At 70.1% G+C, this 57,671-nt stretch carries 48 protein-coding genes and 2 pseudogenes (1 of these 50 running past the window's edge); 28 read left to right on the top strand and 22 right to left on the bottom strand.

The window, feature by feature from the left end; translation table 11 throughout:
• On the bottom strand, positions 1–70 hold the beginning of the coding sequence (locus L7D48_RS00245; RefSeq protein WP_237875832.1) for a DUF6308 family protein. 635 nt of this gene lie to the left of the window's left edge; 70 of the gene's 705 nt are visible here — the first part of the coding sequence; its start codon is at positions 68–70; its stop codon lies off the left edge, out of view.
• A gap of 342 nt (positions 71–412) precedes the next feature.
• Between L7D48_RS00245 and L7D48_RS00240 the strand changes: the two genes are divergently transcribed.
• From L7D48_RS00240 to L7D48_RS00230, 3 genes are read left to right on the top strand one after another with little or no spacing between them, the layout of a single operon-like run.
• Positions 413–1,000, top strand: coding sequence for a DUF4913 domain-containing protein (locus L7D48_RS00240; protein ID WP_237875830.1), 588 nt, complete (start codon positions 413–415; stop codon positions 998–1,000).
• Positions 1,001–1,002: 2 nt separating this feature from the next.
• Entirely contained in the window at positions 1,003–1,764 is a 762-nt protein-coding gene (locus tag L7D48_RS00235; protein ID WP_237875828.1) for a glycosyl hydrolase, read from the top strand.
• Positions 1,761–2,975 (top strand): DUF317 domain-containing protein, encoded by a 1,215-nt coding sequence (locus L7D48_RS00230; protein WP_237875826.1) that lies wholly within the window; start codon positions 1,761–1,763, stop codon positions 2,973–2,975. Before L7D48_RS00235 ends, L7D48_RS00230 begins: the two co-directional genes overlap by 4 nt.
• 491 nt (positions 2,976–3,466) lie before the next feature.
• Here the strand turns inward: L7D48_RS00230 and L7D48_RS29505 are convergent.
• The 9 genes and pseudogenes from L7D48_RS29505 to L7D48_RS00190 all read right to left on the bottom strand — a co-directional run.
• Positions 3,467–3,736 (bottom strand): annotated as a pseudogene (locus L7D48_RS29505) (GIY-YIG nuclease family protein); the annotation flags it as partial.
• 265 nt (positions 3,737–4,001) lie between these two features.
• The gene (locus L7D48_RS00225; RefSeq protein ID WP_237875824.1) at positions 4,002–4,412 is read right to left on the bottom strand and encodes a hypothetical protein; all 411 of its coding nucleotides are present in this window, start codon (positions 4,410–4,412) and stop codon (positions 4,002–4,004) included.
• A gap of 95 nt (positions 4,413–4,507) precedes the next feature.
• Positions 4,508–6,271 carry a relaxase/mobilization nuclease domain-containing protein gene (locus L7D48_RS00220; RefSeq protein WP_237875822.1) on the bottom strand — a complete coding sequence of 588 codons (1,764 nt, stop codon included), beginning with the start codon at positions 6,269–6,271 and terminating at the stop codon, positions 4,508–4,510.
• On the bottom strand, positions 6,268–6,744 hold the full coding sequence (locus L7D48_RS00215; RefSeq protein WP_237875820.1) for a MobC family plasmid mobilization relaxosome protein: 477 nt from the start codon (positions 6,742–6,744) through the stop codon (positions 6,268–6,270). The genes L7D48_RS00220 and L7D48_RS00215 overlap by 4 nt, the downstream gene beginning before the upstream one ends.
• 179 nt (positions 6,745–6,923) lie before the next feature.
• The gene (locus L7D48_RS00210; RefSeq protein ID WP_237875818.1) at positions 6,924–7,145 is read right to left on the bottom strand and encodes a hypothetical protein; all 222 of its coding nucleotides are present in this window, start codon (positions 7,143–7,145) and stop codon (positions 6,924–6,926) included.
• Positions 7,146–7,208: 63 nt separating this feature from the next.
• Positions 7,209–8,255 carry a DUF2637 domain-containing protein gene (locus tag L7D48_RS00205; RefSeq protein WP_237875816.1) on the bottom strand — a complete coding sequence of 349 codons (1,047 nt, stop codon included), beginning with the start codon at positions 8,253–8,255 and terminating at the stop codon, positions 7,209–7,211.
• The gene (locus tag L7D48_RS29255) at positions 8,252–8,806 is read right to left on the bottom strand and encodes a WhiB family transcriptional regulator (RefSeq protein WP_305853109.1); all 555 of its coding nucleotides are present in this window, start codon (positions 8,804–8,806) and stop codon (positions 8,252–8,254) included. The genes L7D48_RS00205 and L7D48_RS29255 overlap by 4 nt, the downstream gene beginning before the upstream one ends.
• Before the next feature lie 122 nt (positions 8,807–8,928).
• Positions 8,929–9,621, bottom strand: coding sequence for an ATP-binding protein (locus L7D48_RS00195; RefSeq protein ID WP_237875814.1), 693 nt, complete (start codon positions 9,619–9,621; stop codon positions 8,929–8,931).
• A complete protein-coding gene (locus L7D48_RS00190; protein ID WP_237875812.1) occupies positions 9,621–10,649 on the bottom strand; it encodes a hypothetical protein in 1,029 nt (342 codons plus the stop codon). Before L7D48_RS00190 ends, L7D48_RS00195 begins: the two co-directional genes overlap by 1 nt.
• 472 nt (positions 10,650–11,121) lie before the next feature.
• On the opposite strand from L7D48_RS00190, the gene L7D48_RS00185 reads away from it, so the two are divergent.
• From L7D48_RS00185 to L7D48_RS00170, 4 genes are all read left to right on the top strand, one after another.
• Complete coding sequence (locus tag L7D48_RS00185) at positions 11,122–11,583, top strand: helix-turn-helix domain-containing protein (protein ID WP_237875810.1); 462 nt, start codon at positions 11,122–11,124, stop codon at positions 11,581–11,583.
• Between the two features lie 229 nt (positions 11,584–11,812).
• A complete protein-coding gene (locus L7D48_RS00180; RefSeq protein WP_237875808.1) occupies positions 11,813–12,379 on the top strand; it encodes a hypothetical protein in 567 nt (188 codons plus the stop codon).
• A gap of 8 nt (positions 12,380–12,387) precedes the next feature.
• Positions 12,388–13,581: an MAB_1171c family putative transporter gene (locus L7D48_RS00175; RefSeq protein WP_237875806.1), complete on the top strand. Its 1,194-nt coding sequence runs from the start codon at positions 12,388–12,390 to the stop codon at positions 13,579–13,581.
• Positions 13,578–14,156, top strand: coding sequence for a phosphatase PAP2 family protein (locus L7D48_RS00170; RefSeq protein WP_237875804.1), 579 nt, complete (start codon positions 13,578–13,580; stop codon positions 14,154–14,156). The genes L7D48_RS00175 and L7D48_RS00170 overlap by 4 nt, the downstream gene beginning before the upstream one ends.
• Positions 14,157–14,207: 51 nt before the next feature.
• On the opposite strand, the gene L7D48_RS00165 is transcribed toward L7D48_RS00170, so the two are convergent.
• The 3 genes from L7D48_RS00165 to L7D48_RS00155 are packed head-to-tail and all read right to left on the bottom strand — an operon-like array spanning position 14,208 to position 16,844.
• Complete coding sequence (locus L7D48_RS00165; RefSeq protein ID WP_256462246.1) at positions 14,208–14,591, bottom strand: GNAT family N-acetyltransferase; 384 nt, start codon at positions 14,589–14,591, stop codon at positions 14,208–14,210.
• Between the two features lie 4 nt (positions 14,592–14,595).
• Positions 14,596–15,480 carry an NAD(P)-dependent oxidoreductase gene (locus L7D48_RS00160; RefSeq protein WP_237875802.1) on the bottom strand — a complete coding sequence of 295 codons (885 nt, stop codon included), beginning with the start codon at positions 15,478–15,480 and terminating at the stop codon, positions 14,596–14,598.
• A complete protein-coding gene (locus tag L7D48_RS00155; RefSeq protein ID WP_237875800.1) occupies positions 15,477–16,844 on the bottom strand; it encodes a hypothetical protein in 1,368 nt (455 codons plus the stop codon). Before L7D48_RS00155 ends, L7D48_RS00160 begins: the two co-directional genes overlap by 4 nt.
• A 392-nt stretch (positions 16,845–17,236) precedes the next feature.
• Here L7D48_RS00155 and L7D48_RS00150 point away from each other — a divergent pair, with 392 nt between their 5' ends.
• The 13 genes from L7D48_RS00150 (at position 17,237) to L7D48_RS00090 (ending at position 26,501) form a co-directional block, all read left to right on the top strand.
• Positions 17,237–17,386: a hypothetical protein gene (locus L7D48_RS00150; RefSeq protein ID WP_237875798.1), complete on the top strand. Its 150-nt coding sequence runs from the start codon at positions 17,237–17,239 to the stop codon at positions 17,384–17,386.
• A 95-nt stretch (positions 17,387–17,481) separates the two neighbouring features.
• The gene (locus L7D48_RS00145; protein WP_237875796.1) at positions 17,482–17,727 is read left to right on the top strand and encodes a DUF5999 family protein; all 246 of its coding nucleotides are present in this window, start codon (positions 17,482–17,484) and stop codon (positions 17,725–17,727) included.
• A 462-nt stretch (positions 17,728–18,189) separates the two neighbouring features.
• Positions 18,190–19,173, top strand: coding sequence for an endonuclease/exonuclease/phosphatase family protein (locus L7D48_RS00140; RefSeq protein ID WP_237875794.1), 984 nt, complete (start codon positions 18,190–18,192; stop codon positions 19,171–19,173).
• 159 nt (positions 19,174–19,332) lie between these two features.
• Positions 19,333–19,797, top strand: coding sequence for a roadblock/LC7 domain-containing protein (locus L7D48_RS00135; protein WP_237875792.1), 465 nt, complete (start codon positions 19,333–19,335; stop codon positions 19,795–19,797).
• Between the two features lie 43 nt (positions 19,798–19,840).
• Positions 19,841–20,248, top strand: a complete 408-nt coding sequence (locus tag L7D48_RS00130; protein ID WP_237875790.1) for a 6-carboxytetrahydropterin synthase — start codon at positions 19,841–19,843, stop codon at positions 20,246–20,248.
• Positions 20,245–20,976 carry a 7-carboxy-7-deazaguanine synthase QueE gene (locus tag L7D48_RS00125; RefSeq protein WP_237875788.1) on the top strand — a complete coding sequence of 244 codons (732 nt, stop codon included), beginning with the start codon at positions 20,245–20,247 and terminating at the stop codon, positions 20,974–20,976. The genes L7D48_RS00130 and L7D48_RS00125 overlap by 4 nt, the downstream gene beginning before the upstream one ends.
• Positions 20,966–21,460, top strand: coding sequence for a phosphoribosyltransferase (locus L7D48_RS00120; RefSeq protein WP_237875786.1), 495 nt, complete (start codon positions 20,966–20,968; stop codon positions 21,458–21,460). The genes L7D48_RS00125 and L7D48_RS00120 overlap by 11 nt, the downstream gene beginning before the upstream one ends.
• Entirely contained in the window at positions 21,445–22,284 is an 840-nt protein-coding gene (locus L7D48_RS00115; RefSeq protein WP_237875785.1) for a bifunctional 2-polyprenyl-6-hydroxyphenol methylase/3-demethylubiquinol 3-O-methyltransferase UbiG, read from the top strand. Before L7D48_RS00120 ends, L7D48_RS00115 begins: the two co-directional genes overlap by 16 nt.
• A complete protein-coding gene (locus L7D48_RS00110) occupies positions 22,281–22,955 on the top strand; it encodes a thymidylate kinase (RefSeq protein WP_237875783.1) in 675 nt (224 codons plus the stop codon). Before L7D48_RS00115 ends, L7D48_RS00110 begins: the two co-directional genes overlap by 4 nt.
• On the top strand, positions 22,937–23,974 hold the full coding sequence (locus L7D48_RS00105; protein ID WP_237875781.1) for a radical SAM protein: 1,038 nt from the start codon (positions 22,937–22,939) through the stop codon (positions 23,972–23,974). The genes L7D48_RS00110 and L7D48_RS00105 overlap by 19 nt, the downstream gene beginning before the upstream one ends.
• Entirely contained in the window at positions 23,971–25,074 is a 1,104-nt protein-coding gene (locus tag L7D48_RS00100; protein WP_237875779.1) for a DegT/DnrJ/EryC1/StrS aminotransferase family protein, read from the top strand. The genes L7D48_RS00105 and L7D48_RS00100 overlap by 4 nt, the downstream gene beginning before the upstream one ends.
• Positions 25,062–25,730 carry a PolC-type DNA polymerase III gene (locus L7D48_RS00095; RefSeq protein WP_237875777.1) on the top strand — a complete coding sequence of 223 codons (669 nt, stop codon included), beginning with the start codon at positions 25,062–25,064 and terminating at the stop codon, positions 25,728–25,730. Before L7D48_RS00100 ends, L7D48_RS00095 begins: the two co-directional genes overlap by 13 nt.
• Positions 25,731–25,760: 30 nt before the next feature.
• Complete coding sequence (locus tag L7D48_RS00090) at positions 25,761–26,501, top strand: thymidylate kinase (RefSeq protein ID WP_237875776.1); 741 nt, start codon at positions 25,761–25,763, stop codon at positions 26,499–26,501.
• Here L7D48_RS00090 and L7D48_RS00085 read toward each other — a convergent pair.
• Positions 26,491–26,982 (bottom strand): NUDIX domain-containing protein, encoded by a 492-nt coding sequence (locus L7D48_RS00085; RefSeq protein ID WP_237875774.1) that lies wholly within the window; start codon positions 26,980–26,982, stop codon positions 26,491–26,493. The genes L7D48_RS00090 and L7D48_RS00085 overlap by 11 nt on opposite strands.
• Between L7D48_RS00085 and L7D48_RS00080 the strand changes: the two genes are divergently transcribed.
• From L7D48_RS00080 to L7D48_RS00060, 5 genes and pseudogenes are all read left to right on the top strand, one after another.
• Complete coding sequence (locus tag L7D48_RS00080) at positions 26,975–27,733, top strand: HAD family phosphatase (protein WP_237875772.1); 759 nt, start codon at positions 26,975–26,977, stop codon at positions 27,731–27,733. The genes L7D48_RS00085 and L7D48_RS00080 overlap by 8 nt on opposite strands.
• The gene (locus tag L7D48_RS00075) at positions 27,733–28,656 is read left to right on the top strand and encodes a methyltransferase domain-containing protein (RefSeq protein WP_237875770.1); all 924 of its coding nucleotides are present in this window, start codon (positions 27,733–27,735) and stop codon (positions 28,654–28,656) included. The genes L7D48_RS00080 and L7D48_RS00075 overlap by 1 nt, the downstream gene beginning before the upstream one ends.
• A complete protein-coding gene (locus tag L7D48_RS00070) occupies positions 28,653–28,955 on the top strand; it encodes a hypothetical protein (RefSeq protein ID WP_237875768.1) in 303 nt (100 codons plus the stop codon). The genes L7D48_RS00075 and L7D48_RS00070 overlap by 4 nt, the downstream gene beginning before the upstream one ends.
• A gap of 225 nt (positions 28,956–29,180) precedes the next feature.
• A pseudogene (locus L7D48_RS29500) lies at positions 29,181–29,511 on the top strand (AAA family ATPase); the annotation flags it as partial.
• 400 nt (positions 29,512–29,911) lie between these two features.
• Complete coding sequence (locus tag L7D48_RS00060; RefSeq protein WP_237875766.1) at positions 29,912–30,979, top strand: restriction endonuclease; 1,068 nt, start codon at positions 29,912–29,914, stop codon at positions 30,977–30,979.
• A 52-nt stretch (positions 30,980–31,031) separates the two neighbouring features.
• Here the strand turns inward: L7D48_RS00060 and L7D48_RS00055 are convergent, their stop codons facing one another.
• The 5 genes from L7D48_RS00055 to L7D48_RS00035 form a co-directional block, all read right to left on the bottom strand.
• A complete protein-coding gene (locus tag L7D48_RS00055) occupies positions 31,032–33,338 on the bottom strand; it encodes a UvrD-helicase domain-containing protein (protein WP_237875764.1) in 2,307 nt (768 codons plus the stop codon).
• Complete coding sequence (locus L7D48_RS00050; RefSeq protein ID WP_237875762.1) at positions 33,335–40,075, bottom strand: DEAD/DEAH box helicase; 6,741 nt, start codon at positions 40,073–40,075, stop codon at positions 33,335–33,337. Before L7D48_RS00050 ends, L7D48_RS00055 begins: the two co-directional genes overlap by 4 nt.
• Positions 40,072–45,576 carry a DNA methyltransferase gene (locus tag L7D48_RS00045; protein ID WP_237875760.1) on the bottom strand — a complete coding sequence of 1,835 codons (5,505 nt, stop codon included), beginning with the start codon at positions 45,574–45,576 and terminating at the stop codon, positions 40,072–40,074. The genes L7D48_RS00050 and L7D48_RS00045 overlap by 4 nt, the downstream gene beginning before the upstream one ends.
• Before the next feature lie 15 nt (positions 45,577–45,591).
• Positions 45,592–48,591, bottom strand: a complete 3,000-nt coding sequence (locus L7D48_RS00040) for a DEAD/DEAH box helicase (RefSeq protein WP_237875759.1) — start codon at positions 48,589–48,591, stop codon at positions 45,592–45,594.
• A 169-nt stretch (positions 48,592–48,760) separates the two neighbouring features.
• A complete protein-coding gene (locus L7D48_RS00035; protein ID WP_237875757.1) occupies positions 48,761–49,921 on the bottom strand; it encodes a serine/threonine-protein kinase in 1,161 nt (386 codons plus the stop codon).
• A 432-nt stretch (positions 49,922–50,353) separates the two neighbouring features.
• Here L7D48_RS00035 and L7D48_RS00030 point away from each other — a divergent pair, with 432 nt between their 5' ends.
• On the top strand, positions 50,354–51,496 hold the full coding sequence (locus L7D48_RS00030; protein ID WP_237875755.1) for a site-specific integrase: 1,143 nt from the start codon (positions 50,354–50,356) through the stop codon (positions 51,494–51,496).
• Here the strand turns inward: L7D48_RS00030 and L7D48_RS00025 are convergent.
• Positions 51,449–52,825 (bottom strand): peptidase C39 family protein, encoded by a 1,377-nt coding sequence (locus tag L7D48_RS00025; RefSeq protein WP_237875752.1) that lies wholly within the window; start codon positions 52,823–52,825, stop codon positions 51,449–51,451. The two genes, L7D48_RS00030 and L7D48_RS00025, sit on opposite strands and share 48 nt — an antisense overlap.
• Before the next feature lie 279 nt (positions 52,826–53,104).
• Between L7D48_RS00025 and L7D48_RS00020 the strand changes: the two genes are divergently transcribed.
• A complete protein-coding gene (locus L7D48_RS00020; protein ID WP_237875849.1) occupies positions 53,105–53,704 on the top strand; it encodes a uridine kinase in 600 nt (199 codons plus the stop codon).
• A gap of 463 nt (positions 53,705–54,167) precedes the next feature.
• Positions 54,168–56,129, top strand: coding sequence for an AAA family ATPase (locus L7D48_RS00015; RefSeq protein WP_237875750.1), 1,962 nt, complete (start codon positions 54,168–54,170; stop codon positions 56,127–56,129).
• A gap of 70 nt (positions 56,130–56,199) precedes the next feature.
• Here L7D48_RS00015 and L7D48_RS00010 read toward each other — a convergent pair whose 3' ends face one another.
• Positions 56,200–56,679 (bottom strand): PH domain-containing protein, encoded by a 480-nt coding sequence (locus tag L7D48_RS00010; protein WP_237875748.1) that lies wholly within the window; start codon positions 56,677–56,679, stop codon positions 56,200–56,202.
• A gap of 63 nt (positions 56,680–56,742) precedes the next feature.
• Positions 56,743–57,591: an ATP phosphoribosyltransferase gene (hisG, locus tag L7D48_RS00005; RefSeq protein WP_237875847.1), complete on the bottom strand. Its 849-nt coding sequence runs from the start codon at positions 57,589–57,591 to the stop codon at positions 56,743–56,745.
• Positions 57,592–57,671: the final 80 nt, after the last annotated feature.

Here is a 57,671-nt window from a genome sequence, read left to right as displayed (position 1 = left end):
CGGCTCGAGGGGCACTGACCAAGGCGTGCAGCCGTTCGGCCGGCGTCCTGGGAGTTCCGGCAGGTGGCATCGTGACTCCTGGCGAGGAAGAGGCGTCCGGACGGGTGATTGTTCCAGGCCGTTCAGCGTCCAGAGGCTGTTAGGAGCAAGAGGTTGCCGCCCTCCTCCGGGGGCTGAGGCCGGTTTCCGGCTCCGCCCGGCTCCGACACTTCCGAGTCCTCCCACGGCCGGCAGCGCGTTCTGGCTCTCATCGCCGTTCCGGCCCCGGGTTCCACTCCACCCGGTCAGGTATCGGCTTCGCGTCGCCCCTTGGGCGCAGCCCCATAGCCGTATACACCGGCTGCGCCAAACCCGAGGTTCTCCGGACCATCCTCCTCGTCTGCATTCCGGCCCATCCCTGTGAGGGAGCACCATGCCCGACTCAGTCGAGGAAGCCCCGGAATCGGCCCGGGCTTCCGGACACGACCTGGACGATCTGGTCTCCACCGTCGCCCGGCTCGTCGCGGACACCCGCGCCCACGGCCGGCTCCTGGACCGGCTGACCGACGAGTTCGACGACCCCGCGGTCACCGCCACCGCGAGCGCAGGCAGCACGGAGGCCGAGTCCGCACCAGACGAAGAAGAGGTGCGTACGGCCTTCATCCTGGCGCTGGACGAGGATGCCTACGCTGCCGAGTTGAAGGCGCTGCGGTTCTGGGTGGACAACCTCCTGCTCCCCGTCTACGGGCGGGAGATCACCACCAACCGCCCCTGGTGCCGGCAGTGGTACGAGCATCCCGAGGCCGTCGCGCGACTGCACGCCCTGTGGCTGGCCTGGCAGCAGCTCACCGACGTCGAGGCCGGGCCGGCCGGGCCCAGCACCTGGCACCGCGACCACCTCGACCCCACCCTGCTGCAACTACGTGCTCCCGACGGCCCGTTCGCCGCCTGCACCACCAACCCGGGTCGGCCGAACCATCGTCTGCTCGCCACCCCCCAGAACGGTCCGGAAGAGAGGTGACCGTGCCCGACTACCGTCTCGACGGCCTCACCCCGGCTGACCAGGCGGCCGCCGACGCCAAGGACCGTCTCGACCTGGCCGGCGACGACTTCCGCGTCCTGGTCGGCCACCACACCGCTGACGCGGCACACAGTTTCCTCGTCCTCCACGACAGCTCGGCCACCTGGGGCCTCCCCGGTGCTCCCCAGCTCGTCTCGCTGCACATCGCCCGCGACCTGCAGGCCGGCACCTTCCGTATAGAGGAGGCGCAGCACGCGATGCTGCCCTTCGCCCAGCGGTGGCTGGCCGCCCGCGGCTGCGATCCTGCGGCCATCCGCCTCCCGGCGGGCAGGTACAGCCGTCCCGCGGACGCCCTGACCACCGAGATCGAGGAGCGCATCGTCCGCTCGGGCGGGCGGTACGAGGTCCTCGACCACCACACCCGTGACGGCGAACCGCACGAGACCTGGGTGATGGTCCGGGACACCGACCCCGGCGCCACCCAGCGTCCGGTCCGGCTCTTCCTCGAGGAAGCCGACCTCGACGCGTTCACCTACACCGTGCGCGAAGGCGCCTTCCGCGACGGCACAAGCGCCAACCAGTGGTTGATCGACCGGGACACACCGCTTCCCGAACCCGTGCGACACCCCGGCGCACCGGATCTCAGGGCTCGGGCCGCGCTCTCCCGGTCCAGCGGCACCAGTACCCGCCCCACCACCGACGCCGCCCGAGTCGCCCCGGCGAGCGAGCCGCAGCAGAGGCACGACCGACGGAGGATCCGATGAACACACCGTCCCCCTTGACCGACGACGACCGCCGACGGGAGTACCACGTCGCTCCCCGCTACCTCGCCGGCCCCACCCACACCGGCGACCCCGCTCTGCGGCCCCTGCTGGAGCAGGGATGGGACATCGACGACGACGAGCTCGGCAACGTCTACGTCACCGCGCCCGACCACACCGCCCGCCTCGGCTACCTGCCCGAGGGCGAGGACGACGTCCTGTGGAAGATCGCCGCCTACAGCAACCCCTTCGGCCCGCCGCACTGGGTGACCACCTTCAACGACGCCACCCCCACCGAGATCGTCACCGGCTTCACCACCGCCCTGGCCGAGAAGTACGCCCAGGGCCGCGACGGCTACCTGCACGGGAACCACCGGGTACAGGACGGGTACGCGCCCTTGGCCGCGGCAGGCTGGACCGTACGCTCCAGCTACGACCACGTCGAGGTCACCGCCCCGGACGAGCAGGCCGGCCTGGTCTACCGCCGCGGCCGTACCGACCATCTGGCCGAGCTCTTCGGGCATCGGGAGAAATGGACTCTCTGGGGCGGGCCCGAGGGCTACGGCTCACGCTGGTACGGCACCCACTCGACCCACACACCGGCCTCTCTCATAGCCGCCGCCACATCCGCCATGGCGGACCCGGCCCCGGTCGTCCGCTCCCGAGCCGAGGTCCCCCGACCGGTGCTGGGAGCTGGTCGAGGCAACACCGCTCGAACCACCGGCGTCATCCGTCCCCACGCCACTGGGCGTCCGCCGAGCCCAAGCCGCCCGGGCCCGCTCCACACCACCCACTCCCCCGCCATCGACTCTGCGCTACACGAGCTCCACCTGGCAGCCGGAGCAGCCTTCCGCTCGTCCGCCGAGCCGTCGCCGCTGAACTGTCCTCCTTCCCAGAGACGCCGACGGGAAAGACAACATCATCCGCAGCGCCGTAAGCATGCTTCAGGACAGCCCAGTCGATCGCGTTCCAGCACGATCAGAGAAGGAACGGAACGCAGACAGGGGCCGGGCACTCACACTGAACGCTTACCCCGACGGGAGAGGCGGTCTTTCTTCGGCCTGAGCTGGGGAAGCCAGCGCTCGGGGGCGGGCAGTGGAACGGCTTCCTCCTTACGGGGCTCGGGGCGCGGGGCCCATGTACGCGGTCCAGGGAGACGAAGGGCGAACTGTGAGACGGTCATCATCGCGGGCGAGGGGTCGCGCGCAAGGTAGTTAAGGATGAGAGGTATTCCTCCCGGACCCGCCTGCGGGGTCCAGGTACGGCAGCTGACCTGGCAGTATTCCTGCGCCTCGAAGATCACGCACCTGCACGCCCCTGGTCGCTCCCCGTCCCTCATCCACAGAATGCGATCGCCCGGCGCAAGACGCTCACGGCCGATAAGCATCCCGTTGGGGACGCTCCCTGCAGCATCGAGGTAGGGAACAGGGTCGTCATCACCACCCATATCACCGTCGCTCAGTCCTGCAACCTCCTCCGGCCCGTCTGCTGTGTAGATCTCCAGTTGGTCGCCGTCGGCATGCGCCTGCCAGAGATCGAGCGGCTCCCACCCACCGTTGTCGAACAACGACGGTCGAGCCAGCAGTACAAAGACCTCGCCCGCTTCCAGGGAGAGTACGACCCGGTCCTGACCCCTGATGGGGTGGATCTCTCCAACCTCCCAGGCATCGTTACCGTTCACCTCCAGAACACACTCGCGAACGGTCTCAACGGCAGTGTCGGCGGACACAGCGAAGAACTCCCTCCGCCGGTTGATTCTGTGCGCGTCCAACCGCTGATGGACCAGGCGCTCGACTTCCGGCCAGCGCATGGTCAATGCCCGGAAGGCGATCTCGAACGGCAGCGGAACGCCTGTCGCTCTGGAGAGCTCCACCGCCCGCTCCTCCGGCTGCTGGGTTGTCAGACCAATCTTCACCAAGTCGGGCATCGCGGGATTCCGCATGACGTAGACGAAGCCTGTGTTGTGTGTGATCACCTGCGTATTCTGACGCTGCGGCAGGCAAGACGTTCACGTTCCACTCATATCCGTCCGTGCTCAGGCGGTGTGTCGAACTCGGATCTTCAGGTTGACAGCAGGGCGCGGAGTCAAAGGAAGGCGCCAGGTGTGTGGAGTCAGACCAACAGCGGGATACCAACACTCCGCTGAAGGGAGACCGCAACCATCTGCTTGGGCCGGGCTCCACATCGCGAGCGTCTTCCTCTGATCCACACGGTGGTCCAGACGAAACGCCCTGGCAAAGTCACTGCTCAGCGTCGGGTTCAGGCAGGTAGGCGCCAGCAAGGGTTCCGTCGTAGCCGGAGGCGCGGATGGCGGCGGGCAGGGTGGGATAGGCGGTGGCCGGGCCGGCGAGCATCGCGTCGAAGTCGGCCCGGGTGATCTCCCGCTCGACCCACTGGTGCGAGCAGCGGCAGCGGATGCTGACTTCACCACGGAAGCAGACGAGCAGCCAGTCGCGGCGGGCGCCGCAGGCCGGGCATATCACGGTGATGCCGGTGATGGTCAGTTCGTACGGGTGGTGGACCGCTCGCCAATGCCCTGGACCGTCCAGTTCGCGGGTCTCCTGCTGGAGGCGCAGCAGGGGATCGTCCGCCGGCGACGGCGAGGGACGCTGCTGGTGGCCGAACGGTCTGAGCGCGTGTGTCTTCTCCATGAGGCTTCTCCGGTTCCATCGGTAGCAGCGACCGGGTGGTGCTGTCGAGGGGCTTCGGTGTGCCTTCCGGGTGTGGATTACTTGAGGATCGCTGGTCAGCGCCTTGTTGGGCGGTGGCTTGAACTCGCTGGGGTCGGCTGGACGGGCGGGGTTCGCCGGATGGATGCGGAGTGTTCGGAGCGTGGGCGGCTCGTGTGGCTGCCCGCCGCCCTGTTCCGGCGAGGGGGATTCGGGTGGGCGGGGAGTCCGGCCAGGTGGCGCAGCCGCCACACCAGGACGTGGTTGGCGTTCTCTGCCGTCGCCAACTCCCTCATCCCCACCGCCCGCTCCAGCAGTGCCCCGGAGTCGTGTCCGGCGCGTTCGGCCTGGTCGAGGGTGGCCAGCAGCGCGTCCCAGCCGGGTTCGCCGCTCATCCGGGCCGCCCTGTCGGGGAGGGCTGCCCGGATACGGGCGGCGTGGTCTTCGCGGACCGGCGCCGGGAGGCTTCGGCCCTGCTCGCGCAGTGCCTTCATCGGGGCGTGGGCTGCGGCCTGGTAGGCGACGCGCAGGTGTGCGGTGGCCTCGCGGGAGGCGGCGGCCTGCTGGGCGTGGTGGCGGGCGGAGTGCCAGCGGGCGGCGGCGATCGCCACCAGCGCCAGGGTGGACAGCAGCATGGCGGTGGTGCCGCCGTCCTCTCCGCGGCCGAGGGCGCTGCCGGCGCGGATGATCCCCCGGGCGGCCGAGCGCAGAGCGCGGTAGTCGGCCTGCTCCGCGCGGACGTGGGAGCGGGTGGCGCGTTCGAAGGCGCGGGCGGCTTCGGCCAGTTCCCTGCGTGTGGTGGGGGGCGCGGTCTGAGCGAGGCCGTCGAGCAGTTCCCCGATGCCGACGAGCTGCGCCGCTCCTGCGTCGTCGTTCGCACCGAGGACGTCGGCGGCGTGTTCGGCGGCCTGGACGGCGTCGCGGCGGGCCTGTGCGGGGCGGGGGCGGTGTGGTGCGGTGGTCTCCGTCTCCAATCCGCGGGGCCTTCCGTCTGCCTCGGCGCGCAGTGGTGCGGCTTCCAGGCGTCGTCGGATCCTGGGCAGTGAGAGGTCGGGGGCCAGCTTGGAGCCGGAGAACCAGATGGGTTCGCCGTCCCGGTTGCGGTCGCCGGGCAGTGCCACGGAGTACCCCAGCACGTCACCGGAGGGGGCGAGCCGCTTGTTCACACGCAGTCCCGCTTCATGCAGGCGAGTGAAGAACTCCTCCTCCGTGGCGGCGCCTGCCACGGCTCGGCGGACGGCTTCGCGCAGCGTCTCGCGCGGTGTCCGATCGCGGCCGGTGCGCTCGGCCTTGAAGCGCTCGGCGCTGGTGGGGTTCTTCGCCCCCGTTCCGTCGCCGGGGTTGAGCCGCCGCAGTCCCCACTCCTTCTCTATGCGGCGGCACTCGGCCTGGGCACGCTTGAAGTCGTAGCTCATGCGAGAGCGGCGCAGGTCGCCGCGGACCATGGTGGCCACGATGTGGATGTGGTCGTCTGCGTGGCGGACGGCCACCCAGCGGCAGCCGTCCGGGTCCCCTTCGGGGGCGAGCCCGGTGGCGCGGACCAGGCGACCGGCGACCTCGCCCCACTCGATGTCGGACAGGTGCCGGTCGCCGGGGGCCGTGCGGACCGAGCAGTGCCATACGTGCTGGGCGGGCGCCCGGTCGCCGGCCTGGACGACCCGCAGGTCCAGTGCCCGGGCGAGCCGGGCCAGGGTGGCCTCCGGGTCGCGGCCGGGATCGGGCGCGAAGCCGTCCCAGGAGGCGACCAGGTGGGGGTCGGTGTGCTCGTCTCGGCGTCCGGGCCCGTAGAGATAGGCGAGCAGGCCGTACGTGCGGGAACCTCGGCGGATCTTGGGGATCACCGGGTACGCCTCCGGGCGAGGGTGTCGGCGGCGAGGTCGACGCGGCCGAGCGTGCCTACCAGGGTCTTCAGAGCGCTGTCGAGTGCGCCCGGGTGCGGTCGGCCGCCGCTGTTGCAGGCGCGGGCGATCTGGTTGAGGTTGTTGCCGACGCGGGCGATCTGGGCGCGCAGTGCGGCCAGTTCGTCGATGGCGGCGTCGAGCTGCTCGTCGGCGCGCGGAAGTGCGCCGCGGCCGCGGGCGGCGGTCAGGCCGGCAGTGGCCAGGAAGCCGGCGGGAAAGACTCCCGCACGCCCCGCCGCGGCGGCGATCTCGGCCTTCTCCTCGGACGTGAAGCGGACGGCGATCACGGCTTCGCGGTGGGAGCGCTGGTAGGTGCGGCGGCGCGGTGGGCGGTCGGGGAAGGCGGGCGCGTGCTCGTGCGGCGGCTCGGAGCCGACTGCCTCTCCCCCGGGCGACACCCCCTGGTGCCGCACGCCCGGCCGGTCCCCGTGCGCCCTCGTTCGGGGGCCGGCCGGACCGCCTCCGCTCCCCTGGGCGGAGGCGGACGCCTTGGGTAGCCCTTTGGGGCATCCAAGGTGACAACTTGCTCGGCCGGCGGCCGTGGAGGGTCGGCGCTCCTCGCCCGGGGTGGTGCCCGCCGGATCGTCGGCCGTCATCGGAGCCCCTCCCGGTTCTGGCGGCGGAGGTCGAGGAGCACGTCGGCGATGTAGTCCATCGCCAGGACCGGGTGGTGCAGGGTCACGGGCGGGCAGTCAGGGGTGCGCTGGAGGGTCCAGGTCCCCTCGGGCGTGGTTTCGGCGGCGTGGAGGTGGCCTCGGCCGCGCAGGACGGTGATCCAGGCCTCGACCTCGGCGGGGGTGGCGGTGGTGCGCATCGGGTGCTTCCTCTGTGACGGGTCGGCCCGCCCGGCTCGGTGGGCTGGGCGGGCTCCGGACGGTCAGGGGGAAGGCGTCCGGTCCGTGTGCTGCTCTTTCCGGAGGCGCTCGACGAGGTCGGTCAGCCGGTCGTTGCTGATCGACATCCGGTTCGAGCGGACAGCGGTGGCGACCACCTTGCGGGTCACCCGTCCCTCGTCCGCGACCGCCTGGCGGGCGATCGGCAGCAGCTCGTCGATGCTCGCCTTCGTACCGGACGGGGTGGACGGTCTTCTGGTTCGGGCGTCCGTGGCGCCTACCGCTGCGGTGTCCGTTTCCTCGCCCGCAGCCGGACTGTCCGCTCCGAAGGCCCCCGGCCGAATCTCTCCGCGACCGCCGTGGACACCGCCGTTCTGCCGCAGACGGCCGCCGTGGTGGGCGGTAGTACCGCCGTCCGACTCGGACCGGTGTCCGGCCTGACCGGGGTGTCCGCCGGGGTGCCCGGCCCGCCGGAGCGTGGTGACCGCGCCGGCAGAGCGGCCCCGCCCTCCGTCCGGAGTGGCCGCGGTGTCCGCCCTCGTGGTGCCCGCCTGTCCGGTGCCGCAGCCGGAGGGGCGGGCGGCGGACACGGCGGATACCGGCTGCGCGGACGGACCGGCCGAGTCGCCCGGGCGGACACCCCGGCTGTCCGCAGACGAGGTCTGGGTGCGGCGGGCGATGAGGATGTAGAGGTGGACGGCTCCGGCCAGGGCGAGCGGAGCGAGGGTGGACAGGACACCGACGACCGTGTCCCCGAGCCGCAGTCCGCCGTCGCCGGACGCCTGCTGGTTGAGGCGGACGGCGTGCAGGGCGTTGGCCCAGATGCTGGCGGCGGTGGCGGTGCCGAACAGCGTCCACACGTACAGGCGGGCGGTGAACCGCGCGGTGCGCAGGACCAGCAGGGCGCGTACCCCGTAGGCGATGAACCCGTCGATCACCAGGGGGAAGAGGTAGGTCAGCGGTCCGCGAACGTGGATGGCCTCGGCCATCTGCTGGAGGGCGTCGTACGACAGGGCGCATCCGGCTGCGCCGAGGGCGACGATGGCGGCCCGGTCCCATCCGTTGACGCGGGCCGGGGCGTCCGTGTTCACGCCGCCTCCCGGAAGTCACCTCGGTCGGGGTGTCCGCCTCCTCGGCAGCCGGGTGCCGCCGTCCGGCCCACCGACCGGTTGCGGATCTCACGGCGGACGCGCCGGTAGAGCTTCTCGGCGTGCTCTTCGGTGATCTTCAGCAGCCAGGCGAGGCGTTCGGCCGGGATCTCGGCCTGGTACGCGGCGCGGACGACGGCCCGGCGCTCGACGTCGGTGAGGTGGACGTCGCGTCCTGCGAGGACGGCGTCGACGCGGGCGTGGTCCAGGCGGTTGGGGAGGTCGCGGTGCAGGGGCTCGCGCTCCTCCTCGGTCATGCCGCCCCGGATGCCGACCCGGTCGCCGTTCTCCAGGGCGGCGTCCAGACAGACCTCCTTGACGGGGCATCGTGCGCACAGGGCCTTGGCCGCGGCGATGCGGTCGACCTCGTCGGGGCCGGGGAAGAACAGCTCGGGGTCCACGGGGTTGTCCTCCGTCGGGAGGCAGGCGGCCCTGTTCTGCCAGGTGTGGTCGCCGAGGGTCCGGAGGGCGTGGGTCATCGAGGTGTTGGTCATGGTCGTCTCCGATGGCCCTCCGCTCGTGCGGTGGCGGCATCGGCGGAGGGTTTCATGTGCTCGGGGGTGTCCGGGCGGCCTCAACAAGGGAGGCGACGGCCCGGTCTGCGGCCGGAGTCGGGTCAGGCGGCGGGGCGGCGTCTGCGGTCGCTGCCGGTCAGGACGACCCGTTCGGTCATCTCCGCCAGGCGCGAGGCGACACGGTCTCCGACGGCCTTCCGCAGTTCGGCGATGGCCAGGTTGGTGGTGACCAGGGTCGGGAGCATGTCGTTGTAACGCCGGTTGATCAGCCGGTACACGATCTCCTCGGTCCATTCGCTGCTCCTGGCGGCCCCGAGGTCGTCCAGGATCAGCACCGGGCACCGGGCGAGGGCGGCCAACTCCCGTTCGGCTTCGGCACCGAGGCGGAGGCGGAGTCCTGCGTAGAGGTCGGCTTCCGTCGTGGCCTGCCAGCGGACGCCGACTCCGGTGGCGACCAGTGACCGGATCGCGCCGTATGCCTGGTGGGTCTTGCCGGTGCCGGTCGGTCCGGCCAGCAGCAGCGAGGGGCCGGTGCCGACCTGCCGCCGGGCGCCGCTGCTCGGCGCGGCTGCCTTCGAGGCGACCTCGCGCACCCAGGACTCCACCTTCGGGTGGTCGGCGACCGCGCCCCGGTAGCGCGGTGGGATGCGGTCCTCGACCGCGGCCGGAGTGGGGACCGGTTCGGGGACACGGTCCGCCGGCGTGGTTCCGGCGGTGCTGCCTCGGTCGGCGACGATGCGGGCGAGGCGGGCGGTGATGCGCTCGCCGACGAGTTGCGGGTCGCGGCCGGGCATCACAGCTCCTCGGCGTAGGCGGAGGCATCGGCCGGGTTGGCCCATGCGGTGTGGCCGGACACGCCGGGTCGGTTTCCCGACCGCGCCGAGTCTGCGCTGTTCGCGTTCATGGCCTCGTTGACGAGACTGGCGAGAACGCTGGGGTGCATCGGCTTGGCCCGGAACCGCTCGAGTCCGGCCCGGACGTGGCACGGGTCGATGCCCTCGGCCAGGAGCTGCTTCACCTCGCGCCCCAGGTGGCTGAGGACCTTGGCGGGCGGGCGGCTGGAGCAGGCCGCGGCGTATTCGCCGATCAGCGTCTGCGCCGATGGAGCCGCTGCGGGCGCCGTACGCCCCGAGGGGGCGGAAGGTCCAGGATCCAGGTTCCTGGATCCAGGGGCCGAGTAGTCGGGGATGCCTCGGCGAGCCCTCGCGGAGCCGTCGCGACGCGTCTTCCGGGCCGCCGACTCCTCCTGCTCGGTTCCGGGGCCGGCCGTACCCCTGGCCGGGGCGCCTCGGCCGTCGGCGCCGTTCTCCTCGCCGCCGACGGATGGGTCCGCGGTGGTCCCGGAGGTCCGGCCGAGTTCTGCGGGAGCGCTCGGCGAGGCCTCGGGGAGGTCTCGCCGCGGGCTCGGCGGAGTGTCCGTACGGCCTTCCGCGCACGCGCTGCAGGGGCCTTTGCAGGCTCCGCACCGGGCCGCGGGGTGGTGGAGGGGGCATGAGGGCAGACGTGACTGGCTCGGTTTGTCGATCTTCTGGTGCTCGAACCAGGTGACCACGTGCAGGTATCGGCGGCCGTCGCAGCCGGTGTACCGGCAGATGAGCCCTGCTTCGGCGAGCTGGTGCAGGTCCTCCTCCGCGTGCACCGGGGTGTGCTCGGCACGCAGCGGCCACAGCAGGCCGTTGATGATGGCGGCGTTGTCCCGGAAGCGCCCGTGGTCGTCGGCCTGGGTGAGCAGGCCGAAGAAGGTGCGCTCCGCGTTGACGCTCACCTCTGCGAGGGACTCGGAGACGAACGCCTCCGGCTTGATCGTACGGATCCGTGCCACGGTCAGCGCCCCCGTCCGCTGGTCGTCAGACAGCGCCGCGGGCCGTGTCGGCCGGCTGTGGAGCAGGTTCCGTTCTGGACTTCGCGCATGCCACAATCCCTTGCTTGCGGATGGGCGGAGCGGCCGCGTCGTCGGAAAGCCCGGCCGGACCGCCCGATTCGATTCCGCGCCCCTCGGGGCCGCGGTCCGGCGCCGGGGAGTCGGCAGCTCCCCGGCGCCGGTCTGGTCTGTACGCGTCGGCGCCTTGGCAGGCGCACCGCATGGACGTGCTCTCCCTGGGATCGCCACCTCCTCGGATCCGGACGTGTGACTCGATCACCGGTCGCCATTCACATCAGTTCATGGCGGCTCGATCAACATAGACCGACAGAGATGGCGCATGTCAACTGAAGAAAATAAGCCACCCACCCCAAGACATGTATCGTTTTCCTCAGTTGATGGACGGCAGGCGGCGACCGAAGGGCGGTGCGGCATGAGCGAAGAGGCGTCCGGGGAGAGGCGCACCCTCGCAGAGAAGATCGACTACCTCTTCGCCACCGTGCACCCGAAGAACCGCGGCCCGTACAGCTACGAGGAGGTGGCCTCCAGCATCAAGAAGTCCGGAGGCCCGACCATCTCGGCCAGCTACATCTGGCAGTTGCGCACAGGCGTGAAGGACAACCCGACCATGAAGCACCTGGAGGCGCTGGCCGGGTTCTTCGGCGTGCCGCCCGCCTACTTCTTCAACGACGAGAGCTCCGAACGGATCGCCGCCGAGCTGTCCACCCTCGCCGCGATGCGGGACAACCAGGTCCGGTCGGTCGCCCTGCGCGCCTCGGGCCTGTCCGCGGAGACCCTCAGGACCATCCAGGGCTTCATCGAGCGCGCTCGCACCCTGGAAGGCCTGAGCGACGAGGGCGAGAAGGAGCCTCGGACCCGCAGAAGAGACCGGTAAGCCCCAAGAGACGTGACGCAGTTCACGCCTGCAATGCCCTGCAAGCAACAGTCATCCAAGTTGCAGGTCTGCACCCTCCACTCAATCGACAGAGCCGGAATCAGCCACTCACCGCAATGATTCACTCAGAGATCCACCGAACGGAGCCCTGCCAGGTGGATCTTCTCCGGGCGCCTGCCATAGAGTTCCGTTGCCTTCGTGAACGTATTCGAGTGCCGCAGTGTGAGGCATGACCGATACCAGACGCGGAACCCGGTTGTCCTGGCACAGCCGACGTAAGCAGCCGAACGGCAGGCCGCACGGCCGCCGACGATTCGACGAGCTGCTCTCCACCATCGACGTTCCGGACCCGTTCGACATCCAGGTCTTCTGCGACCGGATCGCCGCCCAACGAGGACGCGCGCTGCACCTGCACAGCGTCCAGGGAATCTCGGGAGCCGAGGCTCCCTGCGGGATCTGGATCGCGTCGGAGATGAGCGACCACGTCTTCTACGAGGCAGCCACCAGCCCTCTGCACCGAGATCACATCATCCTGCACGAGGTCAGTCACATGCTCCTGAACCACACGTCGGTGATCGACGTAGACCAGCCGGGAGACGGCGGACTGTTCCCGGACATCGACCCCGCCACCGTCGTCGGCTTCCTGGCCCGTGCGAGCTACGGAAGCGACGACGAGCGGGACGCCGAACGGCTCGCGGGCCTGATCGCCAACAAGGCCGCCCCGGCCACCCGCAACAGCACCACCGCCCACGACCGGGTGCTGCGGCGCCTGGACGACGCCCTCAGCGACCTGTGACGGCTCCGATGACCGACGTACTCCCCGCCCTCCTGCTGTGGTCGGTCACCGCGTGGCGCGCTCCCTCCGCCTGGCGGGACCGCCGGAAGCGAACGCTGTGGACCGTGTTCCTCGCCCTCTCCGTGGTCATGACCGTCCGCCCCCTGCCCGTAGCCCACGCCATGGACCGGCTGCTCCACGTCAACAACCTGTCGTTCCTGGTCAAGCACCTGTGCGGCATCGTGGCGGCGGCTGCGGTCCTCTCGTTCGTGAACGACATGTCGGAGAGGAGGACGCCCGGGCTGAAGGGCGCAAGGCTGCACGCCGCCGTCCCGGCCACCGCCGCAGCCGCGATCACGGCGCTCTTCTTCGCCACTCCGCAGCCGTTCGAGGCGACCGACATCCTCACCGACTACGCGGACGACTGGCGCATCGCCGCCTATGGCACGGTGTGGACGGCCTATCTGGGCACGGCCCTGCTCAGCGCCACACGCCTGTGCCGGCAGTGGGGGCGGCAGTCCGGAACCGGCCTGCTGGAATACGGGCTGCGCTGCACTGGGGCCGGCACCGCGGTCGGCATGCTCTACACGGCACATCGGATCGTCGCACTACTGCTCAATCACTTCGGCCGCAACCCCGTGCCCGCCCGGCTCGACGACAGGGTCAGCGACCTGCTTCTCCTGGGCTCGCTGCTGCTCATCCTGGTCGGCAGCACCCTTCCCGCCCTCCAGCGCCTGCGCCAGTGGTGGCGGGACTACCGGGACCTCCTCTCCCTCCACCCGTTCTGGTACAGCCTCACCGAGGCGGTGCCCTCCGTCCGGTTGGATCCGCCTCGCAGCAGAACCGCGGAGCGGCTCCATCTGCGCGACGCCCACGTCCGCCTCTACCGGCGCACCATCGAGATCCGCGACGCGATGCTGGCGCTGGGCGACTACACCTCCAGAACACTGCTGGACCGGGCCCGTTCCCACGTGGAGGCGAACGAACTCACCGGCGCCCGGGCCGACGTCGCAGCCGAGGCCTGCCGACTGGCGGCGGCCCGGGAGGCCAAGCTCCGCGGCGAGCCGGCCTCCGGCGAGCACCACCCGCCGACCGGCGGGGGCCGCGACCTGCCGAGCGAGATCGAGGCGCTCAAGCAACTCGCAGAGGCCTACGCCTCCGACCTGACGAAGGCCTTCGTCGCAGATCCGGACCGCACCCGTACCGCGGAGACCTCAGCATGACCACGATCCGTACAGCCCGTCTGATCACCGACGCCCTCGCGCCGGCGAACCTCGTCGTCACGATCCTCCTCGTCATCGGCTGGCACTCCACACGCGACCTGACGGGCCTGGCGTGGGGGCTGCTCGCCGCGCTGTTCTGCGGTGGCATCCCCTTTGCGATCATCATGCTCGGCGTACGCCGGGGCAGTTGGACCGACAAGCACGTCCGCATACGCGAGCAGCGCGCCGTACCGCTCCTGGCGACCATGGCCTCGGTGCTCACCGGCATCGCGCTCATGACCGTCTTCGAAGCCCCGCGCGAGGTCTTCGCCCTGGTCGTCGCCATGCTCGCCGGGCTGGCCATGACCATCCTGGTGACCCTCTGGTGGAAGGTCTCCATCCACAGCGCCGTCGCCGGCGGCGTGGTCGTGGTGCTCGTCCTCGCCTACGGCACCTGGATGGCGTGGCTGCTGCTGGGCGTGGCGGTCATCGGCTGGTCCCGGGTCGCGCTGCGCGACCACACCCCGGCCCAGACGGTGGCCGGGGCCATTCTCGGCGGGTTGGCGGCCGCGGTCGTCTTCGACCTCCTGCGGTGAGAGGCCTTGGCCGTACCACCCAGCGGCCGGGAGGCGGCACCTCCCGGCCGCTCACCGCTCCGGCTGCCACTCCTCGGCCAGCACCGAGTAGGTGATGGAGTCCCGCCAGCTCCCCCGCACGTGCACATGCCCCCGGATGCGTCCCTCCTCGGTCATCCCCGCCCCGACCAGGGTGCGGTGGGACGCCTCGTTGGCGGGAGAGCGTGCCGCCCACAGCCGGTGGAGGCCGAGCCGGTCGAACGCCAGGCCCATCAGCGCGCGGACGGTCCCGGTGCCGTACCCCTGGCCCCAGTACGCGGGATTCAGTGCGAAGCCGATGGTGGCGGCCTGCGGCTGGTGGGGATCCATGGCCAGACGGGCGAAGCCGATCAACTCCGGGCCCGAGGTGGGCGCGAGCTCCACGAGGGCACCGACCAGCCGCGTGACGGATGGCATCGCCTCAGTGCGCGCGGTCGTCGCTGGCTGACTCATCCGCCGAACCTTGCCCGTCTCCTGTGCGGAGGTGGGCGAAGACCTCCGGCAGCGGCATGCCGAAGCGGTCCTTGTCCCCCTCCCAGCGGAGCATCACCGACGCCGTCGCCTGCGCGATGTCGCCCGGGAGCCCGGCCTGGCGCAGCGTCTCGGCAACCTCGTGCATCTCCGGCGCCCACCGCCAGGCCCGCGCGGCAACGCTGGGCAGGTAGTCCGCGTCGGTGAGGATGTCGGCGGGCATCGTCTGGGCCTGCTCGACCAACTCGGCGGCCACCCCGTGCGCCTCAGCCAGGGCGTGGGAGACCGCGGCGATCGTGCGGGCCGCCTTCTGGAAGCCAGCGAAGGCCATCTTCAGCGCGGAGGCCGAGCCGATCGGGCGCTCCAGTGCCCGCACCTGAAGATCGGTGCCCTCGAAGGTGTCGGCCAGCGCCCGCACTCCGCGCTGGTCACCGGACAGGCACAGGCTCGCCTGCCGTCCTCCGGTCGGCGGAGGCCCGAAGACCGCGCCGTCCACCACAGCGGCGCCGCGTTCGGAGAACAGCGCGGTGATCCGCTCCATGCGGTGCGGACTGATTGCGTTGGCGTCGACGAAGACACCCGCATACGGCAGGGCGGCGACCTGCCGGGCCACGTCCTCGGCCGCGTGCGGTGGGCAGAGCGACACCGCCAGATCGCTCACCGCCAGGGCGTCGGCCAGTGAACCGCACGCCTCCATGCCCGCCTTGGCCGCCCGGACCCGGGTGGACTGGCTGCGGCCGTCGGGCACCCACAGCACCCGGGCACCGCCGTGTACGGCCTGTTCGCCGACGGCGGCGCCCATCGCGCCGGGGTGTAGCAGCGTCATGGTGGTCATCGGGCACTCCCCGGAGGTAGGGCGGCGCGCTCCCGCCCCGCGTGCGAGGCGATCGCGTCCCGCAGGTTCACGGCTGTCGGCGACGACGCGGCGGGGTGTACGGCTAGGTGGCGGCCGAACTGCTCCAGACGCTTTGTGACGCTCTCCGTGGGGCGCCGTGCCGCCGTGCCCAGCACGGTGTGCACCGTGCCCGCGGTGCCGTCGAGGTCGCCCCGGCCGAGCCGTGCCAGGGCGAGGTCCATGCGGGCGAGGGAGAGCTCCCCGAGGCGCCGGCGCTCCGGCGGATCGGCCTCGAACAACTCCACCGCCTCCTCAGCCCGGGCTTCGGCCTCGCTCAGCTGCCGGTTCCCGCCCAGCCACAGGTGGGTGCTGCTGGCGTAGAAGAGTTGCTTGGCGAGCGGGAACGCCATCATGCCGCCGGGGATGTCTTCCCCGTCCGCCTGCTCGCGCAGCGTGTCGGCGGTGCGCAGGGCCGCGAGGGCGTCGCCCGGGCTGTTCAGCTGTCCGTAGGCACGGGCCTCGATGCTGGCCAGGCGGATGTGGGCGGTGCCGTTCTCGGGCTGGTAGTCACGCCCGGACGCGGCCAGGCGGACGGCATCGCGAGGGCGTCCGTCCCAGTACGCGACCAGGGCCTGGAGTCCGCGGATCCAGGCGCGGGTCCCGTTGTGGCCTGCGAGTTCCGCGCACAGGAACCCCGCGCGGGCCTGGGTCTCCGCGGCGGCGTAACGCCCCAGGTCGAAGCTCGCGTTGGCCAGGATGCCGCACAGGATGCCCGCGGCGAGGTAGAGGTCCTTGGTGTACTGGGGCGGCTGCCGCCCTTCCAGCAGCTCGAACGTACGGTCGCGCAGCTCCCTGACCTCAAGAAACAGCGGCTCGACGGGGCGGTTGGGGTAGGTCGCGACGATCCGACGGATGTCCGCGTCGAGTTGCTCCATGGTGTGCGGCCCGATGTTGCTGCACTCGGCCTCGGCGGCGAAGCGCGCGGACTCGTGAGCAGCCGCCATCACCACATCCTCGGATACGAAGTCGGAACGCCCGGTCGTATCACAGTGTGCGGCATCCGTCGGCCGGGACTCCGTTCTGGTTTCCACCGGGGCGGCACCGCCCCGGCTGAACAGCTGCTCCGCCGTCAGCAGGAACATGCGCTCCAGGACACGTCGCGCGTCCGACCTGGGAATGCCGACCATGTCCCCGTGCGCCCACCGGAGGAACTGCCGCCTGCCGATCGTGCAGGACCTCAGAGACGCCGGTCCCTGCGTCTCCGCCAACTCTCTGGCGGTGGCCTCGTACGCCTGCCGGAAACGGTGGTAGTCCTGCAGGCGCCGTTCCCTGATGAGCATCTGAAAGACGGTTGGTCGCTCCATCACCGCTCCTACGTTCGCGTCCTGACGCCCAACAAGCTAGACAGCACCGCACCGGCAAAGCGACGGTCTCAGCCCCGAAAGACCGCTTCCGTGGAGATGTGACACCTCTACGACGCGGAACGTCATCGGACGTCGCTGTTGCGGCACTGGTTGTGTCACCGCCCTCGCCGGGATCCTGCCTTCACCACGGAAGCGATCGACCCGGTCACGTTGCGTGTTGGGTTCCTGTTGCGTGCTCTGCGCCAAGGCTCGGCGCGGGCTAGGTCGGCAGCGGAACGCGGTGCATCCGTCAGCCGAGATCGTCACACCTGGCCGCCCCGCGGTGGCGAGTCTTCCGTGACCCGATGTCCGCAGGATCTCCCTCAACAGCCCAAGACGAGGAATGACGCCCTATGTCCATTGGCAGCCCCAGCAACCAGGTCCGACGGTTCGCCGCCGGCCTCCGCCGCAACGTGGGCGCCGTACTGATCATCTCGATGCTGCTCACCTCCGCCGCATGGGGTCTGTGGCCCCTGGTCGAGTCACTGCTGTTCGACGGGTGAGGCGCCACGCCCCCTCCCGGTCCGCCCACCGTACGAGCGGACCCACTTCCTTCTGCCGGACAGTGCCTCGTTCTGCTTCGTCGAAAGGTGTAGCCGTGTGCCGACACCAGCCTCCCTGCCCAACAGCCGGTGCCGCCGACCGGGGTGCCGCCCACATCGCGGTATGCCACCCCGAGCAGGAATGGAGCCTGCTATGCAACGGTGTCCTGGTCTTCGGGGACACCGGCGAGCTGCTGCCGGACGGCCGAATCGTCGCTCCGCGCCGCCCACCAGTGCCCGAGTCGATGACCACTTGCTCGGCTTCCGCCACGGCGCCCCACACGATCGGGGGTGTGGTGTGAAGGCGGGCAGGGCCTCGAAAGCAGCCCTCCTTTTATTGGCCCCCGTGGGCATCGAAGCCCGCCCTCCCAGTTCGGCCCGCTTCTGCGATCGCTATCTGGGCGGGAAGGACAACTACGGCGCCGACCGGGACCGGTGCGGCGCGGTGCGCTCCACGCTGGAGCTGCTGATGAACTGGGTGCCCGTCGACAGCTACCTGTCCGCTGATACACCCCGCCGGCGACTTCCAACCCGACACCTTCCGCCGTACCGATGCCCTGTACCACGAGACGGGTCTGCCCCGACGGGAAGTCACCGCGCTGTTCGGCGGGCTGGAGCTGCCTGTCTCCTGACGTCACTGCGGCCGGAGGGCACTTTCGCTCCCTCCACCTCGCCCGCCTTCCGCTCTGGTCCTCCACGGTCTACGCCGGCATAGCGATCAAGCTCTGCTCCCTACCCGCTCTCACCTACCTGGAGCCCCTCCTGTGACTCATGCACTGCCCATCTCCGTCTCGACCGGTCCGGCCGCTGCACTCGCCTCCTCCCACGCCGGCACTCCACGACCGGACCGAGACCAGCCAACGGCACCTGATCCCGCGGGTGCGGATGAGGTCCGGTTCCTGTCCTGGAACGTACGCAAGGGCACCTACGTCAAGCAGGCCTGCGAGTGGATCGATGAGCGGATGCCGGACGTGGTGATGTGGCAGGAGTTCCAGCGGGCCGACCGTGCGAGGATCGAGGACTGGCTGGGCATGGAGACCTACCTCGCCCCGCCCCTGCCGGGCTCGTCCAACGACAACGCCATCCTGGTGCGTCCGGGCGGGCCGCTGGCAGTGACCGCCGAGTACGAGCACCGATGGGCTCCCTGGCATGCCCCGGCCAACATCGAGGTCCGCCTGCACGGCGATGGCGGTGCCCTGAGCCGACACGGCCTGTTTCTGGTCTCCAAGCACGACTGCTACTGGTCTGCCCTTCCCCGGCAGATCGAAGCCGACTGGTTGACGACCCTGGCCAAGCCTGGCCGGCTGGCCCTGATCATGGGTGACTGGAGTGGTTTCCCAGCCGGTACGGACATCGACTGGAAAGCCGTGGAGGATCGGGCGTTCTACGTCAACCACACCTACCTGGACGGCAACGGCATACGCCGCACCGACGACCGGGCCGACCGCACCACCACCGACGCCGAGTTCGTCGACCCCGCCCGCTGGGCCGCTGACCGCCTCGGCCAGCCCCGCGCTCTTGACCCGACCACCGGGTACGGTCCCGACAAGATCCGGCAAGCCGGACCGACGCGCACCGACCGCGCCGCCATGAGTGCTGAGCTGGCAGCGGCCATCACCCGTTTCGCCGTCGGCGACCCCGTCGAACACCCCGAGCTGGACTGGATCTCCGACCACCGCCCCCTGGAACTCTTCCTCGACCGGCGCGCCCTTCACATGATCGTGAACCGCGCCCCGGCCCGGTCCTGACACCACCGAAACCACCGCTCCCGCCTGCGGATGCTCCCGTTGCGGCCCGCAGGCGGGAGCGGCTCGAAGCTCTCCCCCACCCGGTGGCCGAGCCGCGTCCCCTGCCGGCGCTCCGGGTGGAGGAGTCCCCCGTCCGCTTCCACACCAGAGAAGGCGACCATGCCGAGCGACCAGCCGACCGGACCCCGAGACCTGGACTGGCTCCTCCAGGGCCTCGTCGAACGCGTCCCCCGCACCCGCAGCGCGATCCTGCTGTCCTCCGACGGTCTGGCCAAGGCCTCCCACGGTCTGGAGGCCGACCACTGCGACAGCCTGGCGGCCGTCACCTCCGGCCTGTACGCCCTGGCCCGCGGCGCCGCCGGACGTCTCGGCGACAGCGGCGGTGTACGGCAGATCATGGTCGAGCTCACCGACACCGTCCTGTTCGTCTCCACCGCCGGAGACGGCGCCCGCCTGGCCGTCCTCGCCGACCGCGAGGCCGACGCCGCCGTCCTCGGCCACGAGGCGGCGCAGCTGGCCAGAAGCGTCCGCCACCACCTGGCCACCCCCGCCCGGCAGCCCTCGCAGAACCTGCGGGGAGCGGGCTGCGGCTTCTCGGCACCTCCTGCTGCCGAACCGGCATGAACCCCACGACCGTTCCCGACCCGTTCTCACGGAAGGCGACATCATGAGCGAACCCCGCTACAGCGTCACCAGGCGGATCGGCCCCGTCAGCGCCATGCACGCGATCCTGGGACTGCCCGAGGGGCACGAGTGCCGCAACATGCACGGCCACAACCTCTACGTCGAGGTCACCGTCGGCGCCGGGGAGCTGACCGGTCCCGGCTTCGTGGTCGACTTCAACGACCTCGCCCCGCTGGAGGAGTACCTGCGGTCCTGGTCGCGGCTGGAGTCCCTCAACTCCCTCTTCCAGGGGCAGGATCCGACCGTGGAGCGGCTGGCCGAGCACATCGCCGCCTGGTACGGCCGGCACATCGCCCCCGGGGCGAACGGCGAACTGGTCGCGGTGACGGTGCACGAGAACGAGACCTGCTCGGCCACCTTCCGCCCGGCGCCGCAGGCGGTGCCCCGGTGAGCGCCGCGGCGGCCGCGATCCACCGCCGCGCCGCGGCCGCGGGGGACCTGGTGGTCAGCGAGCTGTTCACCTCCCTCCAGGGCGAGGGCCCCTCGGCCGGGCAGACCGCGGTGTTCGTCCGGCTGGGCGGCTGCAACCTGGACTGCTCCTGGTGCGACACCCCCTACACCTGGCGGTGGGACCGGCACGACCCGCGGGCGGAGCTGTCCGTCCGGCCGGTGGCGGATGTCGTGCGGCAGGTTCTGGAACAGCGGGCGCCCCGGGTGGTCGTCACCGGCGGTGAGCCGCTGCTCCAGCAGCGGGCGCTGCTGGAGCTGGTGGCCCTTCTGCACGAGGCCGGGCGGCTGGTGGAGATCGAGACCAACGGCACCATCGCGCCGGCGCCGCGACTGGTCGAGGGCGCGGCCCGGTTCAACGTCTCCCCGAAACTGGCCACCTCCGGTGTCAGGGCGGGCAGGCGGATCGTCCCCGACTCGCTGACCGCACTGGCCGGCACGGGCAAGGCCGTCTTCAAGTTCGTCGTCACCGACCCGGGCGCCGACGTCCCCGAGGTGGAGGAACTGGCCGCCTCCTACGGCATGGAGTCGGTGTGGCTGATGCCGCAGGGCACCAGCGGGCCCGAGGTCGTGGACGGGATGAGGGCCCTGGCCGAGGCCGCCGTACCGCGGGGCTGGTCGGTCAGTCCGCGGCTGCACGTGCTGCTGTGGGGTGACGCACGTGGCCGCTGACCCGCGCGTGGGCGCGGTGCTGTCCTGGGGCGACGTCGAGGCCCTCACCGGGAGCATCGCGGAAAGAGTCTGGGCGGACGGGGCGCCGGAGGCGGTGGTGGGGGTCCTGCGCGGCGGCATGGTCCCGGCCACGCTGCTCGCGCACCGGCTCGGTGTGCGGGACATGCGGGCGGTGGAGGTCACCCGCACCACCGCCGACGGGGTGGGCGCGGCCAAGGCACCCGAGCCGCAGTACCGCAACCCGGCCTCCCTGGGCGTACTGGCCGGGCTGGACGTGCTGGTGGTCGACGACATCGCCGGCAGCGGAGCCACCCTGGACCGCGCCCGCCGCCTGGTCCGGGCCCTGGGACCGTCCCGGATCCGCACCGCCGCCATGGCCGTGAACCGGGACAACTGGTCCACCGAACCGGGCCCTGAAGAGGCCGTCGACTACATCGGAGAACTCTACGAAGGATGGGTGGTCTTCCCATGGGAGAGGCACTGACCGGCAGGGCGTTACCGGAGCAGTACCGCACCCGGCCCGGTACGCCGATGATCGGGCCCTACAGCACCAACCAGATGGACGACTTCTACACGGCGCTGTTCACCGGGCACGCCAAGCCGTCCGGGATCATGAACTTCCTCCAGCACCAGTACATCGCCGAACGCTGCAGCCCCGGCACGCGCGTGGCCGACGTGTGCTGCGGCCGCGGCCTGCAACTGCCGGTGCTGTACCGGACGGCGCCGCACATCGCCTCCTACACCGGGCTGGACATCAGTCCCGGCAATCTCGCCGAGGCGGCCGCGACGGCGGAGCGGCTGGACGCCCACTACGGGCGGCGGCCCTTCCCGATCGCCTGGCACGAGACGGACGTCTCCGGGCCGTGGCCGGACGGCCTGCCCCGGTTCGACGTGATGGTCAACACCAGTGCCTTCGAACATCTGCCGCGCGAGCGGGGCGTGGCCAGTCTGCACCGCATAGCCGCCGCCCTGGCCGATGAGGGCCGGCTGTACCTGTCGACCCCGGAGACGCCCGGACCGCCACCGCGTCCCCTGCAGCACCGCGTCCACGTCTACGAGTGGAACCGCGCCGAGTTGGAGCCGGAGCTGAACGCCGCCGGGCTGGAGGTGGTGGAGGTGGTCGGCCTGCTCCCGGCCGGTGAGGAGCAGGTCGCCTCCGCCTTGGCGAACCGGTTCGGGCCGGGCGCGGACGCGCTGTACCGGCGGCTGGTGGAGGTGGTGCCGGAGGCGTTCGTGTCCGCGGTCTCGGCGGCCGCGGTGCCCGAGGCGGCCAGCGAGCTGCTGTACGTGTGCCGGAGGCGGCCTTGATCGTGTGGGTGAGCCTGGAGGGCCCCAACGGGGTCGGCAAGACCCGTCTGGCGCACCGCCTGGCGCAGCGGCTGGGGAGCGGCTGCGTGCTGCTGGAGGAGATCAGCGACCTGCGCGGAGACGGCCTGCCCCCGACCCTGGTCGGGGCGCTCGCCGCCGGCGGGGACCCGTTCCTGCGCGGGGCGTCGCCGCTGGCGCGGACGCTGGTCCTCCTGGCGCTGAAGACCCGCGCTTTCGAGCAGGCCCGCTGCAGCGGCGCCGCCGTCGTGCTCGAGGACCGCGGAGTGGACACGGTCGCCGCCTACCAGGCCGCCGTCCTCGCCGGCACCGGGGCACCCCCGGAGCTGCTGCACCGGGAGATGGAGCGCGTCTACGCCACCGTCTCCGCTTTCCGGCCGCTGCCGGATCTGACGCTGCTGCTGCTGGACGATCCGGCCGTATGCGCTCGCCGCTACGCGCTGCGGACGGGACGCCCCATGGACGCGGGTGAGCGCGCCCTGTCGGACTGCGCCACCGCCCTCTACCGGCACCGGGCCGAGCGCGAGCCCCGACGGTTCCGTGTCGTCGACCGCCGGGGGCTGGACGAGGACGCCGTCGTGGACCGGCTGGCGCGCGCCGTCGTCGAAGCGACCAACGAGGAGGAGGACCTGCCGTGCCCGACCGGAACGTAGACCTGCTGTGGGCGCTGCGCAGCCCCTGCAACCTGGGCTGCACGTACTGCTACTTCGGCACGATCGAGGAGCACCGCGACCGGCCGGCACTGGAGGTCGGACGGCTCTCCCACCTGTCCCGCACCGATCTGGGTCTGCCGGAGATCTCCGCGTTCGTCGCGACGCTGGCCGACTCACCGGTGCGCCGGATCTTCCTCGCCGGCGGGGAACCGCTGATCTGGCCTCCCGTACTGGAGATCGTCGAGGAGATCAAGCGCGGCGGCGTCGAGGTGGTGCTGTGCACCAACGGCATACCGCTGGGCCGTGACGCCGTCGCCCGGCGCATCGTTGAACTCGGGGTGGATGCCGTGTCGGTCTCCCTGGACGCCGACACCGCCGCCGTCAACGACCGCTACCGGCCCGCCCGCAACCGCAAGGACGGCTTCGACCAGGTCCTGGCCGGTGTGGAGAACCTGCTGCGCCGGCGTGCCGAAGCCGGTGGGCAGGGGCCGCGGATCGGGCTGTACGCGGCCATCGGGCGCCACAACATCGCCGCGATCAACACCGTGCCCCGGCTGGCCGCCGACCTCGGGCTGGACTACTTCGTGCCCCAGCCCGTCTCCCTGGCGCCCGACCACGCGCTGCACGACGAGCTGTGCCTGCGGCCGGACGACATCGAGCGGGTACGGGCCGAGCTGGACCGCCTGTGGCGCAGCCGCCCGGTCGACCTGCCCGACGCCTCCTACCCCGACCGGTTCGTCGCCGCCGTCACCCCCGGCGCCCCGAGCCGTGTGGCGGCGTGCTTCGGCGGCACCTTCCTGCACTTCATCCAGCCCGACGGCTCGGTGTGGGACTGCCCCTCCGCTCTGCGGATCGCCGTCACCGAGCCGGACCGGCGCCGCAGCATCGCGGGCCGCACGGCCGCCGAGCTGTTCGCCCACGACGGCGCCTGCGGCGGGTGTGCGCTGTTCTCCGCCGACTGCGTGTCGATGTGGCCTCTGACCGGGTTCGGCTCCTTCCTGCCGGGAGGTGTGCGGTGACCGCACGGCCGACCACACCGCCGAGCCGTGCCGTGGCCGCGGCCACGACCGCGCTCCGGCGGATGCCCGATCCGTTCACCTCCCGGGAGGCGGACGCCTACGACCGGGCGCTCGCGCAGGCCTTCGGCGTCCGGCACGCGCTGTGCACTTCCTCCGGCACCGCGGCCCTGCACCTGGCGCTGCTGGCCGCGGGCATCGGGGCCGGGGACGAGGTGCTGGTGCCGGCTCTCGCGGTGCCGATGTCCATCGCCCCGCTGCACTACATCGGCGCCGTCCCCGTCTTCGTCGACTGCCCCGCCGACGGGGTCGGCCTCGATCTGAAGGACGCCGCCGCCAAGCTCACCGACCGCACCCGCGCGGTGCTGCCGGTGCATCTGTGGGGCCGGGCCCCGGATCCGGCTCCCTTGGCCGCCTTCGCCCGGCGGCACGGCCTGGTGGTCGTCGAGGACGCCTGCCAGGCGCACGGCACCCGGGTCGGCGGGCGGCTCGCAGGCACCGGCGGGGACGTGGGCTGCTTCTCCACCAAGGACGGCAAGCTGCTGTGGTCCGGCGAGGGCGGCTTCCTGGTCACCGAAGACGACCGTATCGCCGACCAGGCGCGCGCCCTGCGCAACCACTACCTCACCCCGCCCGCCCGAGTCCTTCCACTGTCCCGGGTCGGCTTCAACCACCGGCTGGCCGAGCCGCTGGCCGCATACGCCCACGGCAGTCTGCACCGCTTCGACGAGCTGCTGGAGCGGCGCCGCGCCCAAGCCGCCGCCCTGGCCGAACTGCTGTCCGGCCTGAGCCGGCTCACCCCCATCACCCCGGCGCCCGGATGGAACGGCTACAGCGCCCTGTTCGAGCTCCACCTGGACCAGCCTCGGGCCTTCGCCACGCTGCTGGCGGCCCGCGGCGTGGCCAACAGCGTCGGAACCTTCCACCTCGCCCCGGCCGACCGCCGCCCGGCTCTGACCGTCCGCCCGGCCGCACCGTGCCGGCGGGCCGAGCGCGTCATCGACACCACCCTCGCCGTGGTCGTCCACCACGGCCACCGCGACGAGGACCTGCACACCATCGCCGAGACCATCGCCAAGGAGGCGGCCGCATGGGCCCCGTGACACACCTCGCAGAAGACCCGGAGTTCCAGCAGACCCACTTCGTCGTCATCGACTTCGAAGGCACCACACCCGCCGGGCACTCACCCGAGCCGATCGAGGTGGCGTGCCTGGGACTCCGGCACCAGCCCGGTCAGGGCCCTCAGCCCACCGGATTCCGCTGGGAGTCCCTGATGCGGCCTCCGGCCCATGCCCCCGTCACCCCGGCCGACACCGCGCAGATGGGCATCCGCCCCGAAGACGTCGCCGGCCGGCCGCCCGCAGGCGAGGTCCTGGCCCGGCTGGACGCCGACCTGCCCGACGCCCCCACACTCCTGGTCGCCCACAGCGCCGCGGTCGAGGCCGGCTTCCTCTACCGCTACCGGCAGCGCTGCACCCGTTTGGCGATGCTGCCGGTCCTGGACACCATCCGCATGGCCCGCCTCGCCCACCCCGGTCTGCCTCGGTACTCCCTGGACACACTCATCGACCACTTCGGCCTGCCGCGCCCGGAGCAGCGGCACCGCGCCATGGGGGACGTGGAGGTCACCGCCCTCCTCTTCCAGCGGCTGCTGGCCGACCTCGCCCGCACCGGTGCCGTCACCACCCTGGCCGCCCTGGCCCGGCAGTGCGCCCGCCCGCCCAAGGCCGCCGAGCCCGAGCAGCTCACCTTCGGCTGACCCCTTCTCCCGGCGAACGGAAGGTCCCTGATGCACCCGACCGGCTCCCACCCCGGCCTGCTCGTCAGCATCGAAGGCGTCAACGGCGTCGGCAAGGACTACCTCCTGCAGCGCGCCCGGCCCCGGCTCACCCGCCCCAGCCGCACCATCACCGAGTTCTCCGCCCGGATGCGCTCCACCGGAACCCCGGGCCTGTCCCAGCAGATCCTGCACGCCATGGCCCGGGCCGCCGACGGAGACCACTTCCTGCGCGGCGGCGCCCCCCGCAGCGAGACGCTGCTGCTCCTGGCCGTCAAGACCCACGACTACGAGTCCGCGCTCCCCCACCTGCTCGACGGCGCCACCGTGGTGGAGGGGCGCAGCCTGCACTCCACCGCCGTCTACCAGTCGCTCATCCTGGAGCCGGCCGACCCCCTGCCCACCGCCCGGCGCCTGCTGGGCCTGGGCGCCCGGTGGCGTCCCCTGCCGGATACGACCGTCCTCGTCACCGACGACCTCAATGCCGCCCTCGCCCGGGCCGAGCAGCGCGACGGCAAGATCTTCACACCCGAGGAGCGCACCCTGCACCGGCGCGCCGAGGAACTCTTCCGCGAGCTCGCCGACGGCGACGACCGCATCCGCGTCCTGGACCGGCGCCTCCTGGCGCCCGGCGAGGCCGCAGCCCTCATGGCGCAGTGGATCGACCGGGCCGCCGCCCGGAAGGCGGCCGGGGCCACGGCCGTGCCCCGACCCCGCGGTGCCTCGGACGCGGACGAGCAGGTCAGCTCGTGAGCCGCGCCAACTCCCCGATCCGGCCGAACAGCTCCTTGCCCACGATCTTCGTGTCCTCGGGGGCGTGGAGCTCGGCCAGCTCCTCCTCCGCCGTCCACCGGAAGGGATGGACCGCCTCGCCCACCGGGACCCCCGGCGCGTCGACGACCGCGACGTACAGGTGCTCGATGTGCACGTGCGGCTCGCCGTGGTGGTTGTCGCGCGCCGCGGGGATCTCCACCGTCCACCACGGCGCGGCCACCGCCGGATGCGGGTATCCCGCCGGCAGCTCCGGTCCCGGCGCCGGCAGCAGCCGTCCGGTGAACCCGGACTCCTCCACCAGCTCCCGCAGCGCGCCCTGGTCTGGTGTCTCACCGGCCTCGACGTGGCCGCCGGGCACCATCCACCAGCCCAGCCGCGGGTGCTCGATCATGCCCAGCCGCCATCGGCCGTCCACCAGAGCGAACGGGAAAACAGACGCAGTGGGGTGCTTGATGGTCATATCCGGATCCCATGGGCAGCGGCACGACACGGCCGCGGACGCGGCCGCACCGCCCGACTCTCCCACAACCGGCCACCTCCGCAGGGGCGTTCCGGCCACTTCTCACCCCTCCCCCGTCCCGGGACGCCGCCTCCGTCTCGACTCGGCACTCCACGGGGTCGGCGCGCTTGTCCTGGACTGGGACGGCACCCTCGCCGACACCCACCAAGCCCGCTACCGCGCCCTGTCCCAGGCCCTGGCCCCCTTCGGCGTCTTACTGGACGAGGACTTCTACCGTGCCCGGTCCGGACGGCCGGTCCTCGATCTCCTCAGCCGACTGCCCGTACCGGTTCCGGCCGACCGCGTCCGGGAGGCCAGCGCCCGCCTGCTGCTGGAGCACCTGCGCTCGGGCCATCTGCAGCCCGTCCCCGCCACCCTCGCGCTGCTGCACCAGGCGCGTGCCGCCGGCCTGCCGTGCGCCATCGCCTCCAGCGCCTCCCGACGCCTGGTCACCACGGGGCTGCGGGCGCTGGACCTGGAGCACATGTTCGCCGCCGTGGTCACGGCCGACGAGACCTCCCGCGGCAAGCCCGCCCCCGAGGTCTTCCTCCGAGCCGCCGCCGAACTCGCCCTCCCGCCCGCCGCATGCCTCGCGGTCGACGACGCCCACGACGGCATCGCCGCAGCCCGCGCCGCGGGCATGCCCGTCCTCACCCTCACCGGCACCCCGCCGGTCCTCGTCATCCCGCCCCCTGAGAGAACCGTCCCGTGATGGATGTCCACACCGCGAACCCGTCCACATGCCTGGAGACCCGCCGACTGTTCCGGCCGTTCTGCGCGCACCAGATGCCCGCCGACGCTGCCGCCCGGCTCCGGTCCCACCTCGACGCCTGCCCCGGCTGCTGGTCCGCCTGGAACGCCTACCGGTGGCACCGCGCCCTGGACACCGACCTCGGGCGCGCGCTGCGCGACTTCCTCGGCGAGGACTTCGTGCCCTTCCACGACTCATCCAAGGCCCTGGCCGCCGCCTGGGACGCCGCCGCCCCCACCATGCCCCGGCAGCGGGCCGACTTCTTCCGCGCCAGCACCGACTACCTCTACAACTCGACCATCTGGACCGCCAGCGGCAACCGCCCGCCCTACCTGGCCCAGGCCCTCCCCGTCCTGCGACGGCTCCGGGCCGCCAGCGTCATCGACTACGGGTGCGGGATCGGAGCCGACACCCTCGGCCTCCTCCACGCGGGCTTCACCGTCCTCGCCTGCGACTACTCCTCGCCCTCCACCGACTTCCTGCACTGGCGAGCCGCCCGCGACGGCGTATACGTACGCACCGTCGAGCCCGGCCGACTCGTCCCGCCGCACGGTGCGGACACCCTGTGGATCATCGACACCCTCGACCACCTCCCCGAACCGCGCACCGCCCTGGACGAGGTGCTGAACGCCGTACGCATCGTGATCACAGAGAATCTGAACCACGGCCGCGGGCACGGCAACCAGCGCTTCCACCACCGCATGGCCCCGGACGAGCTGTGTGCCTTCTTCGCCACCTACGGGCTCCAGCCCCAACCCACCGCCCCGGCGACACGCCACCTGACCGTCTGGCTCCGCGCCGGGTACGACGCAGCCTCCACCCGCGAGGGCACCCGTACACGAATCGAGCCCCATCCTTTCGGCCGACGCGGAGGAGAAGCGTGACCGAGACCGCCAACAGACTGCATGACGACGATGCGTCCGACGCACCGACCGCGAAGAAGACGACCGCCGCCGAGGAGACCCTGACGTTCTCTCACCCCGGCGGCGACGGTCTGGAGCTGGCCGACCTGCTGCCGGCCGCAGCATGGCTCGGCGGCTCCCCTCCCTGGTCGGGCGGACCTTCGCCCTGGCGTGGGAGGTGGACCGCAAAGCCGTGGTCGCTCTGCTGGCCTGCCAGCTCGTCTCCGGGGTTTCCGGAGCGCTGGGTCTGTTCGTCACGACCGAGGCGTTTCGCGTGCTGATCGAGACGGCGCACGACCCGAGCCGACTGCGCGCGGCGATCCCCCAGGTGGTGGCCTCATTCCGGGGCGAGCGCGTCACCTACCTGGCGACGGTGGCCACCCACAAGGACCGGCGCGTGACGTACATGCTGCGCTGGCACATGATCGCCAAGGAGCAGGCCGACCAGATCCGCACCGACACCCTCGCCCCTTACCTACTGAAATGGTGGGGGGAGTGGCCCTGTCGCCGGGGGGCAGTGGCAGCGCATCGCCATCGCCCGAGCCGCGCACCGCGACGCGGGCCTGCTGGTCATGGACGAGCCCACCTCGGACCTGGACCCGCGGGCCGAACACCGCATCTTCACCGGCCTGCGCAAGCTGGCCGGCGACTGCGCCGTCGTGCTGGTCACCCACAACCTCGCCAATACCCCGATCGCCGACCGCGTGGTCGTCATGGACAAGGGTCGTGGTGCAGACCGGCACCTTCCACGAACTGATCAACCGGCCTGGGCTGATGCGGGACCTGTGGCGCTTCCAGCAGGACCGGGACGCCTGCCGCCCCGACACCGCTGACTGACTGTTCCCGCCTGCTTGTCCGCACGAACCGGATAGTGGCCGATCCACGGCTCTTCCCGCTCCATCAAGGCTCGAGCCCCATATGACCAAGAGCTAAGCCACCCCGCAGAGCGGGGTTCGATGATTTGGACGAGTCGTTGGAAACCATCTCCCACCTACTCCAAGAGTAGACGCCTAAACGATTCGAGATGCGGCTGACCGTCGTCAGGCGAGACGATGTTCTCTGGCGCCACCCACGCCAGTAGCCAGCCCACCCCCACCGACTGGCACCGGCCACGGCAGGAAGAAACCCTGTAGAGCCATCACCCACTTCGCACACCGGATGCACACCTCCTCTCGTTCGCAAGTGAGATGATCATTCGTTACTGTGAGTGTCCTGCATGAGAGGGAGGGACGGCAGGATGATCAGAGAGTCCGCACTAAGGGGCTACTTACTGGAGGAAGCTCTGGCCTGGATGCTGCGCTTCAGTGGTTACCGGCTGCTCGTCCAAGCGAGCCAGGATCCGTTCGAGCTGGTGATGGAAGGTGGAGCCCTTCGGGTCCGTGGTCGGGGTGCGGTGCATCAGGTCGATGTGCTCGGGGAATTCGCGTTCACTCCGGCGTTCTCCATGCCTGTACGTCTGTTCCTGGAAGCCAAGTACTACCAGGGGCGCTGTGGGCTGGAGGTTGTCAGAAACGCCCACGGGGTGGTGCACGACGTGAACGAGAATTTCATGACGAGTCCAGGAACCCGACCGCGACAACGGTACAAGTACTCTTATGCCTTGTTCTCCGCAAGCGGCTTCACGGCAGATGCTCAGAAGTACGCACTCGCTCACCAGATCTCTCTGGTAGATCTGTCCGGCGCTTCTTTCGCCTGGCTACTGGGTATCATCGGAGCCACGGCTTCAGCCTTACATAGGACGCAGAAAAATCTGCCTGAATCAACACCGTTCCCGGTAAATTGGCTACGTACGAAATTACGTCGGGCACTGAAGACGTCCCCTTCGTACCTGCTGCCACAGCCCGGCTCGACCGACGAAAAATTCACGCAGGCGGCCGACAGCGCAGTGGCTGAGTTCGCTTCCGTGCTGCGGCAGCGCAGCGACGCGGGGTTGCTGCTCGGCTTCCCTTCGGCTCCGTTCATCCTCCCGCTCGTTGCCGACAATCAAAGTCGGTTTTTGAAGTACGCCGACGCAAGACCGGACCACACTGTGCGGATCAAGCGACGCGGCATGGGAGCTGCGTCGGAGTGGACGGTATCGCCCGCGAGTGCAGTCGGTGCATACGAGCTGGCCTTCAAGCTTCCTGAGCACATTGAGGAGTGGATCAGCGGTATTGAAGAGAAGGAACGTCGGCGCGCCTTGCAGATCAAGGAGCAGTTCCTATCGACGATCACGCTCTACCGGGTGAACGGCGCAGGTGTACGCACTTATCAGTTGCGCTACGAACCAAGTTCACTCTCCCGCGCCAAGCACATCTCGTCGTAGACGCTGGTGCTCCGGCGCCGTCCACAACTCACAGCACCGGAGCACCAGTGCCTCATACCGGGAGGTACGGACTGGGCTTGCCGTGCCAGCTGACGGTCAAGGCGTCGCGGGCACGAGTGGACGCGACGAACAGCAGGGAGCGCGCCTTGCGCTGCTCGCGCTCGTACCGGGGCGGGTCCTCGGTGCGGTAACGCTCGATGACGCTGGTACGCGGGATAATGCCGTCGCTGGCTCCGACGATGGCGAGACGCTGGTATTCGAGACCCTTGAAGCGGTGCATGGTGCCGACGTGGACTTCACCGTCGCCCTTGGGGCCTTCCTTGGTGAGTTCGGCGCAGGTGATACCCGCCTTGGTGGCCAGGTAGTACATGGCTTGGCTGACCATGTCCCGGTCTGCGACGCATACGGCGATGCGGCCGCCGGGGTCGCGGGGGGCGCCGCTGTCGTCGGTGGACAACTCCTCACGCCAGGCTTTCAACGTGGCGGCGAGCCCGGCGAGTTCATCGTCCCAGGTGTCGTAGCGGATGAAGTCGGGCTTGGGGCCGTGAAGGACAGACCGGTATCCGGCGAGGGTGTCGGTGCCGTCGTCGAGGTCGTCGTAGACGACCTTTGCGCTTTTGTTCTTCGGTTCCACGACGCGGAGGGCCTCGGCGAGGATCTCCTTGGTCGTGCGGTAGCTGAGGGTCAGACGGGAGGCACGACCGCGGATGTTGACGCCCAGCGCTCCCAGGGCGACCTGGTGGTCGTAGATGCGCTGGTGGGTATCGCCGGCGATGAACATGTCATTGGGCAGGTCCGGGTCGGCCATGGCGCGCAGCATCTTCCAGTGCGCGGGACGCAGGTCCTGTGCCTCGTCGACGACGATGTGCCGGTAGCGGTAGCCGAGGTAGCGCATGCCGGAGCTGTTGTCGCGGTGGATGAGGTCCTTCCCACCGACCTCTTCCTTGTACTCGCGGCGAGCCATGATCTTCGCGGCGCGTTCGATCTCGAAGCGGGCCGCGCGCTCGGCGGCCTGGCCCCAGGTTTCCACTCCGAGTTTGTCGAGGCGGGCGGCGAATTGTTCGATGAGTTTCCAGATGCGCGCGCGCTCGGGGCGGGTCAGTGCCCGACCGCGGCCGGCCCGGCGAGCCTTGAAGTACTCGGAACGGGTGGCAACGGACTGGCCGAGGATGACCTGCTCCCATTCTTCGAAGAGGAACTCCGGCTCGAAGCGCCGGTCATCGAGTTCAGCCAGCAGCTGGCGCATCTCGTTCAAGGCCACGTGATCGTAGACACGCTGCTTGCCGCGTCCTGGGACGGTGTTCTCGCCGAGGACACGGGCGGCGAGCTGGTCGATGTGGGCGATCTCGACGCGGGCCAGGAGTTCGGGTTTGACAAGGGAGGCAAGCCGCAGGCGCAGGTCGGTGGTGAGGTTCTTGGTGAAAGTGGTCAGCAGGATCGGCTTGTTACGGCCGGGTGGCAGTTGCTCGGCAAGGTGCTTGACGCGGTGCAGGGCAACGATGGTCTTGCCGGTGCCGGGACCGCCGGAGACGCGGGCGGGGCCGTTGTAGTGGCGGTGGACGATGCGTTCCTGCGTGGGGTGGAGGAATACCTTCCAGGCACGGAAGTCGCCCTCTTCGATAACCGTGCGGACGGCGTCGTCGACCGTGGTCACCTTGGTCCGGGTGAGGGCCGCGGCGAAGTCCTCGGGGTCTGGACGCCGGTCGAGTTCGACCGGCGCGGTGATCTCCTTGCGTACTTCGTCGATGCTCATCCCGGCGGCGAGGCCGTACAGGACGTCCTTCGAGAGCAGAGGAGCGCCCTCGACGAGCTGGTCGAGTTCGTCGCTGGTGGTCACGGCGAGCGCCAGCTCGATCAGCTGCTCGGCGACGCCGAGCTCGCGCAACTGGTCGGCGTCGTAGGCAGCCAGCAGCGGCGACGCCGCGGGTTCGGGCTCCGGCTCGGGAGCGGCCTGGGGGGCCTGCTTGTCCGGCTCGGCCGGGGTGAGGGTGATGCCGGCCCTGCGCAGGGCGCTGTCGCCGACGACGGCAAGGTCGACGAACTCGATCTCGCCGGTCACCCGGTTGACGGCCACCTGGAGCTCTTCGTAGACGTCCTTGCGGTGACGGACGGCGATGACCAGCCAGCTCTCGGTGCCGTCCGCGTCGACCCCGGTGGGGGTGAGGAGGGCCCGGTAGTCCTGGTTGACGCGGGCCGAGTAGATGCGGGAGTCTCCCTTGAGCTTCTTCTTCCTCAGCCCCGGCAGGTCGGGGTTGTTCCGGAAGTTGTGGCAGAAGTCGTAGAACTGGGCTTTGACCGAGCGATCGAGCTTGTACAGCTCCTCTTCGGCTTTGCGGTACAGGCTGAGCCGTGCGGTCATCGGGCGGCTCCTTCTTCCGTGTCGGGGAGCTGGTCGAGCAGTTCGTCGAGGTGGGCAAGCCATTCGGTGGCGGTACGGATGGTCCAGCCGTCCTCGACGTACGCGGCGTCGCGTCGCTGCGCTTCGTCGTCGTCCTCACTCTGGTGGGTGGAGACCACTGCGATCTTGATGCCGTGAGTGTGCCAGGCGAAGTCGGCCTGCCAGCGACTGATGCCCAGTTCGTGGCCGAAGACGGGCGCGATCTTGCCGCGGTCGGCCAGGATCTCGGCGAGGCGGAGCAGGTCCGGTGACTCGTCGGGTTCTTCGCGCAGGATCTCCAGGATCTCTTCATCCCAGGCGGCGTCGCGCAGCATCTGGGCCACGGTGACTTCCGCCGCGGTGGCGTGGCCCGGGGCCGGGTCGACGGGCTTGACCTGGGTGACGGGTGCCTCGGCCTCGGCAGGGGCGGGCATGCCGATGAGCGAGTCGAGTTCGCCGAGTCCTCCGCAGACCGCGAGGACTTCGACCTCGAATTCGGCGGCCTTGCTGGTGGCGAGTTGGACGCCGTCACCGCCGGCCAGGGACAGGAACTGGGTGAGGTTGGTCCAGTACAACCAAGCCCGCCAGCGTTCCTTGTGCTCATCCGTGTCCAGGACGGCGTCACTGTCGTCTAGGACGGTGAGCGCGGTCCACTTCAGGTTCTCGGGATCGGCGGCGTCCAGGGCGAACACGATCGGCAGCTCGGTGTCGTCCTGGGCGCGGAAGACGTGCACGGGACCGATGCCGGCCGTGTCCGGCACGACCGGCTTGTCGTGACGCTTGGCCGGGGAGAAGGTCGCCAGTTGGTCGCGCAGGGCGGCGACGAGTTCACTGCGGCGTCCGGTCGCGGCGACCTGGGTGGTGCCCGGCTGGGTGGTGAGCCCGGTGACGAGCGCGCGGGCCCGGCGGGCCCAGCGCTCGGGATCCGGGTCGCGCAGGTAGGCGATCAGGGTGTCGATGGGGTTGGCGAAGACGGCGCCGGCGAAGTGCGCTCGTTGCCCGCCGTACTGTTCGTAAGCGGTCTTGGCCTGTTCCTGGGCCGTGGCCCGGTACGGCGGCCAGACGGGCTTGGCGCGTGTGGGGCTCTGCTCGAACAGGTCGATGTCCGCCCAGGTGATCTGGAAGACGATCTCTCCTTCGGCGCGCAGGCGGGTGCGCTTGGCCGCGTCGGCGGCGATTTGGTTGTGCTCGCGGCTGGCGTGGAAGCGGAAGCCCTCGAGGTAGACCTTCACGCTCTGAGCCGGGCCGTCGACGCGGGTGAAGGTGAAGTCGCTGACGGTACCTCGGAGTTGCTGTTGCGCGGTCAGCCTCCAGTGGACCACGTCGGAGTCGCTGGAGTCGCCGGTGAAGCGCAGATGCCCGCTGGCGTGACCGTCCTCGTCGAGGGAGGCGTCGTCGGTGACCTTCACCCAGTCGCGCAGGACGGCCAGGAAACGTGCTTCCAAGTCAGACTCCACCTGGGAGTCCAAGCCCACCAGCCCGGTGTGCTCGACCTCGGTGGTCTCCCAGCCGTCCTCACCGTCCTTGGTGAACAGCAGGGACTCCAGCATGGTCAGCGCCTGCCGTCGCGAGACGATGTCCTGGAAGGGCTCCGGGGTGTAGCGGTGCAGGCAGCGGTGGCAGGCCCGGCGCTGTTCTTCGGCGCACGGGCACTCCTTGAGCATCTCGTACGCCGCCATGAGCGTGTCGCGGAAGGCTTCCGGTTTGGTGAGCCGGTCCAGGTAACCGGTGCCGCCGGGCAGCGAGTCGAAGAGCACCAGGAACCAGCGGCGCTCGCCGCTGTCGGTGTCCGGCATGGACGCCACGGTGGTGTCCAGGTGCTGCGGGTCGCCGCCGAAGTGCAGGTCCACGCCGAGCCTCAGTGCGGCCCGGAAGGAGTGCACCTTGGCGTCGACGTCCGCGGTCGCGGCCGGGATCAGCACGCGCAGTGCCTCGGTCTGCAACTGGTGGGCGAGCAACACCGGCTCCTCGCGGGCGTCGGTCTTCTTGCCGCGGCGCAGCGGGCACCACGGACGATGGTGTTTGAGCTGCCCGCTGCGGGCGGTCAGGGAGTCCAGCTCGTCGGTGTCGTGGTCGAAGACCGGCTGTCCGTCGGCACTCGCCGCTCCGCACGCCGTGCACACGTGGAACGGGTTGAGACGTACGCGCTGTCCGGCGAAGTCGTCACGGTCACGGGAGTCGAAGCGGACCGGTCCGATGTTGATGCGGCGGATCATGGCGCGGCGACAGTAGTCGACGCCGAACGTCTGCTCCTTGTGGCGCCAGGAACCGGGCTCGATGTCATCCAGTGGGATGTCCACCGCATCCACGACCCGGTAGAAGCGGCGGTCGCGATCGTCCTTGTCATCGCGGATCCGGGCGTCCTCCCGCTTGTCGCGCGAGGTGACGGTGGCGGGTTCGACGATCTGGAACAGGCAGGAGCCGTCGTCCGCGATGTGGGAGGTCTTGCAGCGCGGGCACGGTGAGCGGTCCTCGGCGGCGTTCTCGGTTCGGACGTAGCCGCAGCCGGGGCACACCCGCCAGGTGCGCCATTCCTGTCGGCCGCCGGTCGCGATCTCGATGCCGCTGATCTGATGCTTGTAGCCGTTGACGTAGAAGGTGTTGCCCGGTGCCAGCTCCTCCAGCGCGAGACGCCGGGGCCGCTCGTAGGCGTAGGTGTCGGAGGTGTACTTCGTCGGGTCCGTCTCGTTCTCGCCGTACAGGGTCGCCGACAGGACAGTGGTGGAGTCGATCAGCGCGTAGTTGGGCAGCAGGCCGAGGTCGCACAGCGCGGTCTGTGCCGGGGTCTCGCCCAGGTTCATCAGGCGTCGCCCGACGCCGCGTCGCTCGGCGTCCAGTTCGGCCTTCTGCCGTGCCTGGTCGGGGTCGGAGTCGTGCAGTTCGTCGTGGGCCTCGTCGATCTCCTTCAGCCGGGCCCGCAGTGCCCGCTGGGCGCGGAACCACTCCCGCTCGGCTTCTTCGACCTTGCCGCGCAGTTCGTGTGTGGCGTACTGACGCAGGTCTCCCCTGGCCTGGTCGCTGACCCCGGTGGGGAACAGCTCCAGGAACCCCTCGACCAGCTCCTCCCCCTGGGAGATGGCCAGCTCCACCAGGTCTGCCAGGTAGCCCGACGGTCCGAATAGCCAGGGCGCCTTGCGCGGCAGGGCGCGCAGCGCGGTGCCGTCCGGACGCACCAGCCGTCCGGCGGCGGCGAGGTCCAGCAGATGGGCCAGGTACTGACGGCGCAGGATTTCGACGGCCGACAGGTAGCAGCCCGGCGGCACGATGGTGCCGGCGATCAGGTCCTTGGGCCGCTCCAGGAAGTACAGGTCGCGGCGCCTGCGGTCCGGGATCGTCAGGAGGAAGGCATTGCCCGTGCGGCGTCCGGCCCGCCCCACCTGTTGGGCGTACGAGGCCGGCCGGCGTGGCAGCGCGGCCAGCACCACCGCCGATAGGTCACCGATGTCGATGCCCATCTCCAGGGTTGGGGTACAGGACAGCACATTGGGGTCTTTGAAGCCCTCGCGCCGTTTGAAGGCGTTCTCCACCCGCTCGCGCTGCGGGCGGGTGAGCATGCCGGTGTGTTCGGCGGTGACCACCTGATAGGTGCCCGCTCCGCGGTACAGGCGTCGGTAGTAGTCCTGGGTGTAGTCGCGGTCGCGGTGGTGCACTCCCAGACCTTCGGGCCGGTCGCCGGCCACCAGGCGGCCATTGCGGCACCGGTAGGAGGGGCAGGGCTGCTCATGCCACTGGTCCAGCAGCGAGGGGTGGACCGTCTGCTCCCAGAAGCACACCCGGCAGCGCACGTACGCATGCCTCACCTGCTCGTCGTCCAGCAGCTGCGCCTCGACGTTGCCGGGCTTGAGGCCGTAGACGCGCAGCGAGGTGTCGCGCGGGGTCCGTACCGACAGCAGCCCCAGTGCGGACAGCTCGGGCAGCAGCCGGGTCCAGAATTCCGGCGCCATCTCCCGCGGCAGGTCCAGGCAGCGTGTCGCCCACCGTTCGTACCACGACAGCCGGCCGGTGGCGAAGTCGAACTCGCTGCCGTTCTTGGGGCTGCTCAGCAGGAACACCGGGGCCGCGACCCGCTTGGGGAAGGCGCGCATACCGGGGGCTCGCTTGCCCCAGATGAAGTACCGGCTGGTGCCGGCTTCGTCGATGTACTTGTCGAGCCACTTGTGGGCGACCGCGCCCCGGGTACGCAGCCGTTCCAGGAAGACCCGTACGAGCGCCAGGTAGCGGGCGTCGTCCTGGGCGACCAGCGGCACTCCGTCGCGGACGCACTCCTCGTGGATCCGTTTCACCAGCGCCACCACGGCCGCCGGGTCGTCGATGCGCACGTGCGCGGCGGCGGTCCGGGTCAGTTCCAGGGTGCGTCCGTTGCGGGAGCGGAACCCGAACTCCATCAGCGTCTCGAAGACGAGCCGCTGCCCGATCAACCGCCACACCGGCATGCTGCCGCCCCGTCCCTCACCGGACAGCAGCCGCTCGACCCCCTTGTACACGTGCAGGTCCGGCGGCACCACCGCGGCGAGGGTGTCCTTGTCCGTGGTGGCCTCGACCACGTCGGCGATGAGGTCGTTGAGCGCGGTCGGCTCGTCGTGGCGCAGATGCTCGGCCAGCAGGGCCCGCAGCGAGAAGGTGTACGAACGGTTGGCGACGAACCCGGCCCGGTGCGCGGCATCCTGCACCGAGTCGTTGAACATCAGCGTCTTGTCCTCGTGCAGCTCCTTGTCGAGCTCACCGCCCGTGAACAGCTGCGTGATCGACGCCGCGGCCATCGCCGCCGACCCGGTGCCCAGGTAGCGGATCGCGTTGCGCTCACCGCATGCCGGGCACCAGTCCTCCCGGGCCGCGGTGTTGGCCACCGTGCCACCGAAGTGGACCAGGACGAACGCCGAGTCGCGGGCCGTCAGCCGCGGCTCTCCGGTGTCCTTGTCGTAGTCGTTGAGCGGGTCGGGCAGCCGGAGCCGCTTGCGTGCTCCGTCCAGCACCATCAGTATCCCGCCGGCGCCCTGTCCGGTCGTGCTGCCGCCGGCGCCCCGACCGCCGGCCGACATCGGCGCCGCACCGGAACCTTCCCGCGCCTGCTGATCGGTCGCCGCTATCAGGTTCCGCACCCGTGCCCTGTCCTGTCCGAGCGAGGCGCGCCGGATCTTGAACGTGTCGAACTGGACGTCGTGGTCGTCGCTCTCCGGCGAGAACACGGCCCAGCCCGACCGTCCGCAGGCACGGCAGTAGATGGCCGGCAGGAAGAGGTTGGCGCTTTGCCCGGACGTCGCTGTCGTCACCGGCACCACACGTTCACCATCCGTGGCGCTCGCGTCCGCCGTCCCGGCCACGTCCCAGCGGAACTCGGCCTTCGGCCATGGCAGGACGCCGCGCAGCAGCCGGGACACCGAGCGGGCCCACTGGTGCACCTCAACGTGTACGAACGGGCGCGGTTCCTCCGGCGTCGACTTCGGATCGCGTGCGTACGACATCAGCGCCACGAACCGGGCCAGCGCCTCGGCCGCCTTCTCCGGCTGCCGGGCCACCGCCTCCGCCCAGCCCGCCGCGCCTGCCCGCCACATCAGATCCAGCACCTCGGCGCTGGTCTTCACCTCGCCGTCCAGTGCCTGCATGACCGCCCGGGTGAACAGGTGCCGCTTCAGGTTCTCCCCCAGCCGGAACGGGTCCGCGTCCCTGACTCCGGTCACGGCCTCGATGAGATCGAGCAGTGCTTCCTCGGAGGAGGCCGGGTCGGGCAGTGCGAGTAGTTCGTCAGGGGTCGGCAACCCCTGCATCCTCACTTCGGTGAGCGGGATGAACTCCTCCACCGACAGCCGGTTCTCCCCGACGATCGACTCGGGCGTAAAGTCCATGCCGAAAACGTCGGTCGCCACCTCCAGCAGGCGCGCCTTCCCGTCCTCGTCCGTTCCCGAGGCGAGCGTCGCCGAAGTCGCCACCGGACAGATACGTCCCAGCGGACGCCCCTTCTCGGACGCCCCGACCGCGGAGGCAAGCCGTCGCAGCAGCATCGCCACGTCGGTGCCCTGCGCGCCGTCGTAGGTGTGGAACTCGTCCACCACGATGTACCGAATGTCCGACTCCTGCCACAGCGGGGCGTCTTCCTCACGCTGCAGCAGGAGGTCGAGCATCTTGTAGTTGGTGATCAGGATGTCCGGTGGCGACAGCTGCATGTCGATCCGCCGGGTGCGCACCTTCTCGTACTGCGTCGCCGTCCGGTCCCCGATGTACAGCCCGGCCCACACCTTGCCCAGCTCGCTGTTCTGTGTGAGCAGCTCGTTGATGCGCTGCGCCTGGTCGGTCGCGAGCGCGTTCATCGGGTACAGGAACACCGCCTTGACGCCGGCCTTCCCCGCCTCACGCTCACGGCGGCAGTGGTCGAGCACCGGGTACAGGAACGACTCCGTCTTGCCCGAGCCCGTACCCGTGGTGATGAGGGTCGGCTGTGGTGTGTGCCCGTTGGCGGAAGTCAGCCGAGCGAAGGCGACCGCCTGATGCGCGTACGGCGTGAAGCCCTCCCGCCGCCACTCCAGATGCTCGCGCCACCCGTCGTCGGCCGTGGTGAAGGGGGCACGGATCCGCAGGTACGGTCCCCGGAACATCCCCGACGTCTCGTCCCCGAGGAACCGGTGCAGCGCCTCGCGCGCACCCTCATCGCTGAGCGCGTACGTCGTTGACAGATACTGCAGCAGGCTCTCCTTGAGCCCCCGCGCCTGAATCGTCGGCCTCACGGCTTCGGCACCTCCTGCTTCACCGGGTCCCACTCGCCACGGGCGATCGCTTCATCCAGCCGCTTCTTGAAGACGGCGTGCGCCTCGCGCATTTCCTTTTCGCGGTCCGCCTTGTAGAAGGGCGGCGTATAGCCCTCGGGCACAGGTGCCTTGTCCGGTGCGGCCCGGTACGCCTCGAACTGCTTCCACGTCTCCTTGGTCTGCCGCTGCCCGATCGTGCGCGCGTTGCCCGCGAGCTTCCAGCCGTTGGCGTCGAACCAGGTCACGGCCTCGTACTTCTGGAGCACGGGGAAACGCCCTCGGTACGCGGCGATCAGCGCGTCGGCGCCCATGCCGAGCCAGACGGCTACAAGGGCATCAATTTCGACGAGGGCCGACCGGCGGGCCCGCTCGGTGCGGAGGGGGGTTTCGGGGCGCCAGTCGGGGGTCACGTCGTGCAGGGGCTGCAGGTCAGGCCATTTATAAGCCCAGCGTTCCCGGTCGAGCCACGCAGGGTCATACAGCTCGGCCCAGAGGTCGGCGTAGGCACGGGTGAGGCAGTTGAGGCGAAGGGTCCGGAGGAGGAGGGCGGAAGCCAGGGGATGGCCGGAGGTAGGGGCGGGCATGGCCTTGGCACCAGCGACACGCATGTCACCCCGGCCAGTAGCCCGAAGGAAGTAGTCCAACGGTAGCGAAGCCCAGAACCCTGCGACCAGCGCGGTAAGACGGTTATCGGGCATCGCCAGGCTGTGTACGGCATCAATGTGTGCCGTGCCCGGTGGAACGAGAGCGGCGTACAAGGCCCGTTCTGTGTTCGGAGCGACCTGACGGCGCCAGGCAAGCCGCTGGAAAGCGACATACCGCCGCCGGGCCCGCTTTACCAATGCGGCGCCGACCTGCTCGTCCGTAACCTGTTCCTCGGGGATGCGCTGGTCGTTCGCGATCTTGCGCCGGGTACGGGTGATCTCCTTTTCGCTTGCCCGCAGCCGTGTGAGGGCACTGTGGTCAATCCACCGATCCTGCTCGCGCAGGTATGCCTGGTTCCTGCCGGGCACCCGTACGTAGGCCGTGTCTGGCACGAAGTCCGGTGGTAGGGCAACGAGATCCGCACCGTAAGGGTCGTTGCTGTTCGCGTCATGCCGCTTGAACACCGGCGTGGCGACGCTGAGCTGCGTGCCCTTGAGAATCACCCGACGCCAGCGGTCCGGCTGATACTCCTGCCCCGTGCTGGGGTCGGAGCGGTTGTAGTCGATCAGGTTGCCCTTCTTGGCGCCGCTCTCGTGGTACCCCGGCGAGATCTGCGGTCCCAGAACCCCAAGCCGCACCGGATAACCCGCCAAGGCCTCGATCGCCGCCGCCTCCGCCGCACTCACCGGGAACAGCAGTCGAGCCTGCTCCTCCGGCTGATCGTCCTCATCCAGCAGCCGCTGCCAGACGGTCAGTTGCTTCCTGTCTACCCGCACAACCCGTGTCCTGTGCGGCCGCTCGTCGAACTCCCCATTGCGGTACCGAACACCCGGCACCTCGCCTGAGCCGTCGTGTTGTGCGGAGTACCGCAGCGCATCTACAGAGACCAGCCAGGACAAGTGGTCGAAGCAGATATTTCCTGACTTTCCGTAGATATGCACACCAAAGTGAGCGGTATGGCCAACTGGTTCGGGGAAGAACCGCTGTCCAGCATTGACGAAGTCTCCGTGAACCCGAAGCCGCCGATATGCTGATTCTCGGAGCGCCCCCTCCTTGTCCCCCGTGAAGTGCGTGTCCGGGTGAACCATTCCAGCAGTTCCGTCCGTAGACGTGTGCGCCCACACCTGAGACATAAATGCCCGATACAAGTCCGGCTGGGTTCCCACCAGCAGCGGGTACATCTGCGGGGAGCCAAACACTGCGACCTGCGCGCTCGTGTTCGTCAGCTCGTTGAGCACATACTGGTACGCCGCTGAGGAATCCAGAACCTCTCGGCGTCGTCGTTCCTTATCCGTCGTGGAAGCCTTGGCCTCCAGCTCGAACCACGGCTCGTGCTCTGCGAGAACAGAGGACTCGTCCCAACGGGGCCGCACCCACGGCGGGTTACCCACCTGGAGGTCAAATCCGCCACCCCGCGCGAAGACATAGGCAAACTCCAACTCCCAGTGCAGAAAGCCCTGCTTTTTGGAGATGTCCCGGACCTCCCTGAGCCACGGGAAACGGTCTTCCGGGTTGCCAGCGTCCATGACCATGAAGCCGGGGAGGGTCTCTTCGAAGCCCTTCAGGTCGGCGAGGCTCTCGAAGCTGTCGATGAGGGTGTTGCCGTCGGGCACATCGGCCCTGCCCAGCATGGCTTCCAGGAACTCCAGCCAGTCCTCGAGGTCCTTGAGCGGGACGACCCGCCGCCGTTCCTGCTCCTGTGGTTTCGTCGCAGCTTTCTTCGCCCTTGCCTGCCCGACCTTCTGCAGTTCCACGACTCCTTCGTCATCTGCGCTCAGCTCAAGATCTTCGAAGGAGGCCTGCTCAGGCCCCAGCGCGAACAGTGCCTTGGCTTCGACGAACCGCGGCGCCGGGCGCGGAGCCGGAACGGCCGGAGCTTCGAGAGCGGCTTTCTCATCGTCGAGCTGTTCTCCTGTCAGCGGTATCCCGCCAAGCACCTCGCTGAGGTCGTCCGCGTCGCTGACCACGGCTGGTGTCGTGTACTCGCTGTCGGTGCCGTCCAGCAGTCCGGCCTTGTCGGCAGGCCAGAACCACAGGGCGCACCAAGCGTCCATGACGGCCTTCAGCCGCCAGTACGGGGTGTCGACGGCGTTGAAAAGGTCTTCCAGGACCTTCTCCTTGGGCACCGCCTGATCGGGGTGCTGGAGGAAGGCGTACTCGGGATCTGTGGGATCGGCCTGCCATACGTCGATGCGGCGCGCGATCTCCCGCTCGGAGAGCTCCATGCGCTTGACGACGGCGGACCAGAGGAATTCGGCCCTCCGGGCGGCGTCCCGCAGCCGCGTGAACTGCGAGCGGGCCTCCGGCTTGGGCTGCTTGGTCTTGGGGTTGAGCTTGGGAGTGCCGTCCTTGTTGAGGTGTGCCGTGCTGCGCTGGGGCCGCTGGAGGATGCCCTTCTTCCAGACGGCCAGCCGCTCCACATCGCCCTTGGCGAGTTCCTTGGCCTCCTTCGAGCCCGTGACCGCTGCCCAGCCCGGGCTCGGCAGCAGGAACTGGTGGATGGCTTCGTTGGGCAGCGGCTGCGGCTCGCCGTCTCTGAGGAACGGCAGCGGAGTCGGCGCGAGGGCGCCCTTCGCCTTCAGCCACGCCTTGTCCTTGCTCACCACGTCGTCGCCCGCGAACACCGCGCGACGCGCGCCGATGAGCGAGTTGCCGCGGCGCAGGTGGAGGCCGAACCAGGGAGCACGCATGCCGGGGTGCATGGTGTTGAGCCACAGCGACACCTCGGCCAGCTCGACCGCCGTGTCGTTGAGGTCGACGCCGTAGGCGTTGTGCAGGGCGATGTACGCCTTGACCTTCTGCTTCTCGGTGATCGCGTCGGCCGTGGGGATGGTGATGCCGAGTTCTTCCTGGCGGCGGCGCAGGTACTCGTCGGCGACCTGGTTGATGGCCTCGTTGAGGAACGCGCCGGAGCCGAGCGCCGGCTCGCAGATCTTGTACTTCAGCAGTTCGGAGGCCCGGGTCTTGATGACGTTGCCGTTCTCGTCCTTCTTCTGGTCGAGGCGGTGCTTGAGGGCGAGTTCGACGGTGACCTTGGTCAGGGACTCGGGGGTGTAGTACGAGGCAGAGGTCTCACGTTCACGGCCGGCGAGCCGGTAGACGAAGGATCCCTTCTCGTACTTCTTCACGCCGCGCAGGCCCTTGCGGGCGTCGTTCTCGTCGTAGTGGACGAGGGCCGCGTCGGGGTACTGGTCCTGCTTGTGGGAGGGAATGAGCCAGGATCCCTGCTCCGGGTCGCCGCCGCGTGCCACCTCGCACAGTTCTTCCTCGGCGATGATGCCGGTGTAGGACATCAGCCCTTCGTAGACGGCGCCGAGTTGGTTGATGCCCAGGTTGCGGTAGGAGATGAAGCCGCCACGTTCGCCACGTCTGCCTTTCTTCATGGTCAGCAGGCGCAGTACCTCGTGGAGTGCTTCGTTGCGCAGCCGCAGGTCGAGCCAGCGGGGATCGTTGTCCTCGTCGCAGCGCGGGTCAAGGACGCCTGTGCCGATGAGGCGGATGGCGGTGGGTTCGAAGAGTTCGCTGCGCAGTGGTTCGAAGCGCAGCCCGCGGCCCTCGCTGCGGCGGGCCGCCTTGGCCTTGCGGGTCTCCTCGTCGTCGCCGGGATGGTCGTCGTCGGGCTCGGTGCCGTACGGGCGGTGGCCGAAGTTGACCTTGTTGAACAGGACGTCGAGGGACTCGTAGAGGTGGAAGCCGTTCTTGGCCTCCTCGTCGACGAGTTCCTCGTCGCGGGTCACGAGTTCCCGCAGGCGGGCCATGGAGTAGCCGGCTTCGTACGAACCGTCGTCGGCGGGGAGGATGCCGAGTTCGGGGCGGGCTTCCGCGTAGAGCAGGAAGAGGATGCGGTAGAGGTAGCGCAGTGCTTCGCGGGTGAGTTCCCGCGCGAAGGGAATCTTGGTGCTTTCGATGTCGGCCGGGGTGACGTTGTTCCGCGGCTCGGCCATCCGGTGCAGGACTTCGTTGGCGATGATCTCGACCGATCGCTGCAGGCCGTAGCGCAGTTCGCCGGAGACACCGGCCGCGTTGTCGCTGGAGGACTTCAGTAGGGCGTCGATCGCGCGGCTGGTGTCGTTCTCGCCGGGGCGGAGCATGTCCAGGCTGAACAGGGCGGCAATGATGGCGAGTTCACCCTGCTGGGTGCGATCGTTGCGTTCTAGTGCGGTGTCGAGGTTGACCGCGAGGTAGCGGCCCTCGTTCCAGGCATGGCGGTCGGCGAGCACCAGCACGCCGCCGCACAGGAGCAGGATGAAGCGGGGGTGAGGACCGCCCTCTTCGCCGAGTTCGCTCTGGAACAGCCAGGAGGCCAGGGCCGCGCCTGTCTCGTACGACTCGCTCGCGCTGACGTGGAATGGCTGGAGCAGTTGTCCGGCGCCGTCCGCGTTGAGGGCGGAGTCGTTGTCGGTGGACCAGCCGCAGTCGAGGGCGATGACGCCATGGCCGTGGTAGGCGACGGGCAGGGTGTGGTCTCGCCCGGCACGGTGGACTGTCAGTTCGGCCGGGGAGGTGTCGTAGCCGAGGGCGCGCAGGACCATCTGGTGCCACTCCACGAGCCGCTTGGTCCACTCGGGATTGTTGTACGTGTTGAGACGCGCTTCGTCCTCGGCGTCCGCCTGGGCGTGCTTGGCGAAGTAGCTGCGCATGTCCTCGGCGAGGTACGGGGTGCGCAGGGTGCGCAGCAGTTCGCGTGGGGTTCTACGAGGGTCGTTCTCGTCGCCTTCGCGCAGGGCCCAGGTGGCGAAGAGGCCCTTCTTCAGGTCGTTGCCGAGTTGTTCGGCGAAGTAGTGCGCGGAGAGGTATTCGCCACGGTTGGTGAAGGAGTCGAATGCGGTGCTCATCTTTCAGTGCCTCCTTCAGCGGCCGGTGTGCGGTTCGAGAACGGCCAGCAGTCGCAGCATCGGTTCGCTGGCCGTCTCCAGGGACTTGGCCAGTCTCAGCAGCCGCTCGGCGGTTCGGTCGAGTTCCGCTTCCTTCGGGCGGGCAGTGGCGAACAGGGCTTCTTGTCGCCACTCGGCGACCCGCTTGCGGTAGGGGGCGAGGGTCTCGTCGATCTGCTTGCGGTACTCGGCCTCAAGGGCGATGAGATGAAGCTGAGCAGCATCGATCGCGTCGGGCACGAGCGCGCTGAGGCCGGGAAGGTCTCGAGGCGTGGCGCGGCCGGGCATGTCCGGGCCGACGCCGTAGCGCTCCAGCACGTCCGTGGTCAGCTTCTCCACGACGGGGTTGCCGGGGAGCTGGGAGACGGCCATCCACTCGACGACGGTCGGCTTGCCCAGTGCGTTGGAGTAGATGCCCTGGACCAGGTACGTCGGGCTGTCGACCGCGGCGGCGAGTACGGGGGCCTTGTGTCGGCCGATCTCGACCAGCACCTTGTCCGTGACCCAGTCCAGGACGGGGTGGATGTCGGTGACGTAGGAGACGTTCGGCCACTGGGATTCGGTGGTCTCCCGTGCCGCTTCCAAACGCTTGCCGGCGAGCTTCTTGGAGAAGGTGACGCGCATGCGTGCCGGCTGCTTCTTGCGCGGCATGATCTGCTGCTCGTCCAGGTAGGACCTCGGGAGCGCCTTGAGCCGGTACAGCAGGTCCCGCGGGGGTTCGAAGGCGATGGTGCCGTCGTCGTCGTGGCGCAGGGACAGCATGTCCTCGGGGTTGGGGCGGCAGATCTGCCACAGTGCCTCGTCGAAGTAGTCGGCCGTGGAGCGGAATAGCTTCGGCACGACCGCTCGGGCGACCTCGGGATGTTCGTGGACCGCGCCCACCTGGCCGAGGATGCCAGCAAGGAAGGCGGCTCCACCCTGCCGGGACTGTTTGAGGGACTCCTCGACCGTGCGGCCGGCGATCAGGTCCTGGGTGAGGCGGTTCTCCTCCTCTTTGGCCCGGTACAGGCCGGTGACGGCCTCGGCCGATCCTTCGATCTTGTGGGCCTCCTCCTCACGCTTGAGGAGCTTCTCCCCCACCAGCCGGTCGTCCAAGGTGCGCGGCTGCCCGGTCGTCTCGTCCGTGCGCCACGGAATGTCGCTGGTGAGGGTCAGCGCGCGGAACTCGGGCCGCCGCTTCTGTCCGTACCGGTCGATACGACCGTTGCGCTGCTCGATGCGGATCAGGGACCAGGGCAGGTCGTAGTGGATCAGCAGGTTGCACTGCTGATGCAGGTTGACGCCTTCGGAGGCGACATCTCCGGTGAACAGGATGCGTACCGGGTCGTCGCGCAGCCCGAACTTCTCGACGATCTCCTGCTGCTCCTGGTCCGTGGTGGCTTCTCCGTGCATGACCTGCGCCGCGCCCCCGAATCCCAGCCACGGCTTCTTCTCGTCCGGACTGGCCGTGCGCTTGAAGCCGAGTGCGGCCGGAACGGTCTCGGCCAGCCACTTCAGAGTGGGGATGCTTTCGGAGAACACCACGACCCGGGTGTCGGAGCCCGGCCCGACCCCCATGGCGCGCAGTTCGTCCACCAGCGCTGTGAGCTTCGCCGAGTCCCGGTCCTCGATCTGCTCGGCAAGGTGCTGCAGATCGACCAACGCAGCCCGTTCTGTCTTCCGGGCCGCTTCGCGCACTGCCGGGTCCTCGGGCCGTGTCTGACGCTTGGCACCGTTCTTAGGCTTGTCGGCCGGCGGGGTGTCGAGGGTGCCGATCCGGGTCTTGACCGTCTCCAGCAGGGCCTTGTGCGAGGACAGGAACGACTTCAGCAGCCGGTACGGGACGAGCTGGTGTCTGCTCACCGACGGCGTCGACGGATCGGCGGGAATCCAGCGCGTGGCCAGTTCCTTGAAGACCGCGAGTTCCCTCTCCGTGGCCGGAACGTGGATGGGCTTGGACGGACCGCGGTCCTTCCACATCTCATCCTTGATCGCCTCCCGCACCTCGGGGGAGGTCTTCGTACGCCGGATGTAGAGGTGCTTGAGGTCCTCCACGTCGTACTGGGTCGGGTTGGCGATCGCGGCCTCGTCCAGCATCCTGATCAGTTCGGCGAACGAGGCGGCGTCGCCGTTGTGCGGGGTGGCCGAGGCCAGCACGAGCGCATCGGTCCTGCGGGCCAGCAGCCGGGCCAGCGCGTTGTTCTTCGTTCCGCGGTTGACGAGGTTGTGGGACTCGTCGATGACGACGGCATCCCAGTCGGTGTGCTCCAGGTGGTGCGCGTACACGTCACTCTTGAGCGTGTCCACGGAGATGATCACGCGCTTGAAGTACGCGAACGGGTTGCGCCCCGCGGGGATCTCCCGCTGCACTCGCTGGATACCGGTCGAGTCCAGGCGCACCAGCGGGATCCCGAACCTGGTCCACAGCTCACGCTGAAACTGCTCCAGGACATGCTGCGGCGTGACCACCAGGATCCGTTCGCCGCGCCCGCGTCGGATCAGCTCCGCAAGGAGTACTCCAATTTCCAGCGTCTTGCCGAGGCCCACCACGTCCGCGATCAGTATCCGCGGCTGCGGATTCTTCATCGACAATGCCAGCTCCGCCGGCCGCAGCTGGTGGACCTGCTGGTCCATGAGGAAGTTGTCCGCCAGCGCCAGCCCGTGCTCGGTCTGCGGCAGATACGTCTTCCGCATGATCGCCTCGAGGAAGAGCCGGGACCTGCGGTGGTTCGGCGAGTCGTCCGGTACCAGCTCGGTCTTCCGCGGGTCCAGCTCCTGCACGACGTCCAGCCGGTCGTAGAAGGTGGCGTCCATGTCACGGACGAACGGCGAGATGCCGATGACCTCGAGCATCCACCCGTCATGCTCGGTGGGCGTGCACTTGCGCACGAGCCACAGCTCGTCACGGATCAGGACCTGCGCGCCCGGCGCGTACCCGCCCGATTCCGGCAGCCGCCCCTCCGACGGGCCTGCGCCAGGCTCCCCGTTGCCCCCCATCTCTTCGCTTCGGCCGTTCACTGCCCCCGACTCGACGCCCAACATTCGCTCCGAACTCTTGCTCACGGCGCGCCCCCGCCACTTCACTTTACGTAGCGCACAGACAGCCTCAGAGCCGTCTCGCGCATCCGTCCGCCAAGCTTCTCACCAGGCACTGACTGCCTGGTCGTCACAGCGTGGCGCCTACTGCGTACTGCGCCCGTAGCTCATCCGCCACTCGCTTCGACGCGGGCGGCCGCCCACCTGTGGACCGCGCTGTCGACCTTGCCTTCGGAGACGCGGTCGGTCCGCCGGAATCCGGTGCCGACTCGTCCTGCCCCGCGTCTTCCGACTCCGGCTCGACGGTCCCCGCATCCATTACCGGCCCGTCGAGGGGCGAGCCCTGGTTCGCGCCACTAGTGATCTTGGCCTGATCTTCAAGCAGCTTCTCGAAGGATGGCGACAAGGGCTGCTCGACCGCGTCCGGAATGCCATTGACCGTCGTTCGCTCGATCAGCGCGAGTCGCGCGTCGGCCGGTGACAGACCGGCGGCTTTCAGTAGCTTCGCGCACTCGTTGGTCACGACGTCCAGCGTCGGCCGGTCTTCCGGCGCGTAGGCGAGCATCGAAGCGATCAGCGGCTTGAGCTGTTCCGGCACACCGCTCAGGTCCGGACCGATGTCGGGGTTCGCCACCTGCACGGCGACGGCTTCCCATGCCGCGCCGTCGTACGGATAGTGGCGAGCCGCCGCGTACAGCAGCACGGTGCCCAGGGCGTACACATCCGCTGCCGGCGTCACCTTCGGGTGTCCGCTCGCCTGTTCCGGCGGCATGCAGCGCACGGTTCCGACGATCATGCCGCTGTGCGACAGGGACTCCTTCGCCGCGTCCATGAACGCGCCGAGGCCGAAGTCGATGATCATGGGGCCTTCCTTGCCCATGATCACGTTCTGGGGCTTCAGGTCCCGGTGAAGCAGCTCCGCCGCATGCACGGCGCTCAGCCCCTCCGCAAGCAGCGCCCCGAGGCTGGCAACCATCGGCACGGGGAGGACGCCGTCCTCGTCCACGCACGCCAGGAGCGTGCGCCCGGCCACGTACTCCATGGCGAGCCAGGGACGGTCCGCGAACGGATCGGCGTCCAGGAAGCGGGCCACCCGGTTGGTACCGATCACGGTGCGCGCTATCAGCGCTTCCTTCTCGAACCGCGCTCTTGTGAGGGGATCCAGCTTGTCGCTCCGGATCAGCTTCACCGCCACCGGATCACCGCCCGGGGTATAGGCGAGGTACACCTCTCCCATACCTCCCGAGCCCAGTTCCTTGGCCACGGCGTACCGACCGATCCGCTCGGGCATCCCCGTCATCTGCTGCTCAGCGCTCCCTACTTACGCCCGCGCGCCAGCCCGCCGAGAGGCGTGGACGCCGGATAAGCGTAGTCGCTCCCGGCCTGCGACATGCAGCGTTCAAACCTTCTGCTCCCGGGCTCACCGAACGACGCTGACGAGACACGCAGAGGCCAACCATCCCGGAGAAGCGCAAAATGCATCAAAAGCCATATACCTACGCACGCTCGCCGACTGCCCCCAAACATCGGGACCAACTATGCGGGCGGGCGGCTCATAACGACTTCTCCCGGACATGCAACCGACAAAGGAGCACCTGGAGGGGCTCCCCCTGCCGTCAGTTCACTTGAATACTCGCCGATTTGGCGCGGCCGGGAAGATCCATAACATCACTCACCACGGCGTACCGCGCTTCCGCAGGATTCCTCTGCGGAAGCAGAACGCATGGAAGGTGAGATTTTGGCGCAGATCATCGACAAAGGGCCGGGATACGACGGCAAACGGTGGCGGGTGCGCTACCGGGAGCCTGGAGGGAGGACAGCGCGGCAGCGCGAGAAGGCCTTCGGCCGGAAGAAGGATGCCCTCGCCTTCGCCGCGAAGGTGGAGAACGACAAGCGGGAGAACCTCTACATCGACCCGGACGCCGGGAAGGTGTCCCTGCGCCAGTACGCGCAGGAGTGGCTGGAGTCGAAGAGCATGGCCCCGGGCACCGCGGAGGCCTACGAGCGCATCCTGCGGCTCCATATCCTCCCCCACCTGGGCCGCAGGACACTGGCCCAGGTCACCGCGGCGGATGTGGAGGGCCTGTACGCGCGGTGGCGGCAGGCGGGGACGGCGCTCAGCACGGTCCAGTCCCGCCGCATCGTCCTGTCCGGGCTGTTCTCACACGCGGTGCGGCACCGGAGGATCCCCGCCAATCCCGTGCGGGAGGCCGAGAAGCTGGACAGTCCCGTGCTGCGGGTGGACGAGCGCAGCCTTCCCAGCCTTGCGGAGATAACCGCCCTCGCGAAGGAGATCGGCCCCCGACTGGAGCCCGCCGTCTGGCTCATGGCCTGCTGCGGAGTGCGGATCGGAGAATCCCTCGGGGTTTTCCCCGAGGACATCTCCGATGGGGTCTTACGACTGCGCCGGCAGGTGATACGCGTGAAGGACGCTTCGGGTAAATACGTGGCCCGCTATGCGCCTCTCAAGCACCGGAAGGAAGGCGAGTGGCGTGATATCCCGGCTCCCGGGAAGCTGAATTCCGTCGTCGACCGGCTGCCCGTCCGGAACAACGACGGCGGAATGCCCTATCCGGATCTGTTCCGCAAGTCGTGGGACCGTGCGATCCGGCGGCTGGGAATCCGGGAATACAATCCGCACGACCTGCGGCACAAGTGGGCCACCGTGACCCTGGGTAGCGGTGTTCCCCTCCACGAGGTGTCGCGGTGGATGGGGCACGCCTCCATCAGGGTCACGGCGGACCGCTACGGCCACCTCACCGCCGACGGCAGCGAGCGCTGCCGACAGGTGCTCGGGGCCGTCTTCGACGGCACCGGATCAGCGGATGCCGAGCGCGCGCAGCGCGCGGTGCTGACTCGGTGCTGACTTTGCCGGGAAGAGGATGTAGCAGATGCCTCCCGTACCGCTTCTGACCTGGCCTTTCTCGTTGTAGCGCTTGGTGCGCAGCCAGATGTTCTCGAACTGCCGGCGCTTGTAGACGTGACGGACGGCCTCGTTGCTGTCGCTGGCCGGGTCGTTGGCGATGACGTCGCCGTCCTCCGTGAAGCCGATGACGGTCATCAGGTGGCCCGCGGTGCCGTAGCCCGCGCCGTCGAGTTCGGACTCCATGAAGGACTGGGAGGTGATCAGGGGGATGCTGGCGCGGATCAGGAGCTCGGCGTCCGCGAGGGAGTCCAGGCGGGTGACGATGCCCTGCATGTCGCGGTAGGTGGCCGCGTAGGCGGTGTTGAACGGCCAGTTGCCGCAGCCGGAGTACTGGTAGTCGTAGGTGAAGCGGGCGGCGTGGCAGACCTGGGGGTCGGCGTAGTCGGGGTTGACCCAGGACAGGTCCTCGGCGGTGGGCTTGCGGCCCCAGTACTCGATGATCATCTGCGTGGAGGTGGGGCTGCACCACGCCTCGCCACCGTTGTCGTACTCCGGGTACTGGCCGATGTGGGTGTTCTGCGAGTAGCGCGGGACGTCCAGCTCGACGCCCGCGGCCACGCCCGGCGCGGAGGCCGGGACCTCGAAGCGGGCGGGGACGTCGGAGCCCATGGCGCCCAGGCGCCAGACCACCGGGGTCGCGTCGGTGCCCAGGGCGCGGTGGAGGGTGGCGCGCAGCCGGTAGGCGGCCAGGCGCAGGCCGGTGGAGGTGTCGTCGATGGCGAAGGTGTCGGTCCAGACGCTGGACTTGCCGTCGCCCTGGTCGTCCACGGAGGTGCGGCGGATGTCCTCGTCGCCGGCGGCCCAGACGCCCAGGGTGTACCAGGGGGTGTCGGTGCCGTCGGTGTAGGTGCCCCGCATCTCGACACGGATCCAGGTGCCGGCCGGGGTGTGGGCGTTCCAGGAGGCGACGAGTTCGCTCGCGGGCACCGGCAGGCGGTGGGCGGGCGAGGTCCACACGGCGTACTCCCAGGCGGCGGTGCGCCCGGTGTGCGGGTCGGTGTAGTCGGTGGTGCCCGCGGGGGCGGCGATGGCGATGCCGGGGCGGCGGCCGGCCGCCACGCGGGTGCCCTGTCCGGTGCCGGAGCGCCAGTCGGCGACGGAGGTCCAGCCGTGGTAGTCCACGGTGGAGTCCTTCGCGCGGCGACGGCCGCCCGGGGCGGCCGCCGTGGGGAGCGGGGAGGCGGTGGCCGAGGAGGCGATGGCGGCGGTCGCCGCGGTGGCGACGGCGGCGAGTACGGTGCGGCGGGTGGCCGGTCTGCTGTCGGTCATGGCGGTGGGTACCCCGGTCCTTCCGTGAGTCGGTGCGCGTGTGGTGTCGCGCGTGGGTGCTGCGCCGATACGGCGGCGGCGTGGTGGTGCCGCGGACGCACCGCGGAGTGTCCACATCTTCCCGCCGCCGGATCTTCGGGGCCAGTGCTGCGGGGTCCGCACACCCGAAAACATTGGTGTCGACCAGTGGCGTTGTCCGGCCGGCCGTAGGCTGGAGCGGTGATTCCCGGTACCTGCTCCGATCCGGCCGGTCCGGACGGCCCGGCCGGTCCGGACGGCCTGGCCGGTCTCGTCCGGCGGCTGCGCGGCCTGCCGCCGTCGTGCGGGCCGGTGCGGCTGGTGGCGGTCGACGGGCACGCCGGGTCCGGCAAGAGCACGCTGGCCGGGCTCCTGGCGGCTCGGCTGGGCGGGGTGCCGGTGCTCCATCTGGACGATCTGGCGAGCCACGGCGCCCTGTTCGGGTGGACCGGCCGTTTTCTGGAGCAGGTGGCCGCCCCCCTCTCGCGCGGGGAGCCGGCCCGGTACGAGGTGTACGACTGGGAGCGCCGGGTGTTCGGCGGGGCGCGTACGCTGCCGCCCGCGCCGGTGGTGCTGGTGGAGGGGGTCGGCGCGGGCCGCCGTGCCCTGCGCCCCCGTCTGGCCTGTGTCGTATGGCTGGAAGTACCGCGCGAGGAGGCCTGGGCCCGGGGGCGGCGCAGGGACGGGCCGGAGCTCGCGGGCTTCTGGGACGGCTGGGAGCGCGCGGAGGGGCGGCACTTCGCCGCCGATCCCACCCTCCCCCACGCCGATCTCCTGGTACGGCGGTGCTCACGGGGATACCTGGTGCTTCCGGGGCCGCGAGGCGGGCGGGGGAAGTCCGCCGAAGGCTACGGTGGGTGACGCGGCGTCAGCGCTGCGCGCTCCAACCGTACCGGTCCGTACGTTCCCTCCCGCACCGGCTTGACCGGCCCCGGTTCCCGGTTCTACGTTCTCCCTGAGCGGCCTGCACAGGCCGTTCCCGCACGAAGCCCCCGGTTGTTCCCCCGTGATCGGGGGCTTCGTCCTGTCCGGATCCCGTCGGGGCCCGCCCGGAGGGCTCCGGCGCGTTCTCACCGTCCGTCACCGTACGCCTGCCGACGGCTCGCCGGCGCCCGGCCGCCTCACCTCCGGCCCGCCCCGTGCCCGCTCATACGCCGTCTACGACCAAAACCGGGGCGCGGGTACCATGCCAAAGGCCGCTGACGGCTTGGGTCCTGCCCTGCTGCCTGCGGCAACTCCCTTTCGCAACATGGTCGTTGAGCGCCGTTGAGAACCACCGCCGCCGTCGGGTGACCGCCCGGCGCATACCTTCGGGGGACGTTTCGTGGGGGATGTGAGGGACTACGGCACGCAGGACGTCCACGGTCCGCAGGCCCCCGCCGATCTCGCCTGGCTGCGCGGCGTCGACGCGTACACCGTGGGCTCCTACACCCACGCCGAGGAGGAGTTCCGCGCCGCCGTGCGCATCGACCCGGGCATGGCCGACGCCTGGCTCGGGCTGCACGCCCTGCGCGTGGACACCGCCACCGCGCTGCTGCGGATGCACGAGCACCGCCACCGCTTCGGCGAGCAGCGCGCCCGGCACGGCCGCGCCCTCAACTCCTGGTACTGGCTGGGCTGGTGGGTGCAGCCGGTACTGGAGACCGAGCGCGACCTGCTGCTGGCGCACGCCTCGCACTGGCTGGACGGCCGGCGTGTGGCGGATCTGGACCGGGCGCTGGCCGAGTGCCCGCCGGTGGAGGCCGACCCGCAGGTGCGGTTCCTGCACGCCTGCCGCGCCTATCTCACCAAGGACTGGGAGCTGCTGGTCCGGCACACCGAGCCGCTGGTGGGCGACCCGCTGCTGGGTGTGGAGGCGAGCCTGTTCGCGGGCATGGCCCGGGTGCGGCTGGAGATGTACGGGCAGGCCGAGCCGCTGCTGGCCGCCGCCCTGATGCGCTGCCGCAGCGAGCAGCCGCAGCGCAAGGAGCTGCGCTACTGGCTGGCCCGGGCCCGGGAGGGCACCGGGCGCAGCGCGGCGGCGCTGCCGCTGTACCGGGCGGTGTACCGGGTGGATCCGGCGTTCATGGACACCGCCGCCCGGCTCACCGCCATCGCCGAGGGCGACGGGCTGGACGACGCGCCGGAGGTGGCGGAGACGGCCGTGACGGTCGTGGACGGTGCCGACGGGACGGGGGACGTGCCGTTCGGCGGTCTTCCGGACGATCCGCCGGCCGGTGGCGGGTGGCCCGCCGACGGTGCGGACCTCGCCGACCCGGCCGCCGGGGGCCTGGTCGGCGGGAGCGCTGCGGACGGCGGCTTGAGCGGGCCCGTGCCGGTGGAGGCGGACTGGGCTCGGGAGCGGTCCTCCGGCAGCCGGGGGACGGCCGGGCGCTTCCCGGCGGGGCCGGCCGATCCGGTGCTGCTGGCCCGCGCGATGGGGGAGCTGGAGCGCATGGTCGGCCTGGAGCCGGTCAAGCGCCAGGTGCGGGCGCTGTCGGCGCAGCTGCACATGGCGCGGCTCCGCGCCGAGCAGGGGCTGCCCGTCCAGCCGCCCAAGCGGCACTTCGTTTTCTCCGGCCCCTCGGGGACGGGGAAGACGACGGTGGCGCGGATCCTGGGGCGGGTCTTCTGCGCGCTGGGCCTGCTGGGCGGCGACCATCTGGTGGAGGCGCAGCGCTCCGACCTGGTGGGCGAGTACCTGGGCCAGACGGCGGTCAAGGCGAACGAGCTGATCGACTCCGCGCTGGGCGGGGTGCTCTTCGTGGACGAGGCGTACAGCCTGTCCAACACCGGCTACGGCAAGGGCGACGCGTACGGCGACGAGGCGCTCCAGGTGCTGCTCAAGCGCGCCGAGGACAACCGGGACCGGCTGGTGGTGATCCTGGCGGGTTATCCGGAGGGCATGGACCGGCTGCTGGCCGCCAACCCGGGCCTGGGATCGCGCTTCACCACCCGGGTGGACTTCCCCAGCTACCGCCCGCCGGAGCTGACGGCCATCGGCGAGGTGCTGGCGGCGGAGAACGGCGATGTGTGGGACGAGGAGGCGCTGGAGGAGCTGCGCAGCATCAGCGGCCATGTGGTGGACCAGGGCTGGATCGACGAGCTGGGCAACGGCCGCTTCCTGCGCACCCTGTACGAGAAGTCCTGCGCCTACCGCGATCTGCGGCTGTCGGACTGTCCGGGCACGCCCTCCCGGGAGGAACTGGCGACGCTGCGGCTGCCGGATCTGATGCAGGCCTACGGTGAGGTGCTGTCCGGCCGGGGCCCCGAGGGGCCGCGTCGCGAGCCCCCCTCGTTCGCCTGACCTGCGCTCCAGGGCGGTGCGGGGCGCGGGCCGGGCCGGTCCGCGCCCCGCGGGCCGGCAGGTCGGCGGGTCAGCTGGAGGACGGCCCCGTGCCGTGGCGCTCGGCCAGCGCGCGCAGCGCCTTCGCGTCCCGGATGGCCTGCTGTTTGGCGACGCCGGGCTGGATGCCCATGGCGGGCAGGGTGGTGCCGTCGGCGAGGTCGAGCAGGACCCAGGGGTCGCCGGGGCGGAGGTTCACCTTGATGATCTCCGCCCATTCCAGGTGGCGGACGGTGGTGAGGTTGACGACCGTGACGCCGCTCTCCTCGGCGACCACCTTCGGACGGCTGAGCAGGGCGAGGACGCCGAGGAACAGCAGGCCGGTGAGGACGAAGGAGGCCCGCTCCCCCGCGCCGAGGCTCTCCAGCATCATGGCGACCGTGGTGAGGGTGGCCAGGATCGCGACGCCGACCGACAGCAGGACGATGCGGGTGCGGGCGGGCCGGAAGGTCACCGGCAGTTCGGAGCCGGAGCCGGGGTCTGCGCCGGGCTCGGGGGCGGGGGCGGGCACGTGCGTCGCTCTCCGATGGGTCGGTGCCTGGTTGTTTCGATGCCTCGGTGGGTGCCGGCGGCCTCAGAGGCGGCAGGCGTGGATGCCGGTGGTGAGGATCGCCCGGGCGCCCAGGTCGTACAGGTCGTCCATGATCCGCTGGGCCTCCCCGGCGGGCACCATGGAGCGCACCGCGACCCAGCCCTCGTGGTGCAGCGGCGAGATGGTGGGCGACTCCAGGCCCGGGGTGAGGGCCACGGCCTGCTCGACCTTCTCGGCGCGGATGTCGTAGTCCATCATCACGTAGCGCCGGGCCACCAGGACACCCTGCATGCGGCGGAGGAACTGCCGCACCTTGGGGTCGTCGGCGGGGGCTCCGGTGCGCCGGATGACGACGGCCTCGGACTCCAGGATGGGTTCGCCGATGATCTCCAGTCCGGCGTTGCGCAGCGTGGTGCCGGTCTCGACGACGTCGGCGACGATCTCGGCGACGCCGAGCTGGATGGCGGTCTCCACCGCGCCGTCGAGGCGGACGACGGAGGCGTCCACCCCGTTGTCGGCCAGGTGCTTGGCGACCAGGCCGGGGAAGGAGGTGGCGATGGTCATGCCGCCGAAGTCCCCGACGTCGCCCGCCGTGCCGGGGCGGGTGGCGTAGCGGAAGGTGGAGCCGGCGAAGCCGAGCTGGAGGATCTCCTCGGCGGCGGCCCCGGAGTCCAGCAGCAGGTCGCGTCCGGTGATGCCGATGTCGAGCTTGCCGGAGCCCACGTAGACGGCGATGTCCCGGGGGCGGAGGAAGAAGAACTCGACCTCGTTGTCGCTGTCCACCAGGACCAGCTCGCGGCGGTCCTTGCGCTGCTTGTAGCCGGCCTCATGGAGCATCGCCGACGCAGGCTCGGACAGTGAACCCTTGTTGGGGACGGCGATGCGCAGCATGGGGTGGTCTTCCTTCGCTTCTTCGGGCCGGTGCGGGCGGCGCGGAGTGGGGTCGTGCGGGTGGAGTGGTGCGGGGGTAC

Origin of the sequence: Streptomyces sp. ICN903 (assembly GCF_022015835.1) — a bacterium.
GTDB lineage: Bacteria > Actinomycetota > Actinomycetes > Streptomycetales > Streptomycetaceae > Streptomyces > Streptomyces fenghuangensis.
The sequence above is the reverse complement of the archived record's forward strand: the minus strand, read 5'-3'. Positions and strand labels throughout refer to the sequence as shown.

Bases quoted from the DNA above. Each gene is read 5' to 3' on its own strand.
- L7D48_RS00240 (WP_237875830.1), top strand. From the start codon at position 413: ATGCCCGACTCAGTCGAGGAAGCCCCGGAATCGGCCCGGGCTTCCGGA.
- L7D48_RS00230 (WP_237875826.1), top strand. From the start codon at position 1,761: ATGAACACACCGTCCCCCTTGACCGACGACGACCGCCGACGGGAGTAC.
- L7D48_RS00225 (WP_237875824.1), bottom strand. From the start codon at position 4,412: ATGGAGAAGACACACGCGCTCAGACCGTTCGGCCACCAGCAGCGTCCC.
- L7D48_RS00210 (WP_237875818.1), bottom strand. From the start codon at position 7,145: ATGCGCACCACCGCCACCCCCGCCGAGGTCGAGGCCTGGATCACCGTC.
- L7D48_RS29255 (WP_305853109.1), bottom strand. From the start codon at position 8,806: ATGACCAACACCTCGATGACCCACGCCCTCCGGACCCTCGGCGACCAC.
- L7D48_RS00195 (WP_237875814.1), bottom strand. From the start codon at position 9,621: ATGCCCGGCCGCGACCCGCAACTCGTCGGCGAGCGCATCACCGCCCGC.
- L7D48_RS00185 (WP_237875810.1), top strand. From the start codon at position 11,122: ATGAGCGAAGAGGCGTCCGGGGAGAGGCGCACCCTCGCAGAGAAGATC.
- L7D48_RS00180 (WP_237875808.1), top strand. From the start codon at position 11,813: ATGACCGATACCAGACGCGGAACCCGGTTGTCCTGGCACAGCCGACGT.
- L7D48_RS00175 (WP_237875806.1), top strand. From the start codon at position 12,388: ATGACCGACGTACTCCCCGCCCTCCTGCTGTGGTCGGTCACCGCGTGG.
- L7D48_RS00170 (WP_237875804.1), top strand. From the start codon at position 13,578: ATGACCACGATCCGTACAGCCCGTCTGATCACCGACGCCCTCGCGCCG.
- L7D48_RS00165 (WP_256462246.1), bottom strand. From the start codon at position 14,591: ATGCCATCCGTCACGCGGCTGGTCGGTGCCCTCGTGGAGCTCGCGCCC.
- L7D48_RS00160 (WP_237875802.1), bottom strand. From the start codon at position 15,480: ATGACCACCATGACGCTGCTACACCCCGGCGCGATGGGCGCCGCCGTC.
- L7D48_RS00155 (WP_237875800.1), bottom strand. From the start codon at position 16,844: ATGGAGCGACCAACCGTCTTTCAGATGCTCATCAGGGAACGGCGCCTG.
- L7D48_RS00150 (WP_237875798.1), top strand. From the start codon at position 17,237: ATGTCCATTGGCAGCCCCAGCAACCAGGTCCGACGGTTCGCCGCCGGC.
- L7D48_RS00135 (WP_237875792.1), top strand. From the start codon at position 19,333: ATGCCGAGCGACCAGCCGACCGGACCCCGAGACCTGGACTGGCTCCTC.
- L7D48_RS00130 (WP_237875790.1), top strand. From the start codon at position 19,841: ATGAGCGAACCCCGCTACAGCGTCACCAGGCGGATCGGCCCCGTCAGC.
- L7D48_RS00115 (WP_237875785.1), top strand. From the start codon at position 21,445: ATGGGAGAGGCACTGACCGGCAGGGCGTTACCGGAGCAGTACCGCACC.
- L7D48_RS00095 (WP_237875777.1), top strand. From the start codon at position 25,062: ATGGGCCCCGTGACACACCTCGCAGAAGACCCGGAGTTCCAGCAGACC.
- L7D48_RS00090 (WP_237875776.1), top strand. From the start codon at position 25,761: ATGCACCCGACCGGCTCCCACCCCGGCCTGCTCGTCAGCATCGAAGGC.
- L7D48_RS00080 (WP_237875772.1), top strand. From the start codon at position 26,975: ATGGTCATATCCGGATCCCATGGGCAGCGGCACGACACGGCCGCGGAC.
- L7D48_RS00085 (WP_237875774.1), bottom strand. From the start codon at position 26,982: ATGACCATCAAGCACCCCACTGCGTCTGTTTTCCCGTTCGCTCTGGTG.
- L7D48_RS00075 (WP_237875770.1), top strand. From the start codon at position 27,733: ATGGATGTCCACACCGCGAACCCGTCCACATGCCTGGAGACCCGCCGA.
- L7D48_RS00060 (WP_237875766.1), top strand. From the start codon at position 29,912: ATGATCAGAGAGTCCGCACTAAGGGGCTACTTACTGGAGGAAGCTCTG.
- L7D48_RS00055 (WP_237875764.1), bottom strand. From the start codon at position 33,338: ATGACCGCACGGCTCAGCCTGTACCGCAAAGCCGAAGAGGAGCTGTAC.
- L7D48_RS00045 (WP_237875760.1), bottom strand. From the start codon at position 45,576: ATGAGCACCGCATTCGACTCCTTCACCAACCGTGGCGAATACCTCTCC.
- L7D48_RS00040 (WP_237875759.1), bottom strand. From the start codon at position 48,591: ATGGGGGGCAACGGGGAGCCTGGCGCAGGCCCGTCGGAGGGGCGGCTG.
- L7D48_RS00035 (WP_237875757.1), bottom strand. From the start codon at position 49,921: ATGCCCGAGCGGATCGGTCGGTACGCCGTGGCCAAGGAACTGGGCTCG.
- L7D48_RS00030 (WP_237875755.1), top strand. From the start codon at position 50,354: ATGGAAGGTGAGATTTTGGCGCAGATCATCGACAAAGGGCCGGGATAC.
- L7D48_RS00025 (WP_237875752.1), bottom strand. From the start codon at position 52,825: ATGACCGACAGCAGACCGGCCACCCGCCGCACCGTACTCGCCGCCGTC.
- hisG (WP_237875847.1), bottom strand. From the start codon at position 57,591: ATGCTGCGCATCGCCGTCCCCAACAAGGGTTCACTGTCCGAGCCTGCG.